The 56,624-nt window shown below is 56.8% G+C and carries 51 protein-coding genes, 2 tRNA genes, 1 other RNA gene and 1 riboswitch; of the genes, 22 read left to right on the top strand and 32 right to left on the bottom strand.

From position 1 onward, the window contains the following. The first annotated feature begins 157 nt into the window (after window positions 1-157). The 3 genes from clpB to pgi all read left to right on the top strand — a co-directional run bounded on the left by clpB (window position 158) and on the right by pgi (window position 5,886). On the top strand, window positions 158-2,776 hold the full coding sequence (gene clpB / locus N902_RS0109085; RefSeq protein ID WP_027370687.1) for an ATP-dependent chaperone ClpB: 2,619 nt from the start codon (window positions 158-160) through the stop codon (window positions 2,774-2,776). A gap of 376 nt (window positions 2,777-3,152) precedes the next feature. Next, window positions 3,153-4,184, top strand: a complete 1,032-nt coding sequence (locus tag N902_RS0109080; protein WP_034622386.1) for a DUF1786 domain-containing protein — start codon at window positions 3,153-3,155, stop codon at window positions 4,182-4,184. A 52-nt stretch (window positions 4,185-4,236) separates the two neighbouring features. Continuing rightward, window positions 4,237-5,886, top strand: coding sequence for a glucose-6-phosphate isomerase (pgi, locus tag N902_RS0109075; RefSeq protein ID WP_027370685.1), 1,650 nt, complete (start codon window positions 4,237-4,239; stop codon window positions 5,884-5,886). Window positions 5,887-5,922: 36 nt separating this feature from the next. Here the strand turns inward: pgi and N902_RS0109070 are convergent, their stop codons facing one another. Further along, window positions 5,923-6,366: a DMT family transporter gene (locus N902_RS0109070; RefSeq protein ID WP_027370684.1), complete on the bottom strand. Its 444-nt coding sequence runs from the start codon at window positions 6,364-6,366 to the stop codon at window positions 5,923-5,925. Between the two features lie 34 nt (window positions 6,367-6,400). On the opposite strand from N902_RS0109070, the gene N902_RS0109065 reads away from it, so the two are divergent. Then, window positions 6,401-7,234 (top strand): SAM hydrolase/SAM-dependent halogenase family protein, encoded by an 834-nt coding sequence (locus N902_RS0109065; protein ID WP_244147397.1) that lies wholly within the window; start codon window positions 6,401-6,403, stop codon window positions 7,232-7,234. Window positions 7,235-7,606: 372 nt separating this feature from the next. On the opposite strand, the gene N902_RS0109055 is transcribed toward N902_RS0109065, so the two are convergent. Continuing rightward, window positions 7,607-9,550 carry a molybdopterin biosynthesis protein gene (locus tag N902_RS0109055; protein ID WP_027370682.1) on the bottom strand — a complete coding sequence of 648 codons (1,944 nt, stop codon included), beginning with the start codon at window positions 9,548-9,550 and terminating at the stop codon, window positions 7,607-7,609. A 48-nt stretch (window positions 9,551-9,598) separates the two neighbouring features. On the opposite strand from N902_RS0109055, the gene truA reads away from it, so the two are divergent. From truA to N902_RS0109035, 4 genes are read left to right on the top strand one after another with little or no spacing between them, the layout of a single operon-like run. After that, window positions 9,599-10,360: a tRNA pseudouridine(38-40) synthase TruA gene (gene truA, locus N902_RS0109050; RefSeq protein ID WP_027370681.1), complete on the top strand. Its 762-nt coding sequence runs from the start codon at window positions 9,599-9,601 to the stop codon at window positions 10,358-10,360. Between the two features lie 47 nt (window positions 10,361-10,407). Next, complete coding sequence (gene panC, locus N902_RS0109045; protein WP_027370680.1) at window positions 10,408-11,256, top strand: pantoate--beta-alanine ligase; 849 nt, start codon at window positions 10,408-10,410, stop codon at window positions 11,254-11,256. Window positions 11,257-11,260: 4 nt separating this feature from the next. Then, window positions 11,261-11,608: an aspartate 1-decarboxylase gene (gene panD, locus N902_RS0109040; RefSeq protein ID WP_027370679.1), complete on the top strand. Its 348-nt coding sequence runs from the start codon at window positions 11,261-11,263 to the stop codon at window positions 11,606-11,608. A 45-nt stretch (window positions 11,609-11,653) separates the two neighbouring features. Beyond that, on the top strand, window positions 11,654-11,848 hold the full coding sequence (locus N902_RS0109035; protein ID WP_027370678.1) for a ferredoxin: 195 nt from the start codon (window positions 11,654-11,656) through the stop codon (window positions 11,846-11,848). A gap of 919 nt (window positions 11,849-12,767) precedes the next feature. On the opposite strand, the gene N902_RS0109025 is transcribed toward N902_RS0109035, so the two are convergent. Genes N902_RS0109025 through N902_RS17165 form a run of 4 tightly spaced genes read right to left on the bottom strand, consistent with a single transcriptional unit; the run spans window position 12,768 to window position 16,149 of the window. Further along, on the bottom strand, window positions 12,768-14,141 hold the full coding sequence (locus N902_RS0109025) for a sigma-54-dependent transcriptional regulator (RefSeq protein WP_027370677.1): 1,374 nt from the start codon (window positions 14,139-14,141) through the stop codon (window positions 12,768-12,770). Window positions 14,142-14,182: 41 nt separating this feature from the next. Further along, on the bottom strand, window positions 14,183-14,599 hold the full coding sequence (locus tag N902_RS0109020) for a hypothetical protein (protein WP_244147396.1): 417 nt from the start codon (window positions 14,597-14,599) through the stop codon (window positions 14,183-14,185). A 3-nt stretch (window positions 14,600-14,602) separates the two neighbouring features. Then, window positions 14,603-15,085: a DUF1499 domain-containing protein gene (locus N902_RS0109015; protein WP_153304181.1), complete on the bottom strand. Its 483-nt coding sequence runs from the start codon at window positions 15,083-15,085 to the stop codon at window positions 14,603-14,605. A 59-nt stretch (window positions 15,086-15,144) separates the two neighbouring features. Next, the gene (locus N902_RS17165; RefSeq protein ID WP_051564463.1) at window positions 15,145-16,149 is read right to left on the bottom strand and encodes a methyltransferase; all 1,005 of its coding nucleotides are present in this window, start codon (window positions 16,147-16,149) and stop codon (window positions 15,145-15,147) included. Between the two features lie 120 nt (window positions 16,150-16,269). On the opposite strand from N902_RS17165, the gene N902_RS0109005 reads away from it, so the two are divergent. The 3 genes from N902_RS0109005 (at window position 16,270) to N902_RS0108995 (ending at window position 20,005) form a co-directional block, all read left to right on the top strand. Further along, on the top strand, window positions 16,270-17,475 hold the full coding sequence (locus N902_RS0109005) for a HEAT repeat domain-containing protein (RefSeq protein WP_027370674.1): 1,206 nt from the start codon (window positions 16,270-16,272) through the stop codon (window positions 17,473-17,475). A 197-nt stretch (window positions 17,476-17,672) separates the two neighbouring features. Further along, entirely contained in the window at window positions 17,673-19,487 is a 1,815-nt protein-coding gene (gene typA / locus N902_RS0109000) for a translational GTPase TypA (protein ID WP_027370673.1), read from the top strand. A gap of 32 nt (window positions 19,488-19,519) precedes the next feature. After that, window positions 19,520-20,005, top strand: a complete 486-nt coding sequence (locus N902_RS0108995; protein ID WP_027370672.1) for a L,D-transpeptidase family protein — start codon at window positions 19,520-19,522, stop codon at window positions 20,003-20,005. 85 nt (window positions 20,006-20,090) lie between these two features. Here the strand turns inward: N902_RS0108995 and N902_RS0108990 are convergent, their stop codons facing one another. The 10 genes from N902_RS0108990 to N902_RS0108940 all read right to left on the bottom strand — a co-directional run bounded on the left by N902_RS0108990 (window position 20,091) and on the right by N902_RS0108940 (window position 28,561). Next, window positions 20,091-20,429, bottom strand: a complete 339-nt coding sequence (locus N902_RS0108990; RefSeq protein WP_027370671.1) for a tRNA-binding protein — start codon at window positions 20,427-20,429, stop codon at window positions 20,091-20,093. 13 nt (window positions 20,430-20,442) lie between these two features. Further along, window positions 20,443-20,697 carry a hypothetical protein gene (locus N902_RS0108985; RefSeq protein WP_027370670.1) on the bottom strand — a complete coding sequence of 85 codons (255 nt, stop codon included), beginning with the start codon at window positions 20,695-20,697 and terminating at the stop codon, window positions 20,443-20,445. Between the two features lie 126 nt (window positions 20,698-20,823). Continuing rightward, window positions 20,824-20,923, bottom strand: a riboswitch (cyclic di-GMP riboswitch). A 37-nt stretch (window positions 20,924-20,960) separates the two neighbouring features. After that, the gene (locus tag N902_RS0108975; RefSeq protein ID WP_027370669.1) at window positions 20,961-21,506 is read right to left on the bottom strand and encodes a hypothetical protein; all 546 of its coding nucleotides are present in this window, start codon (window positions 21,504-21,506) and stop codon (window positions 20,961-20,963) included. A 45-nt stretch (window positions 21,507-21,551) separates the two neighbouring features. Beyond that, a complete protein-coding gene (locus N902_RS0108970) occupies window positions 21,552-22,331 on the bottom strand; it encodes a hypothetical protein (RefSeq protein WP_027370668.1) in 780 nt (259 codons plus the stop codon). Window positions 22,332-22,338: 7 nt separating this feature from the next. Then, entirely contained in the window at window positions 22,339-23,199 is an 861-nt protein-coding gene (gene ybgF / locus N902_RS18740; RefSeq protein WP_027370667.1) for a tol-pal system protein YbgF, read from the bottom strand. A 19-nt stretch (window positions 23,200-23,218) separates the two neighbouring features. Next, window positions 23,219-23,434: a PLDc N-terminal domain-containing protein gene (locus N902_RS0108960; protein ID WP_027370666.1), complete on the bottom strand. Its 216-nt coding sequence runs from the start codon at window positions 23,432-23,434 to the stop codon at window positions 23,219-23,221. Continuing rightward, the gene (gene lgt, locus N902_RS0108955) at window positions 23,427-24,185 is read right to left on the bottom strand and encodes a prolipoprotein diacylglyceryl transferase (protein WP_027370665.1); all 759 of its coding nucleotides are present in this window, start codon (window positions 24,183-24,185) and stop codon (window positions 23,427-23,429) included. Before lgt ends, N902_RS0108960 begins: the two co-directional genes overlap by 8 nt. After that, window positions 24,166-24,675 (bottom strand): signal peptidase II, encoded by a 510-nt coding sequence (lspA, locus tag N902_RS0108950; protein ID WP_034622384.1) that lies wholly within the window; start codon window positions 24,673-24,675, stop codon window positions 24,166-24,168. The genes lgt and lspA overlap by 20 nt, the downstream gene beginning before the upstream one ends. A 111-nt stretch (window positions 24,676-24,786) precedes the next feature. After that, window positions 24,787-27,615, bottom strand: a complete 2,829-nt coding sequence (gene ileS / locus N902_RS0108945) for an isoleucine--tRNA ligase (RefSeq protein ID WP_027370663.1) — start codon at window positions 27,613-27,615, stop codon at window positions 24,787-24,789. 121 nt (window positions 27,616-27,736) lie between these two features. Continuing rightward, a complete protein-coding gene (locus tag N902_RS0108940; RefSeq protein ID WP_034622383.1) occupies window positions 27,737-28,561 on the bottom strand; it encodes a purine-nucleoside phosphorylase in 825 nt (274 codons plus the stop codon). Between the two features lie 160 nt (window positions 28,562-28,721). Here N902_RS0108940 and N902_RS0108935 point away from each other — a divergent pair, with 160 nt between their 5' ends. Further along, a complete protein-coding gene (locus tag N902_RS0108935) occupies window positions 28,722-29,204 on the top strand; it encodes a single-stranded DNA-binding protein (RefSeq protein WP_027370661.1) in 483 nt (160 codons plus the stop codon). A 114-nt stretch (window positions 29,205-29,318) separates the two neighbouring features. Here N902_RS0108935 and N902_RS0108930 read toward each other — a convergent pair whose 3' ends face one another. Beyond that, a complete protein-coding gene (locus N902_RS0108930; RefSeq protein ID WP_027370660.1) occupies window positions 29,319-32,528 on the bottom strand; it encodes a DEAD/DEAH box helicase in 3,210 nt (1,069 codons plus the stop codon). Window positions 32,529-32,678: 150 nt separating this feature from the next. Here N902_RS0108930 and N902_RS0108925 point away from each other — a divergent pair, with 150 nt between their 5' ends. Continuing rightward, the gene (locus N902_RS0108925) at window positions 32,679-34,847 is read left to right on the top strand and encodes a RelA/SpoT family protein (RefSeq protein WP_027370659.1); all 2,169 of its coding nucleotides are present in this window, start codon (window positions 32,679-32,681) and stop codon (window positions 34,845-34,847) included. Here N902_RS0108925 and N902_RS20520 read toward each other — a convergent pair. From N902_RS20520 to N902_RS0108910, 3 genes are all read right to left on the bottom strand, one after another. Then, window positions 34,844-34,975 (bottom strand): hypothetical protein, encoded by a 132-nt coding sequence (locus N902_RS20520; RefSeq protein ID WP_279614654.1) that lies wholly within the window; start codon window positions 34,973-34,975, stop codon window positions 34,844-34,846. The two genes, N902_RS0108925 and N902_RS20520, sit on opposite strands and share 4 nt — an antisense overlap. Window positions 34,976-35,124: 149 nt before the next feature. Continuing rightward, window positions 35,125-35,202, bottom strand: a tRNA-Pro gene (locus tag N902_RS0108915). Between the two features lie 108 nt (window positions 35,203-35,310). After that, entirely contained in the window at window positions 35,311-35,952 is a 642-nt protein-coding gene (locus tag N902_RS0108910; RefSeq protein WP_027370658.1) for a S24 family peptidase, read from the bottom strand. 129 nt (window positions 35,953-36,081) lie between these two features. On the opposite strand from N902_RS0108910, the gene N902_RS0108905 reads away from it, so the two are divergent. Beyond that, entirely contained in the window at window positions 36,082-37,479 is a 1,398-nt protein-coding gene (locus N902_RS0108905; protein ID WP_027370657.1) for an NAD(P)/FAD-dependent oxidoreductase, read from the top strand. A 97-nt stretch (window positions 37,480-37,576) separates the two neighbouring features. Here N902_RS0108905 and N902_RS0108900 read toward each other — a convergent pair whose 3' ends face one another. Next, entirely contained in the window at window positions 37,577-37,807 is a 231-nt protein-coding gene (locus N902_RS0108900; RefSeq protein WP_027370656.1) for a hypothetical protein, read from the bottom strand. 71 nt (window positions 37,808-37,878) lie between these two features. On the opposite strand from N902_RS0108900, the gene N902_RS0108895 reads away from it, so the two are divergent. Then, window positions 37,879-38,154, top strand: a complete 276-nt coding sequence (locus tag N902_RS0108895; protein ID WP_027370655.1) for an acylphosphatase — start codon at window positions 37,879-37,881, stop codon at window positions 38,152-38,154. Between the two features lie 204 nt (window positions 38,155-38,358). On the opposite strand, the gene dnaA is transcribed toward N902_RS0108895, so the two are convergent. Next, entirely contained in the window at window positions 38,359-39,699 is a 1,341-nt protein-coding gene (dnaA, locus tag N902_RS0108890) for a chromosomal replication initiator protein DnaA (protein ID WP_027370654.1), read from the bottom strand. 522 nt (window positions 39,700-40,221) lie between these two features. Here dnaA and N902_RS0108885 point away from each other — a divergent pair. Further along, the gene (locus N902_RS0108885) at window positions 40,222-41,985 is read left to right on the top strand and encodes a formate--tetrahydrofolate ligase (protein WP_027370653.1); all 1,764 of its coding nucleotides are present in this window, start codon (window positions 40,222-40,224) and stop codon (window positions 41,983-41,985) included. Window positions 41,986-42,386: 401 nt separating this feature from the next. On the opposite strand, the gene N902_RS0108875 is transcribed toward N902_RS0108885, so the two are convergent. Continuing rightward, complete coding sequence (locus N902_RS0108875) at window positions 42,387-43,982, bottom strand: bifunctional aminoglycoside phosphotransferase/ATP-binding protein (RefSeq protein WP_027370652.1); 1,596 nt, start codon at window positions 43,980-43,982, stop codon at window positions 42,387-42,389. Window positions 43,983-44,032: 50 nt separating this feature from the next. Here N902_RS0108875 and N902_RS0108870 point away from each other — a divergent pair, with 50 nt between their 5' ends. Continuing rightward, window positions 44,033-44,680 (top strand): lysophospholipid acyltransferase family protein, encoded by a 648-nt coding sequence (locus N902_RS0108870; protein WP_244147395.1) that lies wholly within the window; start codon window positions 44,033-44,035, stop codon window positions 44,678-44,680. Between the two features lie 1,265 nt (window positions 44,681-45,945). Here the strand turns inward: N902_RS0108870 and lolA are convergent. The 4 genes from lolA to uvrB form a co-directional block, all read right to left on the bottom strand. Further along, a complete protein-coding gene (gene lolA / locus N902_RS0108860; protein WP_027370649.1) occupies window positions 45,946-46,608 on the bottom strand; it encodes an outer membrane lipoprotein periplasmic chaperone LolA in 663 nt (220 codons plus the stop codon). Window positions 46,609-46,612: 4 nt separating this feature from the next. After that, window positions 46,613-47,482, bottom strand: a complete 870-nt coding sequence (locus N902_RS0108855; RefSeq protein WP_027370648.1) for a phosphodiester glycosidase family protein — start codon at window positions 47,480-47,482, stop codon at window positions 46,613-46,615. A 22-nt stretch (window positions 47,483-47,504) separates the two neighbouring features. Continuing rightward, a complete protein-coding gene (gene dapB, locus N902_RS0108850; protein WP_027370647.1) occupies window positions 47,505-48,296 on the bottom strand; it encodes a 4-hydroxy-tetrahydrodipicolinate reductase in 792 nt (263 codons plus the stop codon). Window positions 48,297-48,359: 63 nt separating this feature from the next. Further along, window positions 48,360-50,348, bottom strand: a complete 1,989-nt coding sequence (gene uvrB, locus N902_RS0108845; protein ID WP_027370646.1) for an excinuclease ABC subunit UvrB — start codon at window positions 50,346-50,348, stop codon at window positions 48,360-48,362. A gap of 468 nt (window positions 50,349-50,816) precedes the next feature. Between uvrB and N902_RS0108840 the strand changes: the two genes are divergently transcribed. Further along, a tRNA-Met gene (locus N902_RS0108840) sits at window positions 50,817-50,893 on the top strand. Window positions 50,894-50,995: 102 nt separating this feature from the next. Then, window positions 50,996-51,352, top strand: a transfer-messenger RNA (tmRNA) gene (gene ssrA, locus N902_RS19210). Window positions 51,353-51,771: 419 nt separating this feature from the next. Here the strand turns inward: ssrA and N902_RS0108835 are convergent. The 4 genes from N902_RS0108835 to N902_RS0108820 are packed head-to-tail and all read right to left on the bottom strand — an operon-like array spanning window position 51,772 to window position 54,571. Then, window positions 51,772-52,194 carry a hypothetical protein gene (locus N902_RS0108835; protein WP_027370645.1) on the bottom strand — a complete coding sequence of 141 codons (423 nt, stop codon included), beginning with the start codon at window positions 52,192-52,194 and terminating at the stop codon, window positions 51,772-51,774. Beyond that, window positions 52,191-53,777 carry a recombinase family protein gene (locus N902_RS0108830; protein ID WP_027370644.1) on the bottom strand — a complete coding sequence of 529 codons (1,587 nt, stop codon included), beginning with the start codon at window positions 53,775-53,777 and terminating at the stop codon, window positions 52,191-52,193. Before N902_RS0108830 ends, N902_RS0108835 begins: the two co-directional genes overlap by 4 nt. Beyond that, window positions 53,770-54,294, bottom strand: a complete 525-nt coding sequence (locus N902_RS0108825; RefSeq protein WP_027370643.1) for a DUF2924 domain-containing protein — start codon at window positions 54,292-54,294, stop codon at window positions 53,770-53,772. The genes N902_RS0108830 and N902_RS0108825 overlap by 8 nt, the downstream gene beginning before the upstream one ends. A gap of 34 nt (window positions 54,295-54,328) precedes the next feature. Beyond that, on the bottom strand, window positions 54,329-54,571 hold the full coding sequence (locus N902_RS0108820) for a hypothetical protein (RefSeq protein WP_027370642.1): 243 nt from the start codon (window positions 54,569-54,571) through the stop codon (window positions 54,329-54,331). Window positions 54,572-54,867: 296 nt separating this feature from the next. Between N902_RS0108820 and N902_RS0108815 the strand changes: the two genes are divergently transcribed. Genes N902_RS0108815 through N902_RS0108805 form a run of 3 tightly spaced genes read left to right on the top strand, consistent with a single transcriptional unit; the run spans window position 54,868 to window position 56,377 of the window. After that, window positions 54,868-55,101, top strand: coding sequence for a LexA family protein (locus N902_RS0108815; protein ID WP_009379056.1), 234 nt, complete (start codon window positions 54,868-54,870; stop codon window positions 55,099-55,101). A gap of 33 nt (window positions 55,102-55,134) precedes the next feature. Beyond that, the gene (locus N902_RS0108810; protein WP_027370641.1) at window positions 55,135-55,923 is read left to right on the top strand and encodes a hypothetical protein; all 789 of its coding nucleotides are present in this window, start codon (window positions 55,135-55,137) and stop codon (window positions 55,921-55,923) included. Then, window positions 55,913-56,377 (top strand): hypothetical protein, encoded by a 465-nt coding sequence (locus N902_RS0108805; RefSeq protein WP_027370640.1) that lies wholly within the window; start codon window positions 55,913-55,915, stop codon window positions 56,375-56,377. The genes N902_RS0108810 and N902_RS0108805 overlap by 11 nt, the downstream gene beginning before the upstream one ends. On the opposite strand, the gene N902_RS17150 is transcribed toward N902_RS0108805, so the two are convergent. After that, window positions 56,352-56,624, bottom strand: a 273-nt coding sequence (locus tag N902_RS17150; protein WP_027371139.1) for a hypothetical protein, incomplete at its 5' end; no start/stop codon positions are given. The two genes, N902_RS0108805 and N902_RS17150, sit on opposite strands and share 26 nt — an antisense overlap.

The following is a 56,624-nucleotide window of genomic DNA, read 5'->3' as shown; positions in this document are numbered from 1 at the left end:
CCTGCCATGGCGCAGGCACGCTTGCGCTAACGAAGCATACAAACGATTTCGATACCGATACCGATACCGACTGGGAGTGGTTACCCAATCGGATCCTGATAACTATTAACCAATAACTCATAACAGTTTGTCATACAAAATATGATGGAGGAAATATATGGATCTAAATAAATTCACCCAAAAATCACAGGAAGCGCTTTCTGAAGCGCAGAATATAGCCACCCGGTACAACAATCAGCAGGTAGAGGTCGAACACCTGGCCCTGGCCCTGGTGGAGCAGGAAGGGCTGGTCAGCGATCTCCTGCAGCGCGGCGGCGTGGGTATAAAGAATTATAAGGATGCGCTCATCGCGGAGCTGAAAAAGATCCCTCAGGTCAGCGGGCCCGGGGCCCAGCCCGGCCAGGTGTATGTCACCCAGCGGTTGAACGCTCTCCTGGTCAAGGCCCAGGACCTGGCTGCGAAGATGCAGGACGAATACGTCAGTGTCGAGCACCTGTTCCTGAGTCTGCTGGAGGAACCCCAATCCACCAGCGTGGGCAAGGTCAACCGCAGCTTCAGGATTGACAAGGACAAGATACTTTCACTGCTCACCGAGGTCCGCGGCCATCAGCGGGTGACCTCGGCCAATCCGGAAGGGACCTACGACGCCTTGAAGAAATACGGTCGGGATCTGGTGGAAGAGGCCCGGAAGGGCAAGCTGGATCCGGTCATCGGCCGGGACGGAGAGATCCGTCGGGTCATCCGGATCCTGAGCCGGCGGACCAAAAACAATCCGGTCCTTATCGGCGAAGCCGGGGTGGGCAAAACAGCCATCGCCGAAGGGTTGGCCCAGCGTATCGTCAAGCAGGATGTCCCCGAAGGCCTCAAGGACAAGACCATATTCGCCCTGGACCTGGGATCCCTGATTGCCGGGGCCAAGTACAGGGGCGAGTTCGAGGAGCGTTTAAAAGCCGTGCTCAAGGAGATCCAGGAATCCGAGGGCCGGGTGATTATGTTTGTGGACGAAATGCACACCATAGTCGGCGCGGGCAAGACCGAGGGCTCCATGGACGCCGGCAACCTGCTCAAGCCCATGCTGGCCAGAGGCGAGCTGCACTGCATTGGGGCCACCACCCTGGATGAGTACCGGAAGAATATTGAGAAGGATCCGGCCTTGGAGCGCAGGTTTCAGCCGGTCATGGTCACCGAACCGACAATGGAGGACACGATCTCCATACTCCGCGGTCTGCGGGAGCGTTTCGAGGTCCATCACGGGGTGCGGATCAATGATTCGGCCCTGGTTACAGCTGCCACTCTATCCGATCGGTACATCACAGACCGCAATCTCCCGGACAAGGCCATTGACTTGATCGACGAGGCCGCGGCCATGATCCGCACGGAGATCGACTCCCTGCCCACAGAGCTGGACGAGATCAACCGGAGGATCATGCAGCTGGAGATCGAGCGCGAGGCCCTGCGCCGGGAGTCGGACAAGGCCTCCAAGGAGCGCCTGGAGACCCTGGAGAAGGAGCTGGCCGAGGCCAAGGAGAACCAGTCCCAGCTCATGGCCCAGTGGGAAAAGGAAAAGAACTCCATCAAGAGCATGCAGCAGCTCAAGGAAGAGCTGGAAAAGACCAAGCTGGAGATTGAGGAGGCTGAGCGCAATTACGATTTAAACCGGGTGGCTGAGCTGCGCTACGGCAAGCTGGCCGATCTGGAACGCCAGATCAAAGAGAAGGAAGAAAGCCCGGAGGAAGAAGAGAAGCCCCAGTTGCTCAAGGAGGAGGTGGGGCCGGACGACGTGGCGGAAATAATCTCCCGCTGGACGGGCATCCCCCTGTCCAAGCTCCTGGAGGGGGAAAAGGATAAGCTCCTTCGCCTGCCCGAGGTCCTGCACAACCGGGTCGTGGGCCAGGATGAAGCGGTGGATGCCGTGGCCGATGCGGTTCTGAGGGCCAGGGCCGGACTTAAGGACCCCAACCGGCCTATCGGCTCCTTCATCTTCCTCGGGCCGACCGGGGTGGGCAAGACGGAGCTCTGCAAGACCCTGGCCCAATCCCTGTTCGATTCTGAAGAGAACATGATCCGGCTGGACATGTCCGAGTACATGGAAAAGCATACCGTGGCCCGGATGATCGGGGCCCCTCCGGGATACGTGGGCTATGAAGAGGGCGGACAGCTGACTGAGGCCGTACGCCGCAAGCCGTACTCGGTCATCCTTCTGGATGAGATCGAGAAGGCCCATGCGGATGTGTTCAACATCCTGCTTCAGATCCTGGACGACGGCCGGCTGACCGACAGTCACGGCCGGGTGGTGGACTTCAAGAACACCATCGTCATCATGACCTCCAATCTGGGGTCCCAGTTCCTGCTCGAGGGCATCACCGAGCGGGGCGAGCTGAAGGAAGACGCCAGGGGACAGGTGATGACCACCCTGCGCTCCGAGTTCCGGCCCGAATTCCTGAACCGGGTGGACGAAATCGTGATGTTCACTCCCTTGCTCCAAGAGCAGATCAAGCAGGTCATCGATCTGCTCATGCAGCGTCTGGAAGGCCGCCTGGCTGACCGAAAGATCGGTATCCGGCTCTCGGACAAGGCCAAGGACTTCATCGCCAGTGAAGCCTATGATCCAGTGTACGGAGCCAGGCCGTTGCGCCGTTACCTGCAGACCCATATAGAGAGCACCCTGGCCAAGAAGCTGATAAGCGGGGAGCTTATGGAGGGTCAGCAGGTGCTTGTTGATGAGCAAAACGGGGAGCTGGTCCTCGTGCTGGAGACGTCAGAGGAAGCGGCATAAATTTTTGGCCCGCTTCAAGCGGGCCAAAAATTTTCGGTTCTTCAACGTAGCCTGTGGATTTTTGGAGTTTGCCATTTCTTCTGTGTGCCCACTTTCGGCCCGGTATTTTCTAACTCCCGCCAAAGGGGGATCCCTGCCCCCTCCCGGCTACTCACGTGCAGGTCACTGCTTTCTGTGTGACGAAAGCTTATCATACACGTGAGTGCCGGGTTTCCCCCTTTTGGCGGGACCAAGAAAATGTGCGGGCCTGCCGCTCACGGCACACAGAAGAGACGGCAAACTCTTATGTAGGCAATTCCACTTTCTGTGTCGAAGAGCCAAATTTTCCTAACCTTTGCCATTGGATGTTACTGTAAACTACAAATTGAGTATCTGCATGAATATCCTGTGCATAGATATCGGCAGTGGGACCCAGGACGTTTTGTACTATCAGTCCGGTCAGCCCATGCAAAACTGCCCCAAGTTCGTCCTTCCCTCTCCGGCCCAGCTGGTCAGCCGGCAGATAGAGCAGCGCACCCAGGCCGGCAAGGACATATACCTCTACGGCCAAGTGATGGGCGGCGGGTTTGGCGGCCGGGTGTGGGCACATCTGGAAAAGGGGCTGTCCGTGGCCGCCCATCCCCAGGCCGCCCTGTCCCTGTCCGACGATGTTCGCTCGCTGGAGAAGCGGGGTGTTGCCCTCCGTGAGGCATGCCCGGCGGGGTATTGCCCGGTTTATCTCTCGGACTTCGATCCCGGGTTCTGGCGGGGGCTGCTGGCCCAGGCCGGGCTGGATATCCCGGATATGGTCCTGGCCGCGGCTCAAGATCACGGGTTTCATCCTCAAGCCAGCAACCGCCTGGGACGATTTTCCCTGTGGACCGAGCTTTTGAGCCAAACTCAGGGACGGGTGCAGGACCTCCTGTTCGAGCGGCCTCCGCAGGAGCTGACCCGGCTGCAGGCTGTGCAGGCCATGACCGGAGGGGGGCCAGTGGCCGATACCGGGGCTGCGGCTGTTCTCGGGGCCCTGTACGATCCTGCGATCCAGGCCCAGTCCAGTGAACACGGGGTGCTGGTGGTTAATGTGGGCAACAGCCATACCATTGCCTTTCTCGTCTATAAGGACCGCATCTACGGGATTTTTGAACATCACACAGGCCTTTTGGATGCAGGCAAGCTCTGGGAACTTTTGCGACGGTTCAAAGACCGGGAGCTGGACAACCAGGAAATCTTTGCCGACAATGGCCATGGATGCATGCTGTGTTCCGGCTGCCCGGAGGAAGCCTCTTTTGATGCTACTGTCGTTTTGGGCCCGCGGCGGGACATGCTGCACGGCTACCCGGTGACCTTTCCGGCCCCTGGCGGGGATATGATGCTGGCCGGGGCCTTCGGCCTGCTCCACGGCTGGCGCCTGAAAAAGGGAGATTGACAGGTGCCGGGGGTGACCACAGACCACAGACCACCGAAGACAAGGAGGCTCTATGCCTACGCCACCGTCGACTCAGGCCTGGAAGGCCTTGGCTGATTACCGCCGGGTCATGGACCAGGCACATCTCCGGGATATGTTCCGGGACGATCCGCGTCGCTTTGAACGCTTTTCCCTTCGCTTGGGGCCGATTCTGTACGACTATTCCAAGCAGCGCATCGACACCCGGTGCATGGAGCTTCTGTTTTCACTGGCCCGGGAAATGGATCTGGAGGGAAAGATCCAGGCCATGTACTCCGGAGCACGGATCAACCGGACCGAGGACCGAAGTGTCCTGCATATCGCCCTGCGCAACCGGTCCAATCGCCCCATAGAAGTCGACGGACAGGATGTGATGCCCGGGGTGAACGCGGTTCTGGACCAGATGCGGGAGTTCACCGCCCGGGTCAGGTCAGGGGAGTGGACCGGAAGCACCGGGAGGCAGATCACAGACGTGGTCAATATCGGCATCGGGGGATCTGATCTCGGACCGCGCATGGCGGCCAAAGCCCTGGCCGCATACGGCCAGCCCGGACTCTCCTGTCATTTTGTCTCCAACATCGATCCCACGCATCTGCATCAGTGCCTCCATGCCCTGGACCCGGAAACAACCCTGTTCGTCATCGCTTCCAAGACGTTCACCACTCAGGAAACCATGACCAATGCCCGTTCCGCCCGGAAATGGCTGACAGACGAGCTCGGGGAGAAGGCTGATGTGGCCCGGCATTTTGTGGCCGTATCCACCAATGAGCCCAAAGTCCGGGAGTTCGGGATCGATCCGAAAAATATGTTCCGTTTCTGGGACTGGGTCGGCGGGCGGTATTCTGTATGGTCGGCCATTGGTCTGCCTCTGGCCCTGCTCATTGGAATGGACCGCTTTGAGGACTTTCTGCTCGGGGCGCACATGGTGGACGAACACTTCCAAACCGCGGAACTGGAGGAGAACGTCCCGGCGATCATGGGGCTCTTGGCTGTCTGGTACTCATCTTTTCTGGGGGCGGAAAGCCAGGCTGTGCTCCCCTATGATCAGTATCTGGAGGATTTCCCGGCCTATCTGCAGCAAGGGGAGATGGAAAGCAACGGCAAGCGGATCACAATGGACGGCGAGGTTGTGGACTATCCCACCGGACCGATCATCTGGGGAGAGCCGGGGACCAACGGCCAGCACGCGTTCTTCCAGCTTTTGCACCAGGGAACCAGGCTCGTGCCCTGCGATTTCATCGCCTTTGCCCGCAGCTTGAATCCCATAGGCGAACACCATGAGATTTTGCTGGCCAACTTTTTTGCCCAGACCGAAGCCCTGATGCGGGGCAAGACAGAAGCGGAAGCCAAAGAGGAGCTCAAGGCGCAGGGGCTGGACCAGGAGCAGGTGGAACGGCTGGTTCGGCACAAGACATTCCCCGGAAACCGCCCATCAAGCTCCATAGTGGTTGAGGAGCTCACTCCCTACACCTTGGGAGCGCTCATGGCCTTGTATGAGCACAAGATCTTCGTTCAGGGCGCGGTCTGGAACATCAACTCCTTTGATCAGATGGGCGTGGAGCTGGGCAAGCAATTGGCCAAGGCCATTCTGCCTGAACTGCAAAGCCCTGGATCAGTCTCAGCCCACGACAACTCCACCAACGGGCTGATCAATGCATGGAAAGCCTTGGCCGGGCCCAGATAGGCGGGAGTCAGTCCCGTTCAGGGGGAAATGTCTGCATCAGGTGTTCTTGATCAGCAGCACCCCGGCGCAGAGGAGGAAAACACCAACCACCCGCCACATGGAGATGGGGTGGACCGGATAGCCGAGAAGCCCGAAGTGATCCAGGATGAGCGAGGCCAGCATCTGCCCGGCCAGGAAAAAGGCGAACATGGTGGTGGCCCCCAGCTTGGGCACCGCGATGATGGTCACGGTAACCAGGAATGCGCCGCCGAAGCCTCCAATCCAGACCCACCACGGACTTGCGCTTACTGTGCTCAACGCAGGCCAGGGGATGCGCAGAGCCACAGTGAGCACAAGCAGGCCCAGTGTGCCGACCATAAAGGATACCAGGGCGGCCAGGAAGTTGCTGTGCACCCACTGACTGAGTCTGGCGTTGATCCCGGCCTGGGTCGGGGCGACCATGCCGGCGGCAACCACGAGAAGGGCAAAGAGTATTTTCATGGCAGTTTCACGAGCATCAGGCGGCAGATGAGAATTGGAAAATCGAAACCAACTGAACATGCCTGGTCCGCATAAGCCACCAACCTTTTTTCTGCTCACGGATTTCGGTCTTCAGGATCCCTATGTAGGGCAGATGAAGGCCGTTCTCTGGTCCTTGTGTCCACAGGCCACTATCCTGGATCTCAGCCACGGGGTCCAGGCCCACAATGCCGTACAGGCCGGATTTTTCCTGGCCTCATCCTGGCCCTATCTCCCGGAAGGGTCGATCGGTCTGGCTGTGGTCGATCCCGGAGTGGGGACCAGCCGGCCTCTTCTCTTGTTTGAGCAGAACAAAAAATCTGTTCTGACCCCGGACAACGGCCTTATCGGCCTACTTCTGACCAGCCAGACCGACTGCCGTGTGTGGCGCATCAATTCTCCGGCTCCGAAAAATGAGGTGAGCGCAACCTTTCACGGCCGGGATGTCTTTGCTCCCTTGGCCTGCCGGTTGGCTGAAGGTGTCGAAGCTGCGGAGCTTGGTACAGAGATCACCCCTGCGGATTGCAGGAGCACGCATTGGAGCTTAGCCGTCCTGCATGGGAATCAGGTGCAGGCGACTGTGATGCACGTGGATGGTTTCGGCAATTGCATCCTGAATCTGGACTGTCGGACCTGGGGCCGACGCTTTCCGGCCGGGTCGTCTTTTGCCCTCCTGCATCCCAGGCGGGAGAGCGTATATGCGGTTTCCACCTACGCCAGAATCCCAGAAGACAGCGTGGGCCTTCTGGCCGGCAGTCAGGGCTATCTGGAGCTGGCCTGCAACCAACGTCCATGCGCCCGGCACCTGGATCTGGCCATCGGGGATGCGTGCATCATAGACCTGGGGTAAAATGGTTCTTCGACGTAGCTTGTGGATTTTTGGAGTTTGCCGTCTCTTCTGTGTGCCCACTTTCGGCCCGGTATTTTCTAAGCCCCGCCAAAGGGGGATCCCTGCCCCCTCCAGGCACTCACATGCTGGACATTGTTTTCAGATGGACTGAGCATATCATGCATGTGAGTGCCTGGTTTCCCCCTTTTGGCGGGACCAAGAAAATGTGCGGGCCTGCCGCTCACGGCACACAGAAGAGACGGCAAACTCTCATGTAGGCAATTCCACTTTCTGGGTCGAAGAGCCGGTAAAATCTGGGCGGTACTTGCCCTGCCAACCGCACCTGTCTTGATTGGGCAATCCGGCGACTGACTCCGGACCACCGACTACCGGTTATGTGCCCAGCCCCATTCCTGGCTGCATGATCCGGCCGCTCAGTTGAGTCTCATATCCACCCAGATCCTCGATCTTGTTTTGAAAATCGCCGTCCCGGAGCAGGGCGAGCACGGTCTGGACCTTGGGATCTTGCATATGGGCCGCAGGGATGATCAGGTCATAGCGCTCCCGGGCCAAGGGGACAAAGTCCAGGTCCAGGGCCTTGGCCGCAGCGTAGATGCCCATGCCGCAGTCAGCGGTTTGGGAAAGGACATTCACGGCCACGGCCATATGGGTAAACTCCTCCTGGTCGTAGCCGGTGATCTGATCCGAAGATATGCCCGCCTGCCGCAGGTGGTCGTCGAACAGGATCCGGGTCCCGGCCCCGCGCTGGCGATTGATGAACATCAATTGAGAGTCGGCCAGATCCTTGATTGTGGAAATTTTCTTCGGGTTGCCTTTGGGCACGATCAGGCCTTGATGGCGGATGGCCACATTGACCGCCTGCACCTCCACTCCAGGCAGGTACTTGTCCAGAAAGGGGAAGTTGTAGTCCTGACTGTCCGGATCAAAGAGATGGGACCCGCCCAGGTGTGCGGTTCCCCGCTTCAGGGCCTGCAGTCCTCCCACGCTGCCCACATGGGTGGAGGCCAGGGTGATCGGCTTCTCCTGGTCCATGAGCTCGTTGGCCAAGAGATCCAGGATGTTGTCGTGGCTGCCCACACAGACCAGGGTCTGCTCCAGCTCATCCCTGGAGACCAGGCATTCGGCTGTCAGGGGCTTGTCCGCCGGATGGCCCTCCGAGGACCTGGGGATCTTGGCCATGCCCTGGGCCTTGGTCAGGGAGGTGATCAGGCCGGCCCCCCGGGGCAAGGGGGTCGCCACCCAATGCTCGCCCACCCGGCCGATGCTCAGGCGCAGGAATTCATCCTGTCCCAGCTTGGAGGGAACGCTGCGGGTCAAGGAAACTTGAACCGTGGGCCGGGACGGGGGGCGGATATGGCCGAGCCAGAAGATAATGGGGCGCAGGACCTGCTCGCAGCAGATCACGCTGCTCACCGGATAGCCCGGCGCTCCGACCAGCAGGGTGTTGCCGCTCAGCCCGAACAGACTGGGCTTGCCCGGCATGGCCGCCAGGCCGTGGATAAGCACCTCTCCCAGGTTTTCCATCGCCTTGCGGGTGTAGTCCTTGGTCCCGGCCGAAGAGCCTGCTCCGATGATGACCATATGGCTTCCCGCGTCCAGGGCGTCCCGGAGGGCCTGAGTGAGCTCCTGTTCATTGTCCGCAACCGGAGGAACCCGGGTTACCTCGCAGCCCCAGGATCCGAGCATTAACCCCATCACCTGCGAGTTGCTCTCAATGACCTCTCCAGGCTGGGGAGATGGCCGGGTGGTAAAGTCCAGGACTTCGTCCCCGGTGGGAATGATACGGACCCGCAGCTTTTGCCGAACGTTCAGCTCGAAGATCCCGCCGCTGAGCAAGGCACCGATATCGTACGCATTCAGGACCCGGTTTTGGGGCAGGATCAGCTCAGTGGCCACAATGTCTTCCCCGATGCGCCGGACGTGCTGCCAGGGATGGGCCGGAGCTTCGATGTGCACAGTCTGTTGGTCAGCCTGGTGCACGTGCTCGATCATGATCACTGCATCGGCGAACCCGGGCATAGGCTCTCCGGTGTTCACCGGCTGATAATCTTGGCCTGCCTTGAGGCTGACCGGACTGCCTTCCCGGGCCGCAAAGGTGCTTTCCGCTCTGACTGCAATCCCGTCCATGGCTGCGGAATGGTAGGTGGGAGACGAGCATTTGGCGTACACTGCTTGAGCTGTGATCCGCCCGGCTGCTTCATGGGTGGGGACGATCTCGGTGCCGGCCAGGGCGGTGCGGTCTATGCGGGACTTTATTTCCTCGATTGCCTGCTCAATCGGCACTGTTTGCAGATAGATGTTGCGTGTGGCGGTCATTATGCAGATATCCTTGACAGGTTGGAAAAATAAGGGCACCTGAAGCTCATGCCCCGTTTGAAACTGATTGTGGCCTATACTGGCACTCATTTCCAGGGTTGGCAAGTTCAGCCCGGGACACGTACAGTGCAGGGCTGCCTGCAGGATGCCCTGTCCACAATCTGTTCCCAGAAGGTTGTGGTTCACGGTTCAGGCCGAACAGACTCCGGGGTGCATGCCCTGGGCCAGGTGGCCCACGCCGATGTTCCCCAAAAGCGGTGTGATGTGCCCTGGGTCCGGGCCTTGAACCGTATGCTTCCCGAGGATATTGCCGTACGGGAGGCACAATATGTCCACCCCGGATTCCATGCCCAGTATTCGGCCCGGGAAAAGGAGTACGTGTACTCCCTGTGGACCCATCCGGAATATGTATTGCCCCAGGATCGGCCCTTTGTCTGGTGGATGCCCGGAGTGGAAGCCGCTCCCCTGCGGGAGGCTGCTGAAGTCATCCGGGGCGAGCATGACTTTGCCGCTTTTCAGAACGCCGGTACACCGGTGGCTCATACGGTACGTCGCTTGCATGATGTTGAAATAAGGGACAGAGACCGCCGGATTGACTGCAGCTTCACAGCCAACGGCTTTGTCAAGCAGATGGTCCGTAACCTCATGGGGGCCTTGGTGGCTGTGGGCAGGGGAAAGATGGGTATCGGCCAGTTGCGTTCTCTTTTGGAAAGCAGGGACCGCCGCTTGGGTCCGGCTACAGCTCCGGCCAGAGGCCTGACTTTGGTTCAGGTGGGATATGATCCGGGGACACTTTCCCGGATCAACTGATTGCCGGCGGCCTGAAGCGGCGCGAGACCCCTTGACAGGAAGGAAACATGCAGGTTCTCAGTTCAGTACATGCGTTCCAAAACCAGTGCCTTGATCTTCGCTGTTCCGGACGGGTCACTGCCTTGGTCCCGACTATGGGCTACTTTCATGAAGGACATTTGAGCCTCATGCGCTGGGCCCGGGAGAATGCGGACACTGTTCTGGTCAGTCTGTTCGTCAACCCCGCACAATTCGGTCCAGCCGAAGACCTGGACCGCTATCCCCGCGACCTGGAGAGGGACCAGGACTTGGCCCGGGAATCCGGGGTGGACATCCTGTTCACTCCCCAAGCGGATGAGGTTTACAGCCCCAATCACGATACCTGGGTGGACGTGCCCGGTTTGAGCACCTATTTGTGCGGGCAGAGCAGGCCGCATTTCTTCCGCGGGGTGTGTACCGTGGTCTGCAAGCTGCTGAATATGGCCCTGCCGCATACAGCGGTTTTCGGCCAAAAAGACTGGCAGCAGATGGTGGTCATCACCCGTATGGCCAGAGATCTGAATCTTCCGGTGCAGATTGTTGGACGACCAATCGTCCGGGAAGAGGACGGCCTGGCCATGAGCTCCAGAAATGCGTATCTCAGCGACCAGGAGCGGAGACAGGCTGCCCATATCTATGCCGGTCTGCAATACATCCAGGATTGGGTCCGGGATGGGGAAACCGGGACCGCGAAGCTCAAATCGCGGCTGGAAGACTACTATGCCCGGAACATACCGTCTGGACGCATTGATTATGTGCACTTCGTCCATCCCTGGGAACTGACCCCGGTGGATCGAATCGATTCCCAGGTTCTGGCTGCTGTGGCTGTGCATGTGGGCTCGGCCAGACTTATCGATAACATGCTGATTCAAGGATGATAAAATGGCAATGCGGTGTTTTTTACAGGCCAAGATTCATCGGGCAACGATTACCTTTGCCGATGTCGACTATGTGGGAAGCATAGCCATTTGCCCCAAGCTGATGGAGGCATCCGGCATATTGCCCAATGAGCAGGTGGACGTGTACAATGTGACCAACGGCAATCGGCTGACCACCTATGCCATTGTCGGCAACCAGGGGGAGATCGGCCTCAACGGTGCTGCGGCTCTCAAGGGGCGGGCAGGGCACAAGGTTATCATTGCCGCGTACACTTGGCTGAACCGGGACGAGCTGGATGGGCACGAGCCCAGGCTGGTCTTTGTCGACGAGCAGAATCGAGAAATGCGGTAACATTCACCGACAAGATCGAAGAACCCTTTATTCTCCGGAGGCGACATGAGCAAGAAAGTTGTGTTGGATCAGGAAGAGTGCATTGGATGCGAGAGCTGTGTGGAGATCTGCCCCGAGGTGTTCGCCTTTGACGCGGATACGGAAAAGGCCTATGTGATCAAGCCCGAAGGCGGCCCGGAGGACGACATCCAAGAGGCCATGGATTCCTGCCCAGTGGAATGCATCTCCTGGGAAGAGTAGGGTCTTGCAGCCGGAGCTGGAATAAGGACGATTTTTTGGTCGTTTTTTTGTTCAGACCCCACCGTAAGGGTGTGTGCTCAAAGGGCATGATGTGGTTCTTCGCCGCAGCCTGTGGATTTTTGGAGTTTGCCATCTCTTCTGTGTGCCCACTTTCGGCCCGGTATTTTCTATACCCCGCCAAAGGGGGGATCCCTGCCCCCTCCAGGCACTCACATGATGGACATTGCCTTCAGATGGACTGAGCATATCATGCATGTGAGTGCCTGGTTTCCCCCTTTTGGCGGGACCAAGAAAATGTGCGGGCCTGCCGCTCACGGCACACAGAAGAGACGGCAAACTCCTATGTAGGCAATTCCACTTTCTGTGTCCAAGAGCCCCTGATGTGATGCGCATCTTGCGCTTCCCATGCGGCGGAACAGTTACCCAAAGTTTCGTTTTGCCTTGCAAATCAAGCGAAGAGGAATGCCGGCAGGCAAAGGGCCCGCAAGGGCCCTTTTGTCGTTGAAATGGCCCCCTGCTTTTTGGCCTAGGCTGGGAGGTATGGCGAAAAGGGGCAGGGGACCAAAGAGGAATGCTACGACCTGCTGTCCGGCTTGTGGCCGGCCTGAGCCAAGGTGGCCCGCTCTTCAAGACGGTCGATGGCTGCAAAGAATTCCTTGATTCGTGAAAAAAGAGAAATAATCAAGCTCATAGACGTATATCCTCCTGTTCTGTGAGAGTTTTCAAATCCGAGTACAGAAGGTATAGAGCAAGCGGCGTGCCACATGAACCTGCAAGGTAAAAGCAAATAATAACAGAGAGATAAACGGGAAGGGCCCCTGGCGTTCGTTGCAATATGCAACAGGTGGCGGGTGGATGCGGGTCCGGGCCGGGAAATACGCCGGTGGCTCATCCATGTTGCATAATGCAACGAGTTGCATCATGCAACATGAGAATCCTTTTCCAGGCCATAGCGCTTGATCTTTCGCCACAGAGAGACCCGGTCAATGCCCAGGATTTGTGCCGCCCTGGACTTATTGTTGCCTGTGTGCTCCAGAACCCGGATCAGGTGTTCCCGCTCCAGTTCAGCCAGAGTCGAAAGTCTGCCGGCTCTTGGATGATCCACGGACTTCGCGGTTTGACCGCGGACCCGTTGGGGCAGGTGTTCGGGCATAATCACCGGCCCATCGGCCAAAACGACTGCCCGTTCAATAATATTTTCCAATTCCCGGACATTCCCCGGAAAAGAATAGGCTGAAATCGCCCGCATGGCAGGCGGGGCGATGTGGGGAATCTCTTTCTCGAACTGCCGGGCATATTTGTCCACAAAGTATCGGCAGAACAAGGGGATGTCATCCCGTCGTTCCCGCAAGGGGGGAAGGCGCAAAGTAAAAACATTGAGCCGGTAATAGAGGTCTTCTCTGAACGTTCCCCTGGCAATCTCCTGCTGCAACGGGCGGTTGGTGGCAGCCAGGATGCGCATATCAACCGGAACTTCCTCGGTCCCTCCGACTCGAATGATGGATTTTTCCTGCAGCACCCGCAGAAGCTGGACCTGCATCTGGGACGGCATGTCCCCGATTTCATCCAAAAGAATCGTTCCCCCGGAGATGGCTTCAAATACTCCTTTTTTGACCTTCTGGGCCCCGGTAAAGGCCTCTTTTTCGTGACCGAACAGTTCATTGCTCAAAAGCTCGGGATTCAGGGTTCCGCAGTTTACGGCCAGGAACTTGCGCTCTGCCCGCAGACTCATGCGGTGGATGATCCGGGCAACCATCTCCTTTCCTGTTCCGGTTTCCCCCCGGATCAGGACGGTGCAGTCCAGGGGGGCAATTCTAGTGATTTTTTTTTTCAGCTGCTGGATTTTTGGGCTCTTGCCAATCAGCTTGTTCAGATAACGCTTTCCGGAAACCAGGTCCCTGAGCTCCATGAGCTCCAGGCGCATGATTCGCTTGTCCAACGCATTTTTGATCAGAAAAAGGACCTCGTCTGGATGAAAGGGCTTGGCCAGATAATGGAAGGCTCCTTCCTTGATGGCCTCGACCGCGATTTCAACCGAGGCAGAAGCGGTGATGATGATGACTTCTGTGTCCGGATACAACTCCTTTGTCCGCCGGAGCATAGTGAATTCGTCAATTGATTCGTGCTCCAGATCGATGAGGACGACATCGAATTCCGTTTCCTCGATGGCTGTCAAGCCTTTGTCTCTGCCCAGGCAGCAGGTTACTCCATACCCTTTGTCTTGGAGCTTGGTCTGCAATTCCTGCATGGAGGCAGGGTCATCGGCTATGATTAAGATTTCTATTCCGAACATAGTGATGGTGTGTCCTTCGACGGGCCAACAGCCTGTATTTCTTATAATGAGAGGCGGCAGATATCCACCAGGTCGTAATAGATAAGACAGACGATGACCGTCCAGCCGACAAAGTGGAACAGGACATTGCCCAAGGGGTCCAGGCTGGGCTGAATGGTCTTTAAGGTGGCGCTGATCAAGAAGATTGTGCTGATCAGGATAAGAACGGCCACGAGATGGGTAAAAACGGACATTGCGGTGTTCTTCTGCTCTTTGTAGGTCGTTGTGGTCCAGATCTGGATCAGAGTGGCCCAGATGATGGGGATGGCCACAAAATAGAGCAGAAGATTGTTTTCATCCGGAAAGGTATAGCCCACATGGAATTCGAAGTACCAGACTCCGGCGATGAACAGGATCAGGTCCCGAAGGGCGACGAATACGACCAAGCCCTTGGATGAGGAAGCCGGTCTCGGATGCATGGGCTATCCGTCCTCTGCCTGGGGCTGGTGGTTCTGGAAGCAGGTCCGCAGCTTGTTCACCCGGCTTCTGTTCTGACCAAAGTCATAGAACCCGATTCTGGATGCCGACCGGACTTGGATCTGACGTGTGTCCCGGTGCAGGGAAAGCTCCAGGTCGTCAACAAAGCCGAAGACAGCCGAACGAAATGTGGCCCACATATACTGATCCTGTACCGTGTGAATGGTTCCTCCGATCTCCTGGACACAGGATTGAATCCGCTCCCAGGCCGCGTCTGCCGGGCCGTTGATTTTCAGGGGCTGGACCCAGGAGGGATGATCCTTGTCCTGTCTGCTGGAGACGCACACCGGCCGCTCCGGGCAGTTCATCAACTGGCCTTCAATAAGCCCTATGGGGGATTGATGCCTGGATACATACCCGAGAAGGGCCAGGAGGATACAGGCCAGGAGGCCGAAAAATATGGTGTAGTGAATAAGTGTGCGCAACATGTCTCCAGCCTTGTTTTCTGAGTTGAAAAGCGTGCATTTCTGGAACTCGGCGGCAGAGTTCAAGAATCTTTTTTTCGTCCTTCAACCAGGCAGTCCATGCGCTCAAACGAGTCCTGCCCGCTGCGCAGGTCCTTGATATCGACAAATCCTGCCTGTTGCAGATCATCATGGACTTCAGCAAAGGTATAGGTGTCCCCGCCCCTGGTATTGACCAGCATGTTCAGGGCAAACATGGCCCCGGCCCCTGGTTTGGTCCTGTCCTCATCCATGATATGATCCCGGATCAACAGCCTGCCACCGGGATTCAGGGCCTTGTAGACCTTGCGGTACAGATCCCGGTTTTCTTGGCGGCTGTTTTGATGAATAATGGCCGAGAGCAGGGCCAGGTCGAACCCCGAAGGGAGCTCGTGGAGGTAAAAGTCCCCGGCGACAAAGTCGACCCGGTCCTCCAGACCATGCTCGGCGATGAACTGCCTGGTCAGGGGAATGACCTGTTCCAGGTCGAAGACAGCGGCCCTAAGTCCCGGATTGGCCTGAAGGAAGGCTGTGGTGTACACCCCGGACCCTCCGCCGATGTCCAGCAAAGATCCGGCGAATGAGGCGTCGTATTCAGCAGCGATGTCCCGGGAGAGTTCACGGCCCACCACGTGCATGGCCCCGATGAAAGATCTCTGCTCCTTTGGGTCCAGGTTGGTCACGTGCTGCTGGTGCGGGTTTTCCCCCCGGCGCACAGTCTCGGTCAGATAATGCCAGTTGTTCCAGGTATGGGCCAGATGCTTGGCCATGGGGAGGACTGTCTCTTCGTGGTCGGAGGACAGCAAACGGCCGGCGGATGCAGGCTGATAGATCTGTGCAGGGCTTTTGGTCAAGAAATTCAGGGTGACCAGACAGTCCAGGATCCTGGTCAAGGCCCTGGGGTCGACTCCCAGGGATTCGGCCAGTCCCGGGGCAGTGTCCGGAGTCCGGTCCAGGGCGGTGAAGAGGTCCAGTTCACAGGCAGTCAGCAGGGTTCTGCTGGACATGAACTGACGGATAGGGGCCAGAACATCCTGGGCATTCGACATACTCGTGCTCCTTAAGATAATGCGCCATTCGGCCTAGAGATCACTGCCTCAGACCCAAGCTGCCTTCCGGTCAGGACGGCATCCATGTACACACTCGCCTCTTGATACCAGGGAGGTCTTATGTTGAAAACATTCCAGCGCCTCGTCAAGCAGTTTCAGTCCATACCGGAAAGGGAATTCCAGACCGGCCGGAGCAAAAGGCAGATGCTGGAACATATCCGGTCTGTGCAGGACGAGCCCAAAGACGCAGATCGTCTGCGCACCTATCTGTACGACCATGATCCGGACATACGCCGGGCCGCGGTTCAGGCTCTGGCCACTCTCTCATGGCAACCCTCCAGTGCAGCTGACCGTCAGATCTGGTCCCTGTACACAGAGGCTCCGGCGGATTTCAGCGATGTTCGGGCCAGCCAGTTTCTTGCGGATTGGGAGGCCAAGACCTCTTTGGCTCCAGGTGCCTATTGGACCCCTGTCGTCCTGGCCGGTCTGAGCTCATGGGGGACCAAAGGCCAACACGACCTGCACACCCTGATCCTGGACCGGACACGCAGCGTGAACACCAGGGCGGTTGCCCTGTGGGGCCTTGGCCTGTTTGGAGGGGCAGACGGCCGGGATATGCGTGATGTGTATGCCCAGAAGACAAACCTTCGGCTGCAGCGGACCGTGGTTCAGAGTCTGCGGTTTTCCGGTTCAGCCTCTATCCCGTACCTGACTGGGCTTCTCCTCCAGGAACACGATGCGGACATGTGCATGGACCTGGCTCTGGCTTTGGCCTGGCAGGGCAGAGATGCGGTCCCTGACCTGACCCCGCTTTTGGAGTCTGAAAGCCGAACAGTCCGAGAATATGCGGGCATGGCCCTCTTGGCAACTGCTGCTCCCGAAGCCCTGCACGCAGTATTTGGGCTCCGATCCAGCCGGGATGACGGTCGACTCAAGTCCCTGATCACTGAATGGCTCATCGCCTTGCAGGGAACTCCTTCCACCTGGAATGAGCTGAGCTCACCTGGCGAGGCCGGTCGTTTGTGCGCCGAGCAGCGCATCCTGCAGGCCGTAAACCGGGTCGAGGATGAGAGTGTGATCACCATCCTGGTTTCCATGCTCGCTCACGTCCCCGGCCGGGCCGCAGTGCCGGCGATTACGGAGATGATACGGGGATCGGACCGGGAGGAGTTCATTTTTCAGGCCTGCCAAATCCTGGGCGCCCGGCAGGCCGAAGCTGAGCTGGAGCTTATGCTGGGCCAGGGAAACACCCTGATCAGGACCTTTGCCTGTTTGGCATTGCTCCAGGCCGGGTTTCCAGTTATGCAGGTCCTGGCTGAGTGCTAAATCGTGGTCGGCAAACTCTAAAAATCGGTTCTTCGACACAGAAAGTGGGCACCCAGAAGAGACGGCAAACTCCAAAAAACCACAGACTACGTCGAAGACCCTAAAAATCCCTAGGCTGCGGCGAAAAAACCCATTTTTGGGGCCCGAAACTGACCTTGGCGCACAAGGACAAATCAAAAAGGACAGATGAACAGCTGATGCAGAGCAAAGATATCCGCAACATCGCCATTATCGCTCACGTTGATCACGGCAAGACAACCCTGGTGGATGCCATGTTCCGACAGAGCGGCCTGTTCCGGGAAGGGCAGGAGGTCGCAGAACGCTTGATGGACACCATGGACCTGGAGCAGGAACGGGGAATAACCATTGCGGCCAAGAACTCGTCTGTAATGTGGGAGGGGGTGAAGATCAACATCGTGGACACCCCGGGGCACGCCGATTTCGGAGGAGAGGTGGAACGGGCCCTGTCCATGGCCGACGGGGCCTTGCTGCTGGTTGACGCCTCTGAAGGCCCCCTGCCCCAGACCCGTTTTGTCCTGGAAAAGACCTTGGCCGCCGGACTGAAGGTCGTTGTCCTGGTCAACAAGATAGACCGCCAGGATGCCCGGTCAGATGAGGTTCTTAACGAGGTCTACGACCTGTTCATCGATCTGGGGGCCAATGATGAGCAGATCGATTTTCCCTACCTCTTTGCCATAGGCCGGGACGGGGTGGCCGGAACCGGAATCGAGGACATGGCTCCTGATCTGCGCCCGCTCTTTGAAACCATTGTCCGGCGCATGCCTGCACCGGCCGGGGATCCCAAGGCTCCGTTTCAGATGCTTGTCTCGGATCTGGGCTACTCAGACTACTTGGGGCGGCTGGCCATTGGCAAGGTGGCCAACGGAGAGGCCCGGACCAATGATCATTTGGTCTGCCTGGGTCCTGAGGGACAGATCAGCCCCCTGCGGGTCACTCGGCTGCAGACCTTTGAGGGCATGAGCCTGCAGCCTGCCGAACATATTCAGGCCGGGGACATCTGCGTTCTGTCCGGGATCGAGGATATCCACATCGGGGACACCATCTGTCATCAGCAATCCCCGCAGGCCCTCCAGCGGGTCAGGGTGGACGAGCCAACGGTGGGCATGCGGTTTACCATTAACACCTCCCCCCTTGCAGGGCGGGAAGGAAGCCTGGTCCAGTCGGGCAAGATCCGGGAACGTCTGTTCAAGGAGACCTTGAAAAACGTCTCTCTGCAGGTGGAAGAAGTGGAGAACCGGGAGACATTTTTGGTCAAGGGACGGGGCGAGTTCCAGATGGCCATCCTGATCGAAACCATGCGCCGGGAAGGGTTTGAGCTCACTGTGGGCCGGCCGGAGGTCTTGTACAAGGAAGAAAACGGTCAGATCCTGGAGCCGATGGAACAGGTGATAATCGACTGTGACCAGGAATTCACCGGGGTGATCACCGAAAAGCTGTCCGGACGCAAGGGAAAGATGGTCACTATGAACGCCAGGGGCAGCGGCCGGGTGCGCATGGAGTTCAGCCTGCCCTCCAGAGGGCTTATCGGCTATCGAGACGAGTTTTTGACCGATACCAGGGGCAGCGGTCTGTTGAATACGTATTTCGCCGGATACGAGCCGTACCGGGGGGCATTCGCCAGTCGAAGCACCGGATCCATCGTCTCCGACCGATTCGGCTCAGCCGTGGCTTACGCCCTGTTCAATCTGGAGCCGCGGGGGGAGATATTCATCGTCCCCGGGGATGCCGTCTATGAAGGGATGATCTTCGGGGAGCACAACCGGCCCATGGATCTGAACGCGAACCCGTGCAAGGAAAAAAAGCTGACCAATGTCCGGGCTGCCGGGCGGGATGAGAACGTGACCCTGACCCCTGTGCGGCCCATGACCCTGGAGCGGGCTATTCACTTTATTCGCGAGGACGAGATGGTGGAAGTCACGCCCAAGAGCATTCGGCTGCGCAAGAGCGTGCTTTCGGCCCAGAAACGGCAATCCATGCGTCCCAGCTCGTAAGGTTCACGATTCTGGGGCGAGGGCGGCAGACTATGACATATCTTCTGCTGGCGGTCATCGGGCTCTGTCTGTGCACCTCACCGGCCTGGTGCATGGACATCGATGCTGTTCTGGTTCAGAAGAACAAGGAAAAGATGTACCTGGTGGCCAACGGGCAGAAGGTCCGGGAGTACGACATAATCCTGGGCTGGAATCCGGACGGGCACAAACAGAAGGAAGGCGACGGGAGAACCCCGGAGGGCAGATATGTCCTGGACTACAAAAAGGACGACAGCTCCTACTACAAGGCCATCCACATCTCGTATCCCAATGCCCGGGACATAGCCAGGGCCAAAAGAGAAGGCGTGGATCCGGGGGGCCTGATAATGGTTCACGGCCGGAAAAACGATATAACCCGTTTGGAGTGGCGGCAGCGGCGATACAAATGGACCAACGGCTGCATTCAGGTCACCAATGCGGCCATGGATGAGATATGGGATCTGGTCCAGGTGGGGACGCCGATAGAGATTCAGCCCTGAAGTTAGGAGGTTCTTCGACGTACCCTGTGGATTTTTGGAGCCTGCCGTCTCTTCTGTGTGTCCACTTTCTGTGTCCAAGAGCAAGTCAGGAGATCTTGGTCCCCAGGGGCACCGAATAATCAGGTACGCACAAGACGATCTCACCGTTCTGGTTGGAAAAACCGGTGACCAGGCATTCCGAGGTGACCGGGCCGATCTGTTTCGGGGGCAGGTTGACCAGGGCGACCACAAGCTTGCCGATCAGATCCTGGGGCTCATAGAGGTCTGTTATCTGGGCAGTTGACTTCTTGACCCCAAGCTCCTGGCCGAGGTCCACATGCAGAATATAGGCCGGCTTGCGGGCTTCGGGAAACCGGTCGGCCTGAATGATGCGGCCGACCCGGAGTTCGACCTTTTCAAACTCCCTCCAGGAGATCATTTCCATTGCCTTCCTTCCCTTAGGTATGGCCGTTATTCAGGGTCCATATCCCTGGTTCGGACTGTTTGGCCGACTTGAGCACCTTCTTTTTGCGCAGGGAGTTTGCAGCCCAGCGGATGTCGCTTTGCCAGGTGTAGAACAGCTCTCCGCTCTGTCTCAGCTCATGTTCATAATTGTCCCATACATGCTTGCATACCATCGGAATTCTTGCCGATCCCCCATGGGCCTCCAGGGCTTCTGTAATCAAGGGCAAGAGGTCTTTTTTGGTCAACATGGATCCTCCCGGACGGGCGGTTGCCTCAGACGGCAGGAAAATTGCGGATGGATATCTGCCGGTCTATCTGACTGATTGGGTCATCACCAAAGCCCGGTGAGCGCAGACGTCTGAGCAGACAAGATCATCGGCAACACGGCCGTCCTGCATTGAGCTGGGTGCCCAGCTGCATGCAGGACCCGTTGTTTTCCGTCCTATGGTCGCCCATAGTTTGGCTTTTTCGATGAAGTCTCGAATTTTATACGTGTCGGAATAGGCCATTGTCAATTCCGAGGCCAGAATCCGCGCATCGAGGCCTTGCGACGCAAGGTCCTGCTGTCCGTCTGATTGAGCAGCAGCTCTGCCTCTATGAAGCATTCATCCTTTGATGCATACCGGGTGAGTTGGTCCCAGCAGGCTTCCTTAATCCCCAGCAGCTCTTTTGAATCCAGTGCCGTGGACCGTACCCCGCGGACAACCCCATCTTCAGCGGAGATCAGGTAGAGATCGACTCGCGGGCTGCCGGGGTCGATCTCGAAAAAGCGGCGGCGGCTGTCTTCCGCTTCCAGGTGGATGTTCAGGTAGACGTCAAAGGTCCAGGAGGCCCCCAGGCTGAACAGAATGATCGGAATGCCTTTGTCAATGTACACCCCGTAGGCGGCTTTGCCCTTGTGCCAGTCCTTGATCGCTTTTGGCCCCAGCCCGGCTGCAAAGGTCATAATGTCGAAGCTTCCCTGATCCAGGACGGGCATGTGCCCGTCAGACGGGGGCACGGCCCCCAGGGAATCACCAAGGGTATAGAGTGGCTTGCGGAAGGCAGGTTCGCTCATACACCAGATCTGGGTTGCAGGCTGTGAGTTTCGAGGAAGAGTCCCCTATAAGGGGATAGCCACCAAGAGGGTCGTGGTTTGATCATCACCGGACAATCGACACTGCCAGCCCAAGTTGTGGCAACAAATCCGAAGAAGCGGGAGTCCCAGCCCCATATGTCCCGGCTTGGTGCTTGCTCCGGCCTGCCAGGGAGCGATGGAGGGATCCAGCTGAGTCGGGGAGCTCAGGGCAAAGGCGATCCAGCCGTTGTCCTCGGCTACGTCCAAAGCCAAGGAAAACTCGCCCTGTAGCTGGGGCCACGATCCAAGGGACTCCACAGCGTTTTTTATCCCTTCTTCCAAGGCATAGAGCAGCCCGGCCGGCCGGAGGGTTATGTCCTCTGGAATCCGGCCGCTCAAGGTGACCTCGAACCGGACATGGTGTTTGAACAGGAGATTGTGCCGCCAAAATTCCGGTAGCCAGTCCAGGACAGAAGGCAAATGGATGGACACAGGCTCAAGGGTTGTGTACTCCGTCCTCTTGCTGAGTATGCGGCACTCCCGGGAAAAGGAGGTGCTCATGTCCACCATGCGCTGAAGGGATCTCTGCTGAGAGGAGAACGGGAGATCCGGTGTTTTGCCCATGGCCGCGCTCCACATTTCCATCTGCATGGAGAACGCATGGGCGTAATTGTGCAGGTTATGTCCCAAGCCGGGGAGCAGCTGCCCTGCGTTGCGGTTCAGGGCAGCCAGCACGAGCTCCGCCCAGGCGCGGGAAAGATAGGTATCAAGGTCCATCCCGAATCCAATGGTGTCTGTTTTGCCGGTCCGGGTCGCGCTGTCCACCGGACTCCTACTGCTGTTCCATGAAACGTTTGGCTCGTTTGGCCTCTGCGGTGTCCCCGTGGTCTTTGATCAGCTGCTGCAGACGGATGCGGCCGGCCTTGTTCTTGTCCAGGGCGTACAGGGATAGCCCCTGTTTAAGCAGGGCGGAGGTGAACTTCGAGCTCTTTGGAAACTCGGAAATGACTTTATTGTACAACATGACAGCCTGGGCGTATTTCTCTAATTGATACAGGCATTCGCCCTGCCAGAAATAGGCATTGGGGACCAGATCGTGATCCGGAAACTGTCCGGCAAACTCGGCCCACAACTCCTTGGCCTGGGTGTACTCTCTGTTTTGAAAGGCATTCAGGGCCTGTTCATAGAGAAGCTGGGGGGTATCCTGCTTTTGGGTGGCATTTTCCTTGCTTGATTGTGAGGGCTGTGCGGCCTTGGACTGCCCGTCTTCGAAGTCAACCCCCAGCTGGGACTCGACCATGGCCAGCTGCCGGCTCAGACGGTTTACCGTACGGGAGATGTTGTCCAGGGTCTGGGTGTTGTTGCTGCTTTGATCCTGCAGCTTTTTGATGTTGTACTCCATTTGTTCCGCCTTGCCCTGCAGGGTGGCCACATCAACGCGCATGTTTTCCAGCTCCGACCACAGATTGGCCTGGTGGGAGCGCATGTTTTCCGTACGGTTGGAAACCAGATGCGAGGTTTCCTCCTCAAGGGAGGCAAACTTCTGTTCCAGGCCTTGGATCCTGGTCTGCACCGTCTGCTGCTGCCTGCGTTCCAGACGAGCCATTTTGCTCTGCAGGTTTTGAATATCCTGGGGAGTGGCACAGGCGGCAACTACGATCAGCAAGCTGATGGGAAGACATAAGCGGAGCATACGACACCTCAGGCATGTATTACAGGGTCTTGATACCGCGTTTCCGGCCCCAGACACAATAGGCCACACCACCCAGAACGGGGAGAAACATGGCGGCGACCAGCCAGCCCATCTTTTCTGCGTACGACGGGTATTCGCAGTGGAATATATGCCAGATGGCCCACAGGTTCGGAGCAATGGGCAGAATAAAAGCCAGGGCGATGAGCACAAGGATGGGGGTGGAGAGTTCAGGCATGGGCGGTCCGTCCTTTGCGCCATAGAAGAGCCAGACCGAGAAAGAAAATGATCCCCGCGGCTACTTGGGTCAGGCTGAAGGGGCCTACAGCCCCTCGAAAGTCTCCCCGGAAAAATTCAATGCCAAACCGGAAAAGCGTAAACAGAACCAGGAACAGGCCAAAGCGCTGGCCGTATCCTGGAAGCTTGGAACGAAGCAGGAGAAGAGCGATACAGGTCACCAAGCCGGCCAGGGAATGATACACCTGGGTCGGATGCAGGGGGATATGCAACGGAGCCAAGGACTTGGGGTGAGTAAAGGTCACGGCCCAGGGGAGAGAGGTCGGTTTTCCGTAGCAGCAGCCGGCCATCAGGCACCCGATGCGGCCCAGAAATTGTCCGGCGGCTATGGCCGGTGCAAAGGCATCGGCCCATTTCCAGAAAGGCTGGCCCTTGATCCGAATCACTGCCCAGGCCGTGGCCACGGCGGCCACAACTCCACCCACAAAGACCAGGCCCCCTTTCCAGAACTGGAGGATGAGCAAGGGGTCATTCAGAAAGGGGCGGGGATCGAGGAGTACATACAGAAGCCTTGAGCCGGCAATGGCACTGATGATGAGATAAAAGCTCAAATCGGGAACAAACTGGGGATTGAGGCCGTAGTGAGGCGCTTCATGCATAGCCACCCGCATGCCGAGCACAAAGGCCAAGGCAATGAAGAACCCGTAGCTGTGAATGGTCAATGGACCGATATCAATGAGTATTGGATGCATGACGTCCTTTTCTGTACACGGCGATCAGCAAAAGAAAGGCCCCGCAGGTGATGGCGATATCGGCTATATTAAACGCCGGCCAGTGCATTCCTTGGACGAAAAAATCCAGGAAGTCGGTAACCACCCCGAGGCGAATCCTGTCCACAAGATTGCCCACAGCCCCGCCCAGGATAGCCCCCAGGCTGAACTGAAATATCTTGTCCCGCCGATGTCCGGTCCACATCAAGGACAGAATGATGGCCACTGCGGCTATGGTCAGGATGATGAAGAAAACCGGCTGCCACATGCCTTGCCCGTGGCTTAAAAAGCCGAAAGCGGCTCCCCTGTTCTGGATATGGACCAGGTTGAAGAATCCGGGAATAACCGAGTGCACATCCCAGATCTGAAGATTGGCCCGGACCAGGGCCTTGCTGGCCTGGTCCGCGCCGAGAACCGCGGCGGCCAGGAACAAAGGGCCGTACGGGAGTCGGTTGGATTGAGAGTCGGTCATGTACGCTCTGTTCGGATTGTCCGTCCCCGACAGTGACGGCATTGTCGGCTGTTCACCACAAGCCGGGCATGCCGAATCCCTCTCCCTGATCGGCATCCCGGCAGCCTGGTCCTATTCTGCTGCTGTCTGCAGACTGTGCATGACCCGACTGCATCTGGGGCAGATATCTGGATACTGGTCATCATGGCCCAGTTCGGGGCTGAATGTCCAGCATCGGGCACATTTTTCGCCTGCCGCGGACTCCACCTTCAGCTTCAGGCCGGACATCTCCTGACTGGAAACAGCCGTGTCCGGGGCGTCTTTTCCCGGATGAACGTGCACAGCAGAAACAATGAACAGCTCCGGGAGGAAATCCCGGTTGGCTTCCAGCTCGGCGTGCAGATCGTCATCGGCATACAGATGCAGGCAGACGTCGAGTGAATGGCCGATCCCGCCGCTTTTGCGTACCGGCTCGATGGCTCTGGTGGCCTCGGCCCGCACTTCCAGCATCCTGTCCCAAATCCGCCGTTCCTTCGATTCCATCAGCGGAGTCTCTTGCATGGAAAAGGGATAGGTGAAGATTGTGGGGTATGTCTCCAGGTCGATTCCCGGCACATGCTGATATGCTTCCTCGGCTGTAAAGCTCAAGATGGGGGCCATATCCCAGAGCAGCTGAGTGAGCAGGGTGTGCAGTGCGGTCTGGGCCGAGCGCCGCTTGTGGCTCTCCGGGGCGCTGACGTACAGGCGGTCCTTGAGCACGTCCAGGTAAAAGGCGCTTAGATCTGTGGCGCACATGGTGTGCAGGCTGTGGAAAACCTTGTGCAGTTCAAAGTTGCTGTAGTCCTGAGTGATCCGAGCATGTCGTTCCCGGGCCAGGTCCAGGACATAGCGGTCCAGGGGCAGGAGGTCCGGGCCGGGAAGCGCGTCCCGGTCTGGATCAAAGTCGTGCAGATTGCCCAGGATGAACCGGCAGGTGTTCCGGATCCGGCGGTAGTTGTCCACCAGCTGCTTAAGGATTGTTTCCGATATGCGCAGATCTTCCTGATAGTTCTCGGAAGCGACCCACATGCGCAGGATCTCGGCCCCGTATTTGTCCATGATGTCCTGGGGAGCGATGACGTTGCCGATGGATTTGGACATCTTTTTCCCCTGGCCGTCGACGACAAAGCCGTGGGTCAAGACACTGCGGTAGGGGGGAACGTCTCTGGTGCCCACAGAGGCCAGAAGCGAGCTGTGGAACCAGCCCCGGTGCTGGTCCGAGCCCTCCAGATACATGTCCGCCGGAAAGGTGCATTCGTCCCGCTGCTCCAAAACGGCTGCATAGCTGGTCCCGGAATCGAACCAGACATCCAGGATGTCGGTTTCCTTTGTCCACTTCCGCCCTCCGCATTCCGGGCAGGTCAGATCCTGGGGCACAACCTCGGACAGCTCGGCCTCGAACCAATAGTCCGCTCCCTGGGGATGGGAGGCGAAGCGATCCGCTATATCCTGCACCCAGTCCGGATCAAAATAGGCGTGCCCGCAATCGGCGCACAGCAAAGCGATAATCGGAACCCCCCAGGAACGCTGCCTGGAAATGCACCAGTCGGGGCGGTGGGAGATCATGTTCCTGATCCGCAGCTTTCCCCAGCTGGGAATCCAGCGCACCTGCCCGTCAATGGCCTGGACCGCCTTGTCCCGAAGGTCGTTGTGCTGCATGGAAATGAACCACTGGGTGGTGGCCCGGAATATGACCGGCTTCTTGCACCGCCAGCAGTGGGGATAGGCGTGAGTGATCTTTTCCTGGACCATAAGGGCCCCCAGCTCGGAGAGCTTGGCAATGACCTGGGGGTTGGCTTCAAAGACATGGGAGCCGGCAAAGAACTCCACCTCCGGGAGAAATCTTCCCTGGTCGTCCAGAGGGGCATAGATCTCCAGCCCGTAGCGCAGACCGGTGTCGTAGTCTTCTTGTCCGTGTCCGGGCGCAGTGTGCACGCAGCCGGTTCCGGTCTCCAGGGTCACATAATCGGCCAGGACCAGAGGCGAAGGGCGTCCGTATATGGGATGCTCGGCCAGCAGCCCTTCCAGGTCGCGGCCCATGAGGGTCTTGAGGGTCTGGACGTTGTCCCATCCGAACTTCTCAGCGCATTCCGCGAGCAGCTTCTCGGCCAGGATGTAGACCTCTCCCTGAACTTGAACCAGGACGTATTGGACATCCGGATGCAAAGCCACGGCCATATTGCCGGGAATTGTCCACGGAGTTGTGGTCCAGATCAGAACAAAGGCCGGGCGGCCGCCGATTTCAGGCAGACGATCCGTCAGCTCCGGATCGGTCAGAGGAAAGCGGACATAGATTGAAGGCGAGGTCTTGTCCGCGTATTCCACCTCTGCTTCAGCCAGGGCGGTTTCGCAGGACGGACACCAATGAATAGGCTTTTTGTTCCGCATCACCGAGCCGCGACGCATGAAAGCGCACAACTCCCCGGCCGTGGCCGACTCATAGCCCGGATTCATGGTCAGGTACGGCTCATCCCAGGTGCCCAGCACGCCCAGGCGCTTGAATTCATCCCTTTGAATGTCCAGATACTTCAGGGCGTATTCCCGGCATCGCTTGCGCACATCCAAGGTGGAGAGCTCTTTTTTGGACTGCCCAAGCTCATGCTCCACTTTCAGCTCAATCGGCAGGCCGTGACAGTCCCAGCCGGGCACGTACTCCGCCTGCCTGCCGGTAAAGTTCTGGGCTTTGACAATGATGTCCTTGAGGATCTTGTTCATGGCCGTTCCCAGGTGGATATGTCCGTTGGCGTACGGCGGGCCGTCGTGCAGAACAAACTTTTGCCTGCCTTCTCTGGTTTGGACCATGCGCTCATAGGCCTGGTTCTCCTCCCAGAAGCGGATCATTTCCGGCTCTTTCTTCGGCAGGCTGGCCCGCATGGGGAAGGAAGTGCGGGGCAGGTTCAGGGTCTTTTTGTAGTCGGTCATGGCGTTCTGTCACCTTGGCTTGGTCTGGTTGGAGGATACGGTTGAGATCAGTGGCGTACTGGAGCTGAAAAGCAGAAACCTGTAATAAGAGCGGGGCAAAGTCAAGCCGGAGCTCATCGGATTATAACCTGGGAATGACTGCGTCCAGGACCCTTCCCAGGTCCCGGCCTGAGGCCTCGGCTTGGGCGATAATCTCGTCCACCGATGTCTCCTGCATGCAATCGGGCAGATTTTTGTTGGTCAGACAGGAAATGCCCAGAATATTCAGTCCGATGTGCTTGGCGGCAATGGCTTCTAGAACCGTGGACATCCCGATGGCGTCTCCGTCCAGGAATCGATAGGCCCGGGTCTCGGCCGGGGTCTCCAGGCTGGGTCCCTGAACCCCGACATAGGTTCCCCGCTCCATGTGCACGCCGAGCTTCCGGGCGCAATCCACAGCCAGGTCCTGGAGGCAAGGAGAGTAGACCCGGCTCATATCCGGAAAGCGCTCTCCCCATTCATCGTTGTTCGGTCCGCGAAGGGGATTGAATCCGGTCATATTGAGCTGGTCGGCAATCAGCATCAGGCTGCCGGTAGCAAACAGAGGATTGATGGCACCGGCGGCATTGGTTAGGATCAGAGTTCTGGCCCCCAGAAGGGCGGCCAGGCGGACGGGGATACAGACTTCGGGAGCGGAGTAGCCTTCATAGAGATGAAACCGGCCTTGAAATACCAGGATCGGACGGTGTGCGCCATGACTGGCCAGAATCATCCGCCCGGCATGACTCTGCACCGTTGATTGCGGAAAGCCCGGGATTTCAGTATAAGGCAGCACAGCGGCTTCCTGCAGGCCGTCGACCCAATGGCCGAGCCCCGTGCCCAGGACAACCGCCGTCGCCGGCGGAGTAACCAGGCCGAGCCTGGATCTGACCTCGTCAATCATGGTTTGGTCTGGCTGCCAATGCATGACGACCCCTCGTGATGTAGTCTGGTTGGGCACACACAATAGACCGCAAACTGCAACCATCCACAGGTTGCGTGGAAGAACCTTGACGGGTTTTCACCCTGAACGAACGACGAACCTGTCCTGACCTCGCAGGACACTGTACAGACCAAGGAGGCATTGCATGGCTGGCACATACAACAAGGTGATCATTGTCGGCCGGTTGGGCCGCGATCCTGAGCTGCGCTACACACCCGGGGGCACCCCGGTGGCCAATATGCCCGTGGCCACCAATGAGGCCTATACCGATCAGGAGGGGAACCGGCAGGAAAAGACCGAATGGCACCGGATCGTCATTTTCGGCAAGCAGGCTGAGAACTGCTCCCAGTATCTGTCCAAGGGCCGCTCCTGTTTGGTGGAAGGAACCCTGCAGACCCGCAAATGGCAGGATCAGCAGGGCCAGGACCGGTATACGACGGAAATCCGGGCCTTTCGAGTGGTTTTCCTCGGGGATCAGGGCTCGTCCAATCAGGGGGGGCAGTCATCCCGGAACGCGCAGTCCCAATCCAGCCACCAGGGCCAGCAGGAAGGGCCGGACCCGTTTCAGGACAATCTCGGACCGGCTTTTCCGTCCGAGGCCGGAGCCATCGACGAAGCGCCGTTCTAAAACCCCGCCATGCTCTGGCCGGGGCCTGAGAGCACAGCGGGATAACGGGTGCGCCCGGGCAGCATCGCCCTCCACGAATCCTGCCCCGGCCCGCTGATATCGCCGCGCCCTGGTCTAGATCTCAAAGAGCATTTCCAGATCATCCCGGGTCAAGGACTTCCATTGGTCCTGCCCGGGGATGATGGCGTCGGCCACTCCTTTCTTCTGCTCCTGCAGCTTGAGGATCTTTTCCTCCACACTGTTCTCGCAGATCATCTTGTAGGAAAACACTTTTCTGGTCTGTCCGATTCGATGGGTGCGGTCTGTGGCCTGATCCTCAACCGCCGGATTCCACCACGGATCGTAGTGGATCACGTAATCGGCTGCGGTCAGATTCAGACCCGTCCCTCCGGCCTTTAAGGAGATCAGGAAGATGGGGACATCCGGATCGTTGTTGAACTTGTCCACCTGATCGAACCGGTCCTTGCTCGCCCCGTCCAGATAGGCATACGGCACCTTGTTCATGTTCAGCCAGGAGCGGATAATATGCAGCATCTGCACGAACTGAGAGAAGACCAGGACCTTGTGCCCGTCCTCGATGATTCCGCTGACCAAGTCCTTGAAGGCCTCGAACTTGCCTGAGGGCAGATTGGTGTTCACCCCGGGGATGTCCAGCTTGAGCAGCCTGGGATGGCAGCAGATCTGACGGAGCTTGAGCAGGGCGTCGAGAATGGACATCTGACTCTGGGCCATGCCTTTTTCCTCCACCTTCTGCAGGACCTGCTCCTTGAGCCGCTTGGCCAGCGAGGCGTACAGCTCCTTCTGTTCGTCCACCAGGGCTGAAAAGTACACGGATTCCACCTTGGGCGGCAGATCCTTGGCCACGTCGTTCTTGGTCCGGCGCATGATAAACGGTCTGACCCTGGAGCGCAGATAGTCCATGCTCTCCGTGTCCCCGTCCTTAATCGGTTTGACAAACCCTTTTTGGAAGGCGTTCTGGGACCCCAGAAAGCCGGGCATCAAGAACTCGAACAGGGACCAGAGCTCCAAGAGATTGTTTTCGATGGGCGTGCCTGAGAGGCAGACCTTGAACTTGGTTCGCAGCTTGCGCACCGATCTGGCGGTGATTGTATTCGGGTTCTTGATGTTCTGGGCTTCGTCCAGAATCACTGAGGTGTATTCATACTTGTTCAGATCCTCGAGATCCCGGCGCAAGAGAGCGTAGGTGGTCAAAACCAAATCGCTCTTGGGGATTTCCTTGAACAGGCCTTCCCGCCTGGCCCCGTAAATGAGCAGCTGCTTCATGGACGGGATGAACTTCTGGGTTTCCCGCTGCCAGTTGGGCAATACAGAGGTGGGAACAATAACCAGGTGCGGTCCGGGGACCCCGTTCTCATGCAGATACTGGAGCATGGCCAGGGTCTGCAGGGTCTTGCCCAGGCCCATCTCATCGGCCAGGATTCCCCCGAATCCATACTCGTACAGAAAGTTCAGAAAGCTCAATCCCTGCAGCTGATAGGGGCGGAGCTCGGCATCCAGCTTCTGCGGGGGATCGACTTGCCTGATCTCCTGAAAATCGTGGATTTTTTCCTTCAGGTTGTTCCAGAATGAGTCGGTCTGGGCCTCGGGGAGATCTTCCAGGATCTTGTCCAGGACCGGGGCCTCGTATTTCTGGAAGGCCTTTTTCGGCGGCTTTTCCGGATCCAAGCCCATGGCCCGGAGCTTGTGGCTGAGCTCCTTCAGCCAGGATTCGGGCAGGCTGGTATAGGTTCCGTCCTTGAGTTGGACATAGCGCTTACCCTGGGTCCAGGCCTTCCAGATCTGGTCGATGGGCACCTTGACGTCGTCGTACTCCACCGTCAGGTCCAGATCGAACCAGTTGCTGTCTTCCTCTTCCTGCTCCACGTTGGCCACGACCTTGGGATTGGCATGCCGGACCTTGTACCTGCCCAGGTTCTTTTCCCCATAGACCCGGTAGGTCTTGACCAGCTCCGGATAGGTGTCCAGGAGGAAGTTGATGGCCTCTTCCGGCTCCAGAAACCACATGGCGTTGTTTCTGGGCTGGAAGTTCATGTCCTGGAGCAGGGTGATCAGCTCTTCTTCCTCTTTCTGCTTCCGGCGCAACAGGAAGGATTTGCCTTCGAACTGATAGCTTCCGGTCTGCAGTTCCGGATTGGGACCCTCCAGGGTGATCTCTCCGTGTTCCGTCTCGTACACATTCTGGATCTCCAGGGTCAAAAGGCTGCCTTCCTCGTTCAAAAAGAGCTTGGGGTTGTAGGCAGCCGGAACAAAGATCGGCTCCATCCGTTCCAGGAATTCTTCCTGGCCGTACAGGTTGGAGCCGGGGATCTTGGTCCACACCCGATCCAAGAACTCGGACAGCTCGGAGTGGGGCACGATAGGTGGCTGATGGATGAGTTCCTGCAACAGTTCGCTGTTCAAGCTGGTCAAAACCGGATAGAAGGTCTTTTTCCACAGCAGCCAGAGGGGGATCTGACCGTAGAAGTAGACCTCCTGCTCGGATATGGAAAAGGGCACCTTGTCTTCCTGCCCCAGCAGGATGTCGAAGCTTAACCCGTGCTCAGAGATCTGGGGCTTTAGAAGCATGCGCATGCTGTGGGACTCAACTCGTACCGGCTGGTCTGTTTCTTCCCAGAACAGGTACGGCTCGTCCTTGACCGCCCACAGAAACCAGTTAATCAGCCCCGGGGGAACATCCACCCGGTGACCTTCATAGTCCAGGTACTGGCCGATCTGATGGGCAATGGCCGGCAGGGAGGGACAGGTTTCGCTCCAGTCCGGGTTGTGGATTAACTGCTCCAGGGATATGGGATTTTGGACCTTGGAGAGTCCGGACTTGTTCTGCCTGGCCCGGAAGAAGGCCACCTGAAGCCGTTCTGGCTCAGGGAAAAAACGGAAAATGAGGTAGTTGTTTCCTGGCTCGGGTTCTGGCACAGTTGCAAAGAAGGGGCGGAATGTATGCCGCCAGTCGGTCCTCGGTCTGGGAGTAGGCTCCTGGCCTCCATTCTGCAGAGTGGCCAGGATCTTGAGCATGGTCGCCCCCACATGGGGGCAGACACCTGTAAACGAATCCGGGCAGTTGCAGAAGAAGTTCACCGACTCTTCATTTAGATTGATCCCGATTTCCGGATTATAGACCTGAAAATCGTCGGACTGGATTCTTCCTTCAATATCCCAGTAGTTTTCTCGCTTCTTCAGGTCCAGTTTCTGCACCCCTTCATTGGCCAGAATGCTGCGGGCGTTTTCCAGTATGTATTCCGGGATGTTTTCCTGCAAAAAGGTATCGGTTATGGTCTTGACAGTATTTTCTTCACTCGTAGGCATACGGTTCCGGTCTCCATTCAGGTCCAGTCCACTCTGTCGGCTTAAGGCGGAAGTTTCAGCGCAAGGGCAATCAAAATATATAATCTAGACTAAGAATTTTGGCAAGGACGAACCACTGTTTTTTTATCCTTAACCTTTGCAGTGAACGAGATGATTCGAATAAATGACATTCTGGAAAAAGCCGGAGAATACTTAAGCGATTCCCATCTGGCCTTGATCCAAAAGGCGTACGTCTACTCTGCATCCGTGCATTCCGGGCAGGTCCGCCTTTCCGGGGAGCCTTATCTGTCCCATCCCTTGGAAGTATGCAACATCCTGGTGGATATGCGCCTGGATGCCGATACCATCGCAGCCGGACTGCTGCATGACTCTGTAGAGGACTCCGGAGTCAAGGTCAATGAGCTGGCCGAGCAGTTCAATAACGACGTGGCTGCCATTGTGGACGGGGTGACCAAGATCGGAAAGGTCACCTTCAACTCCAAGGAAGAGGCTCAGGCGGAAAACATACGGAAGATGATCCTGGCCATGGCCAAGGATATCCGGGTCATACTGGTCAAGCTGGCCGACCGGCTGCACAATATGAACACCCTGGAGCATCAAAGCCCCATCAAGCAGCGGCTCATTGCTCGGGAAACCATGGACATCTACTCCCCGCTGGCCCACAGGCTCGGCTTGTACAGGATAAAGGTGGATCTGGACGACTTGAGCCTGAAGTATCTCAAGCCGGACATCTACAATCAGATCGTGCACGGGATCAAGGAACACCGGACCCTGGGCAAGGAATATATCGACCAGGTGATCAGCATTATAAAGGATATCCTGGAGTCCAACGGCATTCAGGGCCGGGTCAGCGGCCGCCAGAAGCACATATTCAGCATCTACGACAAGATGCAGAAGCAGAACCTGGCCCTGGAGCAGGTGTACGACCTGATAGCCTTTCGGGTCATCGTCAGCTCGGTCAAGGAATGCTATGCCATGCTGGGGCTCATCCATTCCACTTGGACCCCGGTTCCGGGACGATTCAAGGATTATATCTCCATGCCCAAGGGCAATATGTATCAGAGCCTGCATACCACGGTTGTCGGGCCTGACGGGGAGCACATAGAGATCCAGATCCGGACCGAAGAGATGCACAAGGTCGCGGAATACGGTGTCGCCGCCCATTGGAAGTACAAAGACGCGGCCTCATTCAAGCCCAAGGATGAGGAGCGTTTCGTGTGGCTGCGGCATATCCTGGACTGGGAGCAGGAGCTCAAGGATCCGCGGGAGTTCATGGCCTCCCTGAAGGTGGACCTCTTTGACGATGAGGTCTATGTGTTCACCCCCAAGGGTGAGGTCCTGGACCTGCCCATGGGGGCCACCCCAGTGGATTTTGCGTATATGATCCATACCGAAGTGGGCAATCGCTGTTCCGGCGCCAAGGTCAACGGCAAGCTGGTTCCTTTGGATACTGAGCTCAAAAACGGGGATTCGGTGGAGATCATAACCAATGTACACCGCAATCCGAGCCGGGACTGGCTGAAGTTCGTCAAGACGGCCAAAGCCAGGACCCGGATCAAGCACTGGATCCGAACTCAGGAGAGGGAGCGGAGCATATCTCTGGCCAAGGAAATGCTGGAAAAGGAAGGGCGACGGATGGACATCAATTTCCAGAAGGCCCTGAAACAGGGCAAGCTGGAAAAGATCGCCTCCGAGTTCTCTTTAAAGACTGTGGATGACCTGCTTTCAGCTGTCGGCTATGCCAAGATAACCCCGAAACAGGTCCTGCACCGTCTGCTGCCCAAGGAAGCTCCGGCCCCTGAGCGCCAGCCCAAGGCCAAGCAGAAGCCGAAGGAAGACAAGGAAAGCAAGAGTGAAGAGGTGAAGGAAGGGGTCCGGATCAAAGGCATAGACGACGTTTTGATCCGGTTCGCTCAATGCTGTCAGCCGGTGCCCGGGGACCCCATTATCGGCTACATCAGCCGGGGCAGGGGGGTGATCGTCCATCGTTCGGACTGTCCGAATATTCAGCACTTCAGCCCAGCCCGGCTGGTCACTGTTACCTGGGAGGGAGAGGAAAGCGCGCTGTTTCCGGCCACCATCAAGATTGTCTGCGACAACAAAAAGGGCGTTCTGGCTCAGATAACCGATCTCTTGGCCCGAGAAGGGGTCAATATCGAGTCCGGCCATTTCCATTCCTCGGTGGAGGGCAGGACAGATATATACCTCAATCTGCAGATCAGCGATTCCTCTCATCTGTATCGCTGCCTGGAAGAGCTCGCTGAGCTAAAAGCCGTGCACGAGGCGGTTCGGACCAGCAGCAAGGAGGCGGCGCACTAAGCGAGCAGTCCGTCCCTGATCCGGGCCGCCCTGGCGGAACGCATGCTTTTGATGGGCAAGGCGCCTTTGCCGCTGGAGGTCATCATCCCGCCTTTCCGGCCAGGGAGAAGATCATTGGATTCGTACATGGGAGGCGCCGCGTGGTTTGGGAATAAAATGGCTTTTCGACACAGAAAGTGGGCACACAGAAGAGATGGCAAACTCCAAAAATCCACAGGCTACGTCGAAGAACCAATAAAAAAAGGGTTACAAATCGGATTTGTAACCCTGGTGTGTATGGTCGGGATGGCAGGATTCGAACCTGCGACTTCAGCGTCCCGAACGCTGCGCTCTAGCCAGACTGAGCCACATCCCGTGCAAGAGGGATGTATAGCTGAGAACAATATAAAATGCAAGGACCTTTTTTCGGTTTTCGCCCGTAATTGATCAGGAGATCTGAACGCGGTGCCTCTCGACCTTGCCATCAGGGCAATTCTGTGCCTACCCAGACAATGGCCCCCAGGACGTGCACCAGGTGCGTGGTCTTGGATACGTATACAGGAGGATAATCAGGGTTGGGGCTGATGAGCATGAAAAGGTCAGGATGGCGCTCAACCCGGCGGATCAGAATCGAATGGTCGATGCCCAGGGCATAGATGCGTCCGGAGATGATCTCTTTTTGCTCCTGATCTATGAGCACGTGGGCTCCGCTGGGGATGGTCGGTTCCATGGCATTGCCGACGGCCCGGAGCAGGACCATGCTGTGGGCACTTCCTTTGTCCCGCAGCCATCCGGAACGGAAGGCATACGGGGCCGGGTCCTGGCCGCTGTCTGCAGGCACAAGCTCTCCGTTTTCGGACAGCCGGGGTTCTGCCAGGGGAACCGGGAGGTATTCCCCTGCGGAAAACATCCCGTGATCAGGGTCCTGGCTTTCTCCTCCCAGCCAGGATGGGTCCAGAGAGAAGTCCCGGGCCAGCTTGTACACCCACCGTTCCGGGACAGCCCCCCGCTCTTTGGCCTGGGTCACGGCTGAGCGGTTGACGTGCAGATGGCGGGCCAGATCGGTCTGGGACCGGATTGGGGTTGACGAACAGAGCCGGGTGAAGAATTCTGTAAACGAAGCCATGAATTCTGTGTATCATCCACGCATGAAAGCAACAACACAACAGAGCAGGAGGAAAACCACAGTGAACCGGACAGAGACAAAGGATACGCCCATCCCTTGGAACGCCGGCCCCGAACCCGGGGAAGCTCGATGACCAGCCAGACTTACGACGTGATTATTGTCGGCGGAGGACCTGCCGGACTTTTTGCCGCCTATTATCTGAGCACGCACACCAGCCTTCGGGTCGTGCTTATTGACAAGGGCCGCATGCCCTGGGAGCGGAAGTGCCCGATCAACGACAGCCACACATGCGCCCGTTGCCAACCATGCAATGTCCTCTGCGGACTCGGCGGGGCCGGGCTCTTTTCCGACGGCAAGCTGAACTTCATACCCAAGCTGGGCAAGACCGACCTGCTTCAATTCATGTCCTGGAATGAGGCCACCGAGCTGATCCAAGAGACCGAGTCCATTTTCAACCACATGGATATGGACGCAGAGGTGTACCCAACCAATATGGATCAGGCCAAGAACCTGCGCAAAGAGGCCCGCAAAGAGGGCATTGAACTCTTGCTGATCAGGCAGAAGCATCTGGGCAGCGACAATCTGCCCAGGCATATCGGAACCATGGTCCAAAAGACAATGGAGCAGGGGGTAACAATCCGAAGTGCAACCAACGTGACCAGTCTGACCGTGGACAACGGGCAGGTTCACGGTGTCTCCCTCAGCAGCGGAGAGACCCTCTCCGCCCGCTGGGTGATCCTGGCCCCCGGGCGGGGCGGGGCGGAATGGATGAACTCTCTGGCCGACCAGCACCAAATAGGCCGCAATCAGCGGGGCATCGAGGTCGGGGTGCGGGTTGAAGTGCACAGAGATATCCTGCAGGATGTAACAGATATTATTTACGATCCGACATTTTTTATCCAGACCGGAAAATACGATGATCAGACCCGGACCTTCTGCACCAACCCCGGGGGGTATGTCACCCAGGAGAACTACCAGCGCTTTGTTTGCGTCAACGGCCATGCCTATGTCCAGGACAAATCGGAAAACTCCAACTTTGCCTTTTTGTCCAAGGTGGTGCTCACCGAACCCATCACCGACAATCAGGCCTATGGCGAGTCCATAGCCAGGCTGGCCTCCCTGATCGGAGGCGGAAAGCCGATACTGCAGCGTCTTGGAGATCTCAAACGGGGCAGAAGGAGCACGTGGTCCAGGATCGAAAAAGGCTACATCCGGCCCACACTGAATGCCGTTGTCTGCGGCGACATCGCCATGGCCCTTCCGGAACGGATCTTGACCAATATCGTCGAAGGCATCCACAAGCTGAACAAGGTTGTCCCCGGTGTTGCGAATGACGAGACCTTGCTCTATGCTCCGGAAATAAAGTTTTTTGCCACCCAGATCGCCACTGACCGCAGCCTGCAGACCCAGATCTCCAATCTCTATGTTGCCGGAGACGGAGCGGGAGTGGCCGGAAATATCGTGGCAGCCGCAGCAACAGGTCTTATCCCGGCCAAAGCCATCGCCGGGCAGGCGCTCGGCGAATGAAGCCTTTTTGAGCTCAAAAGAACGGCAGGGCCTGGGCCTGCTCCTCTGGGCCGGAGGTAGCCTTCAGATCGCCTGAAGGAATTCGTCCGGGACGCGGTCATGACCGCGGGTCATCAGGCCCCAGGGGGAGAAAGAGCTGAAAATCAGACGGGTCGTCGGTCTCGCAGTGCCAGGAGCAGCCCACGCATTGAAAGCTTGACCTGGATTTGTTCACGTACCATCTGCCCTTGTGGGGATGCGGGCAGTGGAAAAACACATACACCCGCCCCCGGACATGACCTCGAAAAGGCCTGTACCCGTTATTGTGCAGATAGGTTATAAAGTCCATTCCGTGGCTCCATAATACATGCCCTCTATTCTGGCATTATGTCCTGTGCACCGCAACAAGGAGAAGAAGTCATGGCCAAGAGCTTGCATTGTCTGGTATCCGGCAAGGTTCAAGGAGTCAACTTTCGGTCCTGGGTCAAGGGGCAAGCGGAAAATATGGGCCTGAAGGGCTGGGTCCGCAATCTGGATGACGGCCGGGTGGAAGTTCTGGCTCAAGGACCAGATGAGGCCCTGCAGGCATTGAAGGGGAAACTGGCCTCCGGGTCAACTATGAGCCGGGTGGACAATGTGGAAACCAAATGGATGGACTACGATAAAGAGTATGCAGCATTCGAGCTTCGGCTCTAAACCGGAGGCAGTACCGGGAAACAGTGCTTCAGCACATCTTGACCAGTGCATCCTGCCCAAAGCACGCAACAGGATGCTCATTTCTTGGAGATGTTTTGCGTGCATCCGGAGTGCATTCGTGGGCAACCTCACATTGAGAATGTGTCGTGCAGGGCACTGTCCGGAAATAAACGAACGGCCGCAGTATTTACTGCGGCCGTTCGTTTATTTGACTAATTGATCCATGATGCGCAGGACTTGATGCCCTAATGCACTGTCTTTGCTTATTTCCCGCTCCACATTTGTAATTCCTTTCAAAACAGTTGAGTGGCGGCGGTTGAATTGGCTGCCAATATCTTTCAGGGAAAGACTTGTGTATTTTCTGGCCATATAAAAGGCAGTATTCCTGGCGGATACAATAGATCGTTTTCTGCTTTTGGACTGCAGCATATTCAACGGCATATCAAATGCACGGCAGACGCAGTCAATAATGTCCTCCATATCCGGGGTTGTATTTTCCTGGCTGTAGTTCTGCAGGACATCCCTGGTCATTTCCTCGTTGACCGGCTCCTGCAGGAGATTTGCCTTCAGGGAGAGGTTGTGCAGGCAGCTTTCCAGCTGCCGCACATCGGACCGAATTGTGGATGCTATGAGATGACACAAGGAGTCCGAGAGCCGGAGTCCTTTGCTTTGGGCTTTTGCTTGCAGCAGCCTGACCCGAAAGTCCAGGTCCGGCTGCTGAATCGGGGCCAATACTCCGGAACAGAAATAGGAGGTGAGCTGACTGTCTACCTTTCCCAGCTCCTTGGGCAGAAATGAGCTGGAGAAGACAACCTTGCTTCCCTGATCGCCCAGATCTTTGATCAGGGACAGGAGTTCCTCCTGCATTTTGGCCTTGCCCTGAAAGAAGTGCACATCCTCCAATAAGAGGACGTCCACGTTCTTCCTGTATCTGGCCTTGAAGGTCTCCACATCCCGCTGCTTGATGGCTTTGACCATTTGATTGGCGAAGTGTTCGGCCGGGAGGTAGCAGACCTTGGTCTCATGTCGCTTTTTATGCTGGCAGAGATGATACCCTATGGAATGAAGCAAGTGGGTCTTGCCCAGACCCGGGGAAGAGCAGAGAAAGACACTGCCGGCTGGAAAGGTGTCGGTACACAGGCCTGAACACGCTGCATAGGCCAGTTGGTTGCAAGATCCGACCACGAAATTGTCGAATTTATATCGCCAGTTATATGGCGACGGCGATGGCCTGGACGCGCTTCCGGGCAGACGCCCCTGCTGCTGATGCGATGTCGGTTGCAGGAGCTTTGGGCTGCCCGGGGCAGCAGATTTTTGGCCCGCAATGGCGATATCCGGGATATATCCCAGAGTGGACGCCGCAGCTTGGACAATCGTGTCCCGCAGCCGGTCTCTGACCCAGGAGGCAACGAACTCATTGGGAGCCGTCAGGTAGATGGTCTTTTCCTGGATCTCAGCCTGCAAGGGCTTAATCCACACCTGAAAAATTCCGGGTTTGAGTGATTTTTGCAGGTCTGCTTGAATCTGGTGCCACGTCGTGTTCATAGGTTCGGCAGACTAATCGGCGGGTCTTGTTTTGGCAATCAAGGATATGGGGTAATATCTCCGGAGAGCAATTGAATATACCTCATACATAATTTATTGATATATATTTATTATTTTTTTAAGCCCCGTACTGCCGGTTCTTTGAGCCGAAGCTAAAAAATTCAGTGCGCTTGCGGGGGAGAGACCTTTTTGGGGCTGATTATCGACATCTGTTCGCTGTTTCTCCACAGCCAATATTTTATTTTTGTACATATTGCTCCAAAATTCTAACAGATATTTCTTGTTAACCGACATCAGGGATGAACTGGGATCGAGGCAGGAAAAAACACTTTTCCGGGTTGTATATTGACATGAATTCAAACTTTTGCAATTGTCTATTCGGTTTCCGACCCGCAGGCCGCAAGCTTGTCTCAGATACACTCAGGTCCTGGTCGAACTAGGTGGCCAATCAATATTGTGAGCATATATACCGGGGAAGACATTCCCTTTTCCGTCCAATCACGAACAAAGGAGTGAGACGAGATGGCTTATGATGCAAGTAAAATGAAGGACTGGCAGATCTCTGAGGCAGCGGAAGAAAACATGCCGACGCCCGAGGAATGGCGGGACAAGCTGGGACTGGAAAAAGATGAAATGAACATCATGGGACGCCTGTCCAAGCTTGACTTCCTGAACATCATGAATCGGATGAAAGACAAGCCGGACGGGAAATACATCGAAGTAACAGCCATCACGCCAACTCCCTTAGGTGAGGGCAAAAGCACGACCTCAGTCGGCCTTATGGAGGGCCTGGGCAAACGGGGCAAAAATGTCGGCGGAGCCCTTCGCCAGCCTTCAGGCGGCCCGACCATGAACATCAAGGGCTCGGCCGCTGGGGGCGGTAATGCCATTCTCATTCCCATGACCGAGTTTTCCCTGGGACTGACCGGCGACATCAACGACATCATGAATGCTCACAATATGGCTATGGTCGCCTTGACTGCCCGCATGCAGCATGAACGGAACTACAGCCCGGAAAAAATTGAACAGCTTTCCGGCATCCCGGCCCTGAACATCGATCCCAAACGGGTGGAAATGAACTGGATCATGGATTTTTGCGCCCAGTCCCTGCGCAAGATGGTCATCGGCCTGGGCGGGCGCATGGATGGGTTCACCATGGAGTCCGGATTCAACATCGCGGTGAGTTCCGAATGCATGGCTATCCTGTCCATTGCCAGGGATCTGGCCGATTTGAGGCAGCGGCTGAATGAAATCACCGTGGCCTTTGACAAGAACGGAAAGCCGGTGACAACAGGCGATCTGAAAGTGGGCGGGGCCATGACCGCCTGGATGCGGCAGACTATCAATCCGACATTGATGTGCACAGCCGAATACCAGCCCTGCATGGTGCACGCAGGCCCGTTTGCCAATATCGCTGTTGGACAGTCCTCCATTATCGCCGACCGCATCGGCCTGAAGATGTTTGACTACCACGTGACCGAGAGTGGATTCGCCGCGGACATCGGGTTCGAAAAGTTCTGGAACGTCAAATGCCGAAACAGCGGTCTGAAGCCGCACGTATCCGTGCTCACTGCCACCATCCGGGCCCTGAAGATGCACGGAGGCGGTCCGAAGGTCACACCCGGGCTGGCTTTGCCGGAGGAATACACAAAGCAGAACCTGGAGCTCTTGGACAAGGGCATGGAAAACATGATCCACTTGATCAAGGTCATCCGCAAATCCGGCATCAATCCAGTTGTTTGCGTCAATGTCTTCCCCACCGATACCGAGGAAGAGATCAACCTGGTCAAGAAGAGGGCAGAGGAAGCCGGAGCCCGGTGCGCCAAGTCCACCCATTTCATGGACGGTGGAGATGGGGCCCTGGAGCTGGCCGATGCCGTTATTGAGGCCTGCGAGGAAGAGAATTCCTTTGAATTCCTCTATTCCCTGGACAAATCGCTCCGGGAGCGGGTGGAAATCATCACCAAGGAAGTCTACGGCGGCGACGGCGTGGATTGGTTGCCTGAAGCGGAAAAGAAGCTTAAAGTCATTGAATCCGATCCCAAATACAAAGATTACGCGACAATGATGGCCAAGACCCATCTCAGCCTGTCCCATGAGCCCACCTGGAAGGGCGTGCCCAAAGGCTGGAGGCTTCCGGTTCGGGACGTCTTCATCTATTCCGGATCCAAGTTTCTGGTCCCTGTGGCCGGAACCATTCCGTTCATGCCCGGAACCAGCTCCAATCCTGCCTACACCAAGGTGGATGTGGATCCGGAAACCGGCAAGGTATCCGGACTGTTCTAATCAAATTCCGCGGTATTTCACCCAGACAAAAAACCACCGGGCCTCGCCCGGTGGTTTTTTGCTTTCGGCCTCCTGCCTTACCTGCCCCACATGCCGGCCAAGGCACATGCACGCTTGCGCTAACCCACATGCCCTGACGGGCACAACGAAGCATACAAACGATTTCGATACCGATAGCGATAACGACTAGGAGTGGTTACCCAATCGGATCCAGATAACTAATAACAGTTTTTCATACAAAAGAAGTATACAAATACTTAATCAGAGATTCTTCGCTCGCAGACTCGCTCAGAATGAGGCTCTTCGACACAGAAAGTGGAATTGCATCTATAAGAGTTTGCCGTCTCTAATGAAGCTGCTGCGATTAAGAGGTGCGTTGGAGTAATAACCACTTCCAAACTTCAGGTCTCCGGATACAGGGCTTCAAGCACTGCCTGCAGGGCCTTCTCCTGCACAGCAGGCAGTTTCTCTGAGGTATCGACAACAACATGCCGACAGGATTTTGAAACGGCAACCGGTTCAAAGTCCCTCTTCTGTGCCGACAGCAGAGAAGGGCGTCCATCTGAGGGGTCGGTTCCCTGTGCATTGCGCTGCCGCAGGCGCTGAATCAAAACCGGATCAGGGCACACGCATTCCACAAGGACACAGCCGGCATTGAGCTCCTTGGCTGCATCAAAAGCATAATTCCTGTATTCGCGTCGGCTGAAGGAGGCATCGAGGATCACGGATTCGCCTTGGTTCAGCATTTCCCGTCCGCGATCCACCAGGGCCCGGTAAGTGGCCCTGGTCGCTTCCGGGGTATACAACCCGTGTCCATAGGCATCGTATCTGCGATCCTGTGCGTCTTGCCGGTACAGGGCCTTGCGCAGGACATCGCTGCGCAGGACGTCGGTTTCCAGCTCCCGGCTCAGATGCCTGGCCACTTCGCTCTTGCCCGTTCCCATCAGTCCGCACAGCAGGATCACCACTGGCGGCTTTGCTTTGTGCACATAGGACCAGGCCAGGGCAAAAAACTGGGCGGCCATATCCAGGGCATGCCGCTGCTCCTCCGGGCTGAACTCCTCTTCAGTACTTTCAATGCCGAACACCTTTCCCCGGGTCAGGGCATAGTAGGCTTTGTATACATCAAAAACCTTCCGGGCATCCCCATCGTCTGCTGCCTGCATATAGGCCTCGCAAAGGGCGGTCGCCTGGGACCAGTACCCGTTGAACTCCATGTCCATGAGCAGAAAGGCCAGGTCGGCAGCAGTATCTATGAACCGAAAACGCTCGTTGAACTCAATGCAGTCAAAGGCGATGAGCCGGCCCTGGAAGCGGCAGATATGCTCCATGCGCAAATCTCCGTGGCATTCCCTGGTCTTCCCCTGCGCATGGCGGGCAATAAATACCTCCCGATCCCTGTCCAGGATCCGGAATATGATCCGGCGCATATATGTATGCCGGATGGAGGATACGGCGTGGTCCCGGAGCATCCCGGTCTGGGCAAAGTTCTCGTCAATGTTGGCCGCAACCCGCTCGAAGGAGCCCATGGCACTCTGCTCGGGCACAGGCTGGGCCGTGCTGTGAAATGCGGCCAAAAGGCCGGCCAATTCTTCGATGGTGTCTGCATCGACAAGGCCTTGTCGGAATAGGGCGGGCAGCATACATTCTTCCGACAGCCTGCGCATGTGGACAACATAATCAACGATGTCCGCATCCTGCTCCCGGCCCAAAACATACTGACCGTCGGGGAACTTGCAGACAGGGAGCACACCCAGGTAGACTGTCGGAGCCAACCGGGAGTTCAACCTGACTTCTTCCTGACAATACAGGTGCCGTTTTTCCAGGGTTGAAAAATCCAGAAAGCCGAGATCGACGGGCTTTTTCAGCTTGTAGACGTCATCTAGGGTCAAGAAGAGGCAGGAGATATGGGTCTGAATAAACTCGACCCCATGATCTACAGGCAGGGAATACAGCCCAGGATCGCGCATTGCTGTGATCAGATCGGTTTGAGGCATGGCATCACCTCTTTCGATTCAGGTTCTGTGCGCTACGCGGAGTGGATGTAGTGGATACCAAATTGATGTTTGCCTTTTTGAGCTGGACTGTCCGGGCCTGGTCCCGGACCTTGCGCTACAAGCGGCTCGGTTTTGCTCCTGTTCAGGAAGCCAGGGCCCAGGGGCCGGTCATCTTTGCCCTCTGGCACGATGAACTGTTTGCCCCCTGTTATCTGCACCGGGACGAACAGATCGTGGCTGTGGTCAGCGCCAGCCGGGACGGGGAGATCCTGGCCCAGGTCATGGCCCGCCTGGGGTTTCAGCTGGCCCGGGGATCGAGCTCCAGAAACGGGATGCAGGCAGTGCGCCGGGTACTGCAGCTGATCGAGCGCAGTCGGAGCGATGCAGTGCTCACAGTGGACGGACCGAAAGGACCCCGGCATGAGGTCAAAGAGGGCGCTGTGTATATCGCGGCCAAATCCGGACTTCCGGTTGTCCCGGTTCGGGTCCACGCCCATCCGGTCAAGAGGTTTTCCAAGGCCTGGGACAAATTTCAGCTTCCTCTGCCTGGAGCGAGGTGTGTTGTTCATTATGGTCGACCATATACCCTGAGCAGCAAAAAGATCAATTCCCTTTTCTTGCACCAGGAGAGGGAGAGGCTCCAGGCCGCCCTGCACGCCTTAACGCTTGAGTATCAGAGCAGAAGGGCAGAGGAGTGATGGTGAGCTCGATGTCCATGCCTGCCTTTGCCCAGTGACCCTCCCCCCCCAGACTTGCACCGATCTCCCTTGCACCCAACCACACTGATGCTTTCTTTTCAGTCATTCCAGCGAAAGCGAGAATCCAGCTTTTCCACCCGGATTAAGCGTGGGACCCGGACGCCTGAAACTTTATCCCCAGTTCTGTTGCAAAGAAATGCATCCCAAGAAGCAATTTCACCAAGCCAACACCGGACAAACTCCAGTCACCGTCCAGACCCAGCAAAACGGGTCGCAGAGCATGTTGCCGCATATAAACAAACCACACAGAGATACGCGGATTCATATGTTTATACATAGTAAACGTCAACTTTTTATTAACATCAACTTTTCCTTCGCCTCCAGAACTGCGGGGTCTGCTGAATATCCGCGGGCTCTGGGGCAGTACTGCTGCGCAGGCCCTGTATGGATATCGGCATAACCATCTGATATACACCAATTTTACCTGAATAATTCAAGTAATGCTTGAATGTTTATTGCAGGAGGGAGGTTCGAGAGTGACGGTTGCGGCTATTATTATAGTGAAGAGGTGGTCGAGGCCAGGATATCCCTTATTGAGAATAAAAGTTTACATAATATACATTCTGAGACATTTATATGGGCAAGCTGAAGCAATAAGTCAAGGTTGAAGTTTGGGGCTGATCCTGCTGTGGGCCCGCATTTTCCGGTGTTCTGCTGGTTGGTGACCAGCTGCCTAGTTCGGACCGGCAGGATCCCCGGTCCTCTTTCTGCTTCTGTTCTGGATGTCCCAGCAAGGTAGTGATCAAGGCAAGTGAATACCCAAGGCCATCCAGGGAAAACCCGCATTTCCTTCCTCGTATGCTTCCCTCGTCTGCTTCGGGTGAGGCCCGGGGGACAATTCAGGAGACTGCGGTTTTCTTGGCCAAAAGATGGCTTTTATATCCGTGGCTGCGGGACTACAGCCCGGGTGTGGATCTGATGTGAGCGGGCCCGGTCTTGGATGTGCCGAACAGCTTCGCAGGGCGGAAAATCTAGAAAGAGATCTGGGAGTACAGGCCTTTCCCAGTCTCCATGGAGTATGTTTTGTGAATGTAAACAAGTCAGGTTGGTGCTGACAGAATAAAAAAGGCAAGGACGGGGACCTGTTCACTTTCAGCAACTCATTCTGCACTGGGGGTCAGCCTTGAAATCTGTGCAAACCTCTCTCCACTTCGGAGCCGACTGCCCCTTTCACCCTTTTTGATCCCTTGCAGGTCATTTCTCTTTCATTGTCCCCCTCCTTGCATGACCTGGACATCTTCCGGAGGCTGGAAGGTGAAATGGGAATCCGCGATGTGTACATTCAGATCTATATCCTGAAAGGTGAGTTGATTCTGGTTTCCGAAAAAGTCGACCAGCATGACCTGCTGAATGAGGCTGCTTTCAGGGTCCACCCAGATTGTGGCCTCGACCAGGCTGGGGTCCGGATTCTTGGGTATAAGTTTGACCTTGGTCCAGTTCGCATTTTCCTGATCACTGCCCAGGACCTCAACCTGGAAGTCTTCCTGCAAGTTGACCTCTCCACTGATGAACCTGAGCATGGTTTTGGAATTGAAACGTCCCTCCAGGGAGTACCGGTACGCGACCTTCTCCTCCGGAAAATAGTCCCAGACCGTCTTTCCAGTGCTGATCAGGACCTCTTCTTCCGGGCTGGTGGTATGCCATCTGATCAGCGTGGGCTCCTGGTACCAAATGGTCCCCTCCCGCTGCTCCTTCGATCCACTGGCCGCATTGGTCAAGGTCTGGCTGAAATCAGTTTGGAAACTGGAAACGGTTGTGTACTGTTTTTGGATAGTATCGGCGATATCCTGTGCAGTGGCAGGAAGCGAAAACAGACCCAGAATCAGAATGACGCTGATCAAAAAAACCATGAATGACCGGTATCGCATATGTTCACCTCGTTTTGGGGCCGGTTTCTGCCCTGCCTTCAGTTTGGTGTCGAATCCCGATCACGTTGGGCAGCCGGGCAAACGATGAGGGAGCGTCCGACCACAGAAACGATTCGGAGGTCCCCTTCCAGCCCTGGACATACTCCTCTTGGATGTCCACGACCAGGCCGGCCGTTGGCCCACCTTCAACAAACAAGCAGTTTTTGAGTTCAAGGGGGAGATCGAGAAGGACGTTGTTCAGATCGTGGATGGTCACCGGGGTCTGACAAAAAATAAAAAGCACGTATCCAGTCTTGGTTATGCCGATGCTGGCCACGCTGTATCGGTTGCTGCCCTGTTCCCAGACATTGTTTCCGTTCAGACTGATCATCCTGAAGCTTTGGATCACCGTGCTGTACTGCCCCAAGGTTGTTTTCCAATCCGGATGGTGCTCCCGGTCAATGATCTGGATCTCGGGCAGCCCGTCCTGTTTTGGGTTGAAGACCAAAAAGCCCTCATATTTGGGATGCAGATACGAATTGTTCACATGATCGTAGTTTTTCATGTACCCGGTACTGGTCTGCTGATCCTTCCAGAACATGCTGGCATTTATTGCGGCTTGCAGATCATGGGTCTCCATCCACTGGGGCAAGGTCTTGTTCTCTCCCTCAGTCTCCGAAGCCGTGAGCAGATGGAAGTCAAACTGTCGGGGATCAATCTTCAGCACCGAGATATACAACCGCTCGTGACCGGCTTCGGCCTGAGGTTCAAAGATCTGCAGCCACAGTCCTGGCTGCAGCCTTTCCCAGCCGCCGGGTCGTTTCCCAAAGGCCGGGGACAGGCTCAAGAAAATGACCAGCACGGAAAGCAGACAGGCTCTTGGGGCGAAAGGCATAACGGTCCGCTGGGATCCCTGTTTAGTCCAGGCCGAGCATGTCGGTCATGGAGTAGATCCTGCCGGGGGCCTGCTCGGAAATCCATTTCGCGGCCCGAAGGGCTCCCTGGGCGAATGTCTCCCGGGAAGAGGCCTTGTGAGTGACCTCGATTCGTTCTCCTGGACCGAAAAAATAGGCCGTGTGCTCCCCGACCACATCGCCGCCGCGCAGGGTCTGGACTCCGATTTCCCGGTCCGGACGTTCTCCGACCATCCCCTCCCGGCACAGCCGCAGGGAATCCTCCTCCGGCCAGTCCTTGGCCTTGGCCACTGCCTGGGCCAGCTTGAGGGCCGTGCCGCTGGGAGCGTCTTTCTTCATCCGGTGGTGGATTTCCATCAGCTCCGGATCGTATGCCGGTCCCAAGGCCTGGGCCAGCTTGGGCAGCAGCTCCAACAGCACGCTGATGCCGATGCTCATGTTCGGGGTCCAAAAGACGGGGATCTGGGATGCCACATCCTGGATAAGGATGTCCTGCTCCTTGTTCAGACCGGTGGTCCCGATGACCAGCGGGCACTGGTGGGAACGGGCGATACGGGCGGTTTCAACAGTGGCCTCGGGTTGGGTGAAATCGATGATCACCCCAGGGCCGGCCTGGGACAGGACATGGTCCAGATCAAAGCCGTGGACACAGTCCGCGTCCGGGAGGTTGGACACACAGTCCTGACGCTCCAGCATGGCGACAAGGTTCAGGCCCGGATCCTGCTCTGCAAGCTTGACCAGCATGGATCCCATGCGTCCGCTGGCTCCCATGACGAGGATATTGGTTTGGGACATGCTCTTCACTCCTTCTCAAATGAATGCGTGTTGGAGATATCTGTAAAGGTCTGAGCTCCGCTGTCAACTGACCAGCATTTCCCGCAGGCTGGCTATGGTGTCCCTGAGCTCGGCCGCATGCTCAAACTCCAGCTTTTGGGCCGCCTGGCGCATCTCACGCTCCAGGGCAGAAATGCGTTTGGCCAATGCCTTCGGATCATTCGCGTACTTGGACGGGTCTTCGGCCGCCACGGCCTGGGTCTTCTGCTTGGCCTCTTCACTGACCTCGTACAGGGGATTTGACCATCCCTTATGGATGGTCTGGGGCACAATGTCATGCCGTTCGTTGAATTCCAGCTGCAGCTGCCGGCGTCGCTCGGTCTCCTCCATGGCCGCCTGCATGCTCTTGGTGACCGTATCCGCGTACATAAGCACTGTGCCGTGCACATTTCTGGATGCCCGGCCGAAGGTCTGGATCAGCGATCTAGTGGAGCGCAGAAACCCTTCCTTGTCCGCATCCAGGATAGCTACCAAGGATACTTCCGGTATGTCCAGGCCTTCCCGCAGGAGGTTGATGCCCACCAGAACGGAAAACTCCCCCTGGCGCAGGGAATGGATAATGGACACCCGCTCCAGGGTGTCGATGTCCGAATGCAGATAGCGGGTGGCCACTCCCCTGCCCTGCAGAAATTCGGTCAGATCTTCAGCCAGGCGCTTGGTCAGGGTGGTGACCAGGACCCGTTCATCCTGTTCTTCCCTGGCCTTGCACTCTGTGAGCAGATCATCCATCTGCCCCTGCGTTGGCTGAACCTTGATCATCGGATCGACCAATCCTGTGGGCCGAATAATCTGTTCCACCACTATTCCCTGGGAGCGTTCGACTTCCCACTCGGCAGGGGTTGCCGAGACATACACGGTTTGGTTCAGCCGATTCAGGAACTCATCAAAGGACAAAGGTCTGTTGTCCAGGGCCGACGGGAGGCGAAATCCGTAATCCACCAGGGTCTGCTTCCTGGACCTGTCCCCGTTGAACATGCCCCCGATCTGGGGCACCCCGACGTGGGATTCATCGATAAACAGCAGAAAGTCTTGGGGAAAATAGTCCAGAAGGCAGGAAGGAGGCGTCCCCGGCGCCCGGCCGTCCAGATGGCGGGAGTAGTTCTCGATCCCGTTGCAATAGCCCAGCTCCTCGATCATTTCCAGATCGAGCATTGTCCGCTGTTCCAGGCGCTGGGCCTCCACCAGCTTGTTTTGACTGTGGAAAAGCTGCAGACGATCCTGCAGCTCATCCCGGATGTCCTGCATGGCCCGGTGCAGATTGTCCCGGTCCGAGACATAGTGGCTGGCCGGAAAGATAAGGATTTTGTCCTGGGGAGCAAGGATCTCTCCGGTCAAGGGGTCGATTTCGTGGATCGCATCGATCTCGTCTCCGAAGAACTCGATCCGTAGGGCCTGTTCCCGCTTGTAGGCCGGGATGACCTCCAGGACATCGCCGCGGACCCGGAACGTGCCCCGGTGAAAGTCGTAGTCGTTGCGTTCATAGGTGATCTCTATCAGCCGGTCCATGAGGTGTTCCAGGCTCATTTGCTGCCCCACCCCCACCGGGATGACCATCTTTTCGTAGTACTCCGGGGAGCCCAAGCCGTAGATGCAGGAGACCGAGGCCACAATGATCACGTCCCGGCGGGTCAGCAGGGAATAGGTGGCCGCATGCCGGAGCTTGTCTATGTTGTCGTTCATAGACGAGTCTTTCTCGATGTACGTATCGGAATGAGGGAGATAGGCCTCGGGCTGATAGTAGTCGTAATAGCTGACAAAGTACTCCACCGCATTGTCCGGAAACAGCTGCTTGAACTCGCTGTACAGCTGGGCGGCCAGGGTCTTGTTCGGGGCCATGATCAGGGTGGGACGCTGACAGGCAGCGATGACATGGGCCATGCTGAAGGTCTTGCCCGAACCGGTTACTCCCAAAAGGACCTGGTTGGAGACCCCCTGCTCTATGTTTTCGCTCAGGGCCTGAATGGCCTGAGGCTGGTCCCCTTTGGGAGAAAACTCGCTGTGAATATGGAACATATGGCTTGAACTCTACCAGTCAAAAAATCTCAAATCCCGGGATTGCTTCGCTTCGCTGGCAATGACCATTGAGCATCCTTCAGATTACATGTTTGTTGGGATAATCCAGATCGAAATCGGGATCGCTGTCGAAATCGAAAGAATATGTCATTCGGTGCAGGAGGAACCCTCGGCTTATGGATATCGATCCGGATAGCGATTACGAACCCGAAGAAAGAAAATCACAACAAACGGATGCACTGGATGCTCATTCTTCGCGCCAGTGATCCTCAGCGTTATTTTCATGTTTGCCCAAGCGGGCTTGCGGCTTCTCAGGCATGTGGGGTGTATGAAACCCCACTCCCTGGGGCCAAGGGCCATAATTTAGCGCAGAAACCAAACATCAGCAATAACCTGCAAAAAGGGGAGAATTTACCCCTTGCCTTTTGGCCGCAAATTGGATATAGATCCTGGTTGCAACGGCACGGTGGCGAGGTAGCTCAGTCGGTCAGAGCATGCGGCTCATATCCGCAGTGTCGGGGGTTCAAGTCCCTCCCTCGCTACCAATCTTCCCCTCTCCTCTTGCCAAACCACAGATAGGTCTTATACTATTTGATGCGGACAAGAATCCGCAGCTGCTGATCTTTGACATCAGCTTCATACTCCATGGGGGCGCAACGGCTTCGACGGAGGCAATGAAGCAAGGGTTGCAGGCCGAGGTGCCGCGAGGCCTCGTAAAACACGCGGCAAAATAATAGTTGCCAACGACTACGATTACGCCCTGGCTGCATAGAACAGCCAGCGCTCTCACGGCTGATGCCTGATAGGCTAGTGAGAGCGACGACCTTATCAGGCTCGCCAGGTATGTTCGCCTTCCGGCATACCGGTTAAAACTCCAGGAAGGCTGGGTGCAAAAGAGCCGGATCAGGGGCCCCTTTTGCACCCAAACCAATACCTGATCTAAGCCTGTAGATGCTCTTGTGGAGTGTCTTCGGACGCGGGTTCGACTCCCGCCGCCTCCACCATTTAGAAAAGACAAACCCGTCTCTCTGGGGTCATTCTCCGGGGTGACGGGTTTTCTTTTTCCCCTTGTTTCTAAAGGGTTTGCGCCCGTTTCACATCTTTCCAAAGCACCTCTCCGCACCACCGATTCTCCCCATCTTCCTGCCTTTCTTTCTCTGTTTGGCCCCTGATTCTCTGTTTTCTCCGGACGAAGTCCGAAGCGCGTCCGGAAAGTTACATCCTTGATTGATATGGGTTTGCGGCAGATTGCCATTTTTGACGGTTGTCTTAGGTCATCGTTCGATGCCGCAACCGGACGTTTTTTTCGAAATTGCCCGCCTCGGCCATGAAAAGAAGCGCGGTCAACTCCGGCTTCCTGCCCCCTAAAGAAGAAAAGCCGACGCTGATGGTCGGCTCTCTGGGGCGGTCTCCGGTCCGGTCGTCAGTCGGTGGCAAAGCCGAACTGGCGGCGCTGCTCGGCCCAGTCCTCCGGGAAGGTCTGGGTCAGTTTGGCCAGCGAGAGCCCGTTGGGTTCCTCGCCGTTGATCAGGGCTTCGACGATGTCGGGGGCCAGGGTCGTCAGCTTGAGAATGCGGGCCACATACGAGCCATCGACGTCGAGGGTACGGGCAAGCTCGCTGATGGACCTGATCTGGCCGGATTCGAGGATGTCGGCCCAGGAAAAGGCCCTGCCCAGCGCCTGGAGGACGGCGGACTGCACCGGTTCCTGCGCTCCGGTGATTTCTCCATCCAGGGCCTGGGGAGCGATGACCGTCTTGCGGCCACGCATGCGCCGGATCAGCATCGGGATGTGGATCTGCAGGTTGCCGTTGTCCGCAACGGTAATGGTCGGCTTCATTTTCATCGGCTTGCCCTCCGTTCGGTGACTTCGCATGCCAGACCGGCCAGCTCGGCGATGAGCGTTGTCAGCCCGTTGGTGCGCAGCTCCATGTCGATCCCGGTCTCGCGGATCTCGACCTTATCCACCAGGAGGCGGATGAGCCGGTTTCGCTCCACCGGGAAAAGGTCTTCCCAGAAGCCTTCGACATTCTGGAAGGCCTCCGATACATCCTGTTCCGTGATGCTGTTCCCCCGGTAGGCTCTGCATCGCTCGCTCACGTGCGTCAGTTGTTTCGAGAGCTCGACCGCCTGGCGGTTGACGGTCGTCAGCATCTCTGCCTTGCCCGGCTGATCGCTGCCGGGCTTCATCAGTTCGAGTGCCTGCTCCCGCGCCTGCGACAGCTCCATCTCGAGTTGGGCTTTCTGCTTGAACAGCCGCTCCCGCTCCACCTGCTCGATGTCCCGGGCCGCGAAGTAGGTTTTGGCCACCAGCGTCGGTGTGCGGAACACCGCGCTCAACTGCTCGATCACCGCCTGCTCGATGTCCCCGGCGGGAATCCGTTTGAGCGGGCACCGACTCACGGTCCGTTTGCTGTCCTTCTGGCAGATGTAATAGGTGTAGTGGCGGCCGTTCTTGCGGGCGTAGGTCGGTCCCATCGCGCATCCGCAGTGGCCGCAGCGGATGACGCCTTTCAGCGGGGCGACCATTTTGGTTCTGGCCATGGATACCTTGACCGGTTTGTTGTCCTCCAGGATGGCCTGCACCTTGTCCCAGGTCGCCCGGTCGATGATCCCTTCGTGCTCGCCGGGGTAACTGCGGTCCTTGTGGGCGATCTCGCCGATATAGATCCGGTTGTTGAGCAGCCGGTAGATATGGGCGGTGTTCCATTCGGAGCCCTCACGGACTTTGCCTTTCTTGGTGGTCCAGGCCTTGGTGCGGTAACCCTGTTCGTTCAGCTCCTGGCCCAGCTTCTTGGCCGAGCCGATCTGGATAAAGCGGCGGAAGATGTACTGCACCGTCTTGGCCTCATCGGGGTTGACCAGCAGCTTCTTATTATCCCGGTCAACGTCGTATCCGAGGATGGGCACGCCGCCGCAGTATTTCCCCCGGCGCTTGGCTGCCGCCACCTTGTCCCGGATGCGTTCGGCGATGACCTCCCGCTCGTACTGGGCGAAGGTGATCAGGATACCGAGAAACATTCGGCCGGTGGGATCGGTGGTGCTGAAGTGCTGGGTGACCGAGACGAAGCTGACACCCTTCTCGTTGAAGAGGTCGATCATCTTCATGAAGTCCAGCAGCGAGCGGGACAGCCGGTCGACCTTGTAGACGACGATCACATCGATCTTCCCGGCGTCGATGTCCGCCAGCAGGCGGCGCAGCCCCGGACGCTCCATGTTCCCGCCCGAGAAACCACCATCGTCATAGCGATCCGGCAGAGCCGTCCAGCCCCGCATCCTCTGAGCTTCGATATAGTGTTCCGCCGATTCCCGTTGGGCATCCAACGAGTTGAACTCCTGTTCGAGACCTTCCTCGTGGCTCTTGCGGGTGTAGATGGCACAGCGCAGGGTCTTGTTCTTGCCCGGCGCGACATTGCTGTTATCAAGCATCCGAACCTCCCTCGGCTTTTCTGCCGTAAACCTTCTTCAGCCCGAAAAAGACCTTGCCGTTCCAGCGCGTCCCGGTGATCTCCCTGGCCACCGCGCTGAGCGACCGGAAGGTGCGGCCTTCGAACTCATAGCCATCGGCAAGGACGATCACCTCATAGCGCCGGTCGTTCCAGACCCGCACCAGTCTGGTCCCGGGCAGGAGCGCCTCGTTCGATTTCCGCTCTTCTGGGATGCGTCGATTGACAGTGGCTACCGGGTCCTCCTTGGCGGCCTGCTGGAGATGGACCTTGGCCTGCTCGGACAGCCCGCCGTAGAAAAGCTCCTGGATGCGATAAGCCAGCCGCTTGATGAGGAATTGCTTTTTGTACTGGGGCGGCTCTTCGCCGTAGAGGTCGAGCCATTTTTCCCGGAGCTGCTCCAGGGACATGGATTGCAGCAGGGCCATCTGCCGAAGGACCGAGTTTCGGGTTCGGTCCTGATTCTTGCCGCCCGTGGCGGCGTTCTGTAACTCATTCATTTTCAACTCCTTATTTTGGTTTCCGGACGAGTTGTCATGAATGAATGCTCTGTTCCGGCAATGAATCAAGTCCTTCTCCGAGCACGGGGGAAGAATCTTCGAAAACCTCTAACTCATTGCCCACACATGCGTTTTTTGCCTTTCGGCGCAGGATCGCCGTGGCCAGAATGGAAGCGGCTGACTGGAGCCTCGCCTCACCCGACAGGCGGCCGGGTTTGCCGTTTTCGCCAAGGTCATCAAGCCCCGGCCCATCATTCATTTCCTGTACATCCAACATCGAACACCTCCGGTGGGACCGGGGGGCTGGATGGTGTGGATGCCAGAAAACGGTGGCGGTCGGGATGCGCGTTCGTTGGCACCCACAACCGCCTCAGCTCCGCCTCTGGTCGGTTATCTGGTTACGCCCGGGCTAAGCCGGACTTACGTTCGTTACCTACCGGATGGACGTGCAAGATGACGGAATCAGACGAGAAGTCCTGTTTTTTTGATTGACCTGATGTTCATCAGGTCGTATATTTTGTGGTCATCAATTGGGCTTAATCCGCTCAGTGGCTACGACACGGAGCAATCGCCATGGGAAAGAAAAAGGTATCGGAAATAACCGACCCACAAGCCAACACGCTGAGGGTCATTTGCCAAATCATCGATGAAAAGGGGTTGCCGCCAACGGTGAAAGAATTGTCGGAAGTCCTTGGTATCAGCCACGCGAGCGCCCACGAGCAGATCGCTCAACTGGTACGGAAAGGCTATCTGAAGAAAGAAGCTCGTAAGGCCCGAAGCATCGTCGTCATCAGGAGGCCCGAATAACGATGCTGGGTCGCGAACAATAAGGAGATCGACATGGGGCACGTCAGACTTGGAAGCCTTCCAAGGTCGAGGGCATGGAAAGAGGTGGTCGGCCTGATCGCGGCCGGTGCCGACGTGTCCCAAATTGCAAACGCCACAATCCGGGCGGCTGACAAGGCCTTTTCTTTTGTGCTTGATGATAAAGGTTTCACCGAAGCCGTCTGGTTAATGACCCAACTCGCCATAGCGGCCAAGAAAGATAATTTTCAAGATCATCTTGCTACCCATGGGGTCAGATTATCCGAAGAAACATCGCTTCCCGACCTTACAGCGGCGATATCCGAAGCCCTCGATAACAAGAGGGTAGAAAACGGAAGACGTGGGGATCTTGGCGAGATTGCTCAAAGAGCATTGGTTGGTGCGATAGTTGAGCACGTCAGACCCAAATTACCTTCTCTCTTCACTCCGGATGCCAACGACCTTCAAGCCGCGCTAAGTTCTTTGGGAAAAAAACGCGAATTTGGAGAACTTTCCAGAACATTCTTCTCAAAACTGGCCAATGAAAGCATGAATTATTTTCTAACGAAAACTTTGGGTTCACAACTTGGCGAGGGACTGCGTTTTCCCACCATGAATGAAATGAACCAGTTTGATAAGGCATTGGAAACACATTGCAAAGAAGCCTCGATGATCGTGGAGCGGTTTTCTGCAGATTGGTTTTCAAAACACAGATATGAAGAAGGTGGCGACATTTCCAGGGAGTCATCCAACGGCTTTGCCTCTTACGCGCTGAAAAAGATGAAGGACGAGCTAAAAGAAGGAGCGCGGGCTGATGCAAGATAAACGATATGTCATTTGTGGGACCGCGCCGACGGATGGGATTGAGGAAAACCCAGAGAGGGACCTGCGCCTTCGACTTTGGGGTAATGACGGACCGGACAAAATCACCCTGAGAATCGAAGATATTCACAAAAAGATGTGCAAGGACGTGCCGGACGCCTTCCAGGATCTTCTCGAGATTGCAACTTACGTTTACAGCGCCGACCAGGCGATTAAACGAGAAGACGATGTTGACTCCTTTGGTAACAACTGGTGCAGGGATTTGCACTTTCTCATTCCAGTAAGGAACCCAGGTTTTTGGAACGGCCCAGAAATTCAGCAGGCACTTCGCTCGACCCTTGGTTTCTTGTCAGATGACGAATACCACTTCGAATTTAGCTGTGCTGTTGCAATAAAAATTCGAACAAAATCCGGTCCAGCGGGTAACACATTCAAGCCACGGCGGTTTCATGTATAAGCTGCTCAATCTGGTTGAGAGCCTGCTCTTTTTGTTCCACGTCCAGATCGTCTCTGGCGCCCAGGGCCTCATGAAATCTTTTCATGAGGGGGCCGATATAGCTTACTGATGACAGCAGCCTTTCGATTCGTTCTTTGCATTTGTTGAAGGCTGATTTTTGGAGAAAGTCCTGGCTCAGACCAAGAGCTGTTACCATCAGGTTCAAGACGCTCTCCACTGTAGGTTCATTTTGGCTGTGACTTTCTGC

Source organism: Desulfovermiculus halophilus DSM 18834 (genome assembly GCF_000620765.1).
Lineage (GTDB): Bacteria > Desulfobacterota > Desulfovibrionia > Desulfovibrionales > Desulfothermaceae > Desulfovermiculus > Desulfovermiculus halophilus.
Note: the sequence above shows the minus strand (reverse complement) of the source record. Positions and strands in the feature narration are given on the sequence as shown.

What these genes read in the sequence shown, in the direction of transcription:
- N902_RS0108825 (WP_027370643.1), bottom strand. Translation starts at nt 54,294, where the DNA reads ATGAATGAGTTACAGAACGCCGCCACGGGCGGCAAGAATCAGGACCGA.
- N902_RS0109035 (WP_027370678.1), top strand. Translation starts at nt 11,654, where the DNA reads ATGAGCAAGAAAGTTGTGTTGGATCAGGAAGAGTGCATTGGATGCGAG.
- clpB (WP_027370687.1), top strand. Translation starts at nt 158, where the DNA reads ATGGATCTAAATAAATTCACCCAAAAATCACAGGAAGCGCTTTCTGAA.
- N902_RS0108820 (WP_027370642.1), bottom strand. Translation starts at nt 54,571, where the DNA reads ATGTTGGATGTACAGGAAATGAATGATGGGCCGGGGCTTGATGACCTT.
- lgt (WP_027370665.1), bottom strand. Translation starts at nt 24,185, where the DNA reads ATGCATCCAATACTCATTGATATCGGTCCATTGACCATTCACAGCTAC.
- dapB (WP_027370647.1), bottom strand. Translation starts at nt 48,296, where the DNA reads ATGTCCCAAACCAATATCCTCGTCATGGGAGCCAGCGGACGCATGGGA.
- N902_RS20520 (WP_279614654.1), bottom strand. Translation starts at nt 34,975, where the DNA reads ATGTACGAATCCAATGATCTTCTCCCTGGCCGGAAAGGCGGGATGATG.
- N902_RS0109070 (WP_027370684.1), bottom strand. Translation starts at nt 6,366, where the DNA reads ATGAAAATACTCTTTGCCCTTCTCGTGGTTGCCGCCGGCATGGTCGCC.
- typA (WP_027370673.1), top strand. Translation starts at nt 17,673, where the DNA reads ATGCAGAGCAAAGATATCCGCAACATCGCCATTATCGCTCACGTTGAT.
- N902_RS0108900 (WP_027370656.1), bottom strand. Translation starts at nt 37,807, where the DNA reads ATGGACTTTATAACCTATCTGCACAATAACGGGTACAGGCCTTTTCGA.
- N902_RS0108925 (WP_027370659.1), top strand. Translation starts at nt 32,679, where the DNA reads ATGATTCGAATAAATGACATTCTGGAAAAAGCCGGAGAATACTTAAGC.
- N902_RS0108990 (WP_027370671.1), bottom strand. Translation starts at nt 20,429, where the DNA reads ATGGAAATGATCTCCTGGAGGGAGTTTGAAAAGGTCGAACTCCGGGTC.
- ybgF (WP_027370667.1), bottom strand. Translation starts at nt 23,199, where the DNA reads ATGCTCCGCTTATGTCTTCCCATCAGCTTGCTGATCGTAGTTGCCGCC.
- N902_RS0109080 (WP_034622386.1), top strand. Translation starts at nt 3,153, where the DNA reads ATGAATATCCTGTGCATAGATATCGGCAGTGGGACCCAGGACGTTTTG.
- dnaA (WP_027370654.1), bottom strand. Translation starts at nt 39,699, where the DNA reads ATGAACACGACGTGGCACCAGATTCAAGCAGACCTGCAAAAATCACTC.
- pgi (WP_027370685.1), top strand. Translation starts at nt 4,237, where the DNA reads ATGCCTACGCCACCGTCGACTCAGGCCTGGAAGGCCTTGGCTGATTAC.
- N902_RS0109020 (WP_244147396.1), bottom strand. Translation starts at nt 14,599, where the DNA reads ATGCATCCGAGACCGGCTTCCTCATCCAAGGGCTTGGTCGTATTCGTC.
- N902_RS0109015 (WP_153304181.1), bottom strand. Translation starts at nt 15,085, where the DNA reads ATGTTGCGCACACTTATTCACTACACCATATTTTTCGGCCTCCTGGCC.
- lolA (WP_027370649.1), bottom strand. Translation starts at nt 46,608, where the DNA reads ATGCGATACCGGTCATTCATGGTTTTTTTGATCAGCGTCATTCTGATT.
- N902_RS0108835 (WP_027370645.1), bottom strand. Translation starts at nt 52,194, where the DNA reads ATGAAAATGAAGCCGACCATTACCGTTGCGGACAACGGCAACCTGCAG.
- panC (WP_027370680.1), top strand. Translation starts at nt 10,408, where the DNA reads ATGCAGGTTCTCAGTTCAGTACATGCGTTCCAAAACCAGTGCCTTGAT.
- N902_RS0108940 (WP_034622383.1), bottom strand. Translation starts at nt 28,561, where the DNA reads ATGCATTGGCAGCCAGACCAAACCATGATTGACGAGGTCAGATCCAGG.
- truA (WP_027370681.1), top strand. Translation starts at nt 9,599, where the DNA reads ATGCCCCGTTTGAAACTGATTGTGGCCTATACTGGCACTCATTTCCAG.
- N902_RS0109055 (WP_027370682.1), bottom strand. Translation starts at nt 9,550, where the DNA reads ATGACCGCCACACGCAACATCTATCTGCAAACAGTGCCGATTGAGCAG.
- N902_RS0108985 (WP_027370670.1), bottom strand. Translation starts at nt 20,697, where the DNA reads ATGTTGACCAAAAAAGACCTCTTGCCCTTGATTACAGAAGCCCTGGAG.
- N902_RS0108875 (WP_027370652.1), bottom strand. Translation starts at nt 43,982, where the DNA reads ATGCCTCAAACCGATCTGATCACAGCAATGCGCGATCCTGGGCTGTAT.
- N902_RS0108905 (WP_027370657.1), top strand. Translation starts at nt 36,082, where the DNA reads ATGACCAGCCAGACTTACGACGTGATTATTGTCGGCGGAGGACCTGCC.
- N902_RS0108960 (WP_027370666.1), bottom strand. Translation starts at nt 23,434, where the DNA reads ATGCCTGAACTCTCCACCCCCATCCTTGTGCTCATCGCCCTGGCTTTT.
- N902_RS0108810 (WP_027370641.1), top strand. Translation starts at nt 55,135, where the DNA reads ATGGGGCACGTCAGACTTGGAAGCCTTCCAAGGTCGAGGGCATGGAAA.
- N902_RS17165 (WP_051564463.1), bottom strand. Translation starts at nt 16,149, where the DNA reads ATGTCGAATGCCCAGGATGTTCTGGCCCCTATCCGTCAGTTCATGTCC.
- N902_RS0108975 (WP_027370669.1), bottom strand. Translation starts at nt 21,506, where the DNA reads ATGAGCGAACCTGCCTTCCGCAAGCCACTCTATACCCTTGGTGATTCC.
- N902_RS0109025 (WP_027370677.1), bottom strand. Translation starts at nt 14,141, where the DNA reads ATGTTCGGAATAGAAATCTTAATCATAGCCGATGACCCTGCCTCCATG.
- N902_RS0108930 (WP_027370660.1), bottom strand. Translation starts at nt 32,528, where the DNA reads ATGCCTACGAGTGAAGAAAATACTGTCAAGACCATAACCGATACCTTT.
- N902_RS0108995 (WP_027370672.1), top strand. Translation starts at nt 19,520, where the DNA reads ATGACATATCTTCTGCTGGCGGTCATCGGGCTCTGTCTGTGCACCTCA.
- N902_RS0108815 (WP_009379056.1), top strand. Translation starts at nt 54,868, where the DNA reads ATGGGAAAGAAAAAGGTATCGGAAATAACCGACCCACAAGCCAACACG.
- N902_RS0108935 (WP_027370661.1), top strand. Translation starts at nt 28,722, where the DNA reads ATGGCTGGCACATACAACAAGGTGATCATTGTCGGCCGGTTGGGCCGC.
- uvrB (WP_027370646.1), bottom strand. Translation starts at nt 50,348, where the DNA reads ATGTTCCATATTCACAGCGAGTTTTCTCCCAAAGGGGACCAGCCTCAG.
- N902_RS0108910 (WP_027370658.1), bottom strand. Translation starts at nt 35,952, where the DNA reads ATGGCTTCGTTTACAGAATTCTTCACCCGGCTCTGTTCGTCAACCCCA.
- panD (WP_027370679.1), top strand. Translation starts at nt 11,261, where the DNA reads ATGGCAATGCGGTGTTTTTTACAGGCCAAGATTCATCGGGCAACGATT.
- ileS (WP_027370663.1), bottom strand. Translation starts at nt 27,615, where the DNA reads ATGACCGACTACAAAAAGACCCTGAACCTGCCCCGCACTTCCTTCCCC.
- lspA (WP_034622384.1), bottom strand. Translation starts at nt 24,675, where the DNA reads ATGACCGACTCTCAATCCAACCGACTCCCGTACGGCCCTTTGTTCCTG.
- N902_RS0108895 (WP_027370655.1), top strand. Translation starts at nt 37,879, where the DNA reads ATGGCCAAGAGCTTGCATTGTCTGGTATCCGGCAAGGTTCAAGGAGTC.
- N902_RS0108885 (WP_027370653.1), top strand. Translation starts at nt 40,222, where the DNA reads ATGGCTTATGATGCAAGTAAAATGAAGGACTGGCAGATCTCTGAGGCA.
- N902_RS0109005 (WP_027370674.1), top strand. Translation starts at nt 16,270, where the DNA reads ATGTTGAAAACATTCCAGCGCCTCGTCAAGCAGTTTCAGTCCATACCG.
- N902_RS0108830 (WP_027370644.1), bottom strand. Translation starts at nt 53,777, where the DNA reads ATGCTTGATAACAGCAATGTCGCGCCGGGCAAGAACAAGACCCTGCGC.
- N902_RS0108805 (WP_027370640.1), top strand. Translation starts at nt 55,913, where the DNA reads ATGCAAGATAAACGATATGTCATTTGTGGGACCGCGCCGACGGATGGG.
- N902_RS0108855 (WP_027370648.1), bottom strand. Translation starts at nt 47,482, where the DNA reads ATGCCTTTCGCCCCAAGAGCCTGTCTGCTTTCCGTGCTGGTCATTTTC.